Source organism: Streptomyces sp. NPDC031426, assembly GCF_055581585.1.
In genome coordinates this window covers 1-54,669 of sequence record NZ_JBVIJE010000011.1, presented here as the reverse complement: position 1 = coordinate 54,669, position 54,669 = coordinate 1, and the positions used below count along the sequence as shown (strand labels likewise).

The following is a 54,669-nucleotide window of genomic DNA, read 5'->3' as shown; positions in this document are numbered from 1 at the left end:
CGTTCACCACGGCGGCCTGGCGCAGGGCCGTGCCCTCGGTGGAGACGAGGTCGAGCGCGCGCTCGGCGTGCTCGGCGGCCGAGCGGACTTCGCCGAGGCGCTGGCAGACCCGTGCCCAGTGGGCGAGGACGAAGGCGACGTTTCCCGGCTTGCGGGTCTCGTCGCACAGTTCGAGGGCCTGGGCGAGGCAGGCCCGCGCCCGCTCGTCCTCACCGGCGCCCAGATGGGACAGTGCCAGCCAGGTCAGCGAGGTGATCTCGTTGTTGCGCTCGCCGAGGCTCCGGTTGAGCTCGGTGGCCCGGGCCGCGTGCCGTGCGCCGTCGGCATAGTGGCCCGCCCAGGTCTCCACGGTGGCGAGGTTGGCGAGCGCCACCGCCTCCAGTCCGGGCGCGCCCAGTTCCCGGTGCAGGGCGATGCCCTTGGCCAGGTAGGTACGGGCCTCCTCGAAGTCGCCCACCGCCCCGTACAGCAGGCCGAGGGTGTCGGTGCAGAACGCCGCGGAGCGCAGATCGCCGGCCCCGGCCAGCTCCAGGGCCTCGCGCGCGGTGGTGATGCCGTCCTGGAAGTCGCCGAGCCACCAGTGGGCCACGGCCAGGTTGCCCATGCTGCGGCTGAGCAGGGACAGGTCGCCGAGCTGCCGGCCGGCGTCGACCGCGATCCGGCTGACCACCCGGAACTCCTCGTAGTGGCCGCGCAGGTCCAGGTAGAAGAGGAGGTTGCGGGCCAGCAGCAGCGCCGGGCGGTGCAGGCCCTGGGCGCGCGCACGGTTGACGATCGACAGCAGTGCCTCGTACTCGCGGTCGAGCCAGTCGAGCGCCTGGGCGTCGGTGTCCAGCGGGGGCAGTTCGGGGGCGTCTGCGGCCGGTGGCCGGCCGAGCGGTTCGCGCCCGGGGGAGAGCAGGTCGCAGGCCCGGTCGGCGGCCGGCATGTAGTACGACACCAGCCGCTCGACCGCGGCCTCCTCGTCGTCCTCGGCCTCCCGCACGCTCATCGCGTAGGTGCGCACCAGGTCGTGGAAGCCGTACAGGCCCGCCTCGTGCTGTTCCAGCAGATGCGCGTCGAGGAGGTCCTCCAGGGTGTCCTCGGTGTCGTGCACGTCGGTGCCGAGCAGCGCGGCGGCCGAGTGGACGTCGATGGCGCTGCCGGGGTGCAGGCCCAGCAGCCGGAAGGCGGCCCTCTGGTCCTCCTCCATCGCCTGGTACGACAGCCGGAGCGTGGCCTCCACGCTGCGCTCCCCCGCGCTCAGTTCGCGCAGCCGGCGGGTCTCGTCGGCGAGCCGGTCGACCAGGTACTGCACGGTCCAGCGGGGGCGGTTGCGCAGCCGGGCGGTGGTGATGCGCAGGGCGAGGGGCAGTCCGCCGCACAGCCGTGCCAGGCGGGCGGTGGCCTCGGGTTCGGCCGTGGTGCGGTCGGCGCCGAGGGTCCGGGTCAGCAGGGTGGCGCTGTCCTCGGCCGAGAGCAGGCCCAGGCAGAGCCATTCGGCGCCGTCCAGGTCGAGCATCCGGACCCGGCCGGTGAGCAGGGCCAGGCAGTCCTCGGAGGCGGGCAGCAGCGGGCGTATCTGTGCGGCGTCGGCGGCGTTGTCGAGGAGCAGCAGCATCTTCCGCTGTGCGGAAACGGTTCGCCAGAGCGTGGTGCGTCTCTCCAGGTCGTCCGGTATCCGGTCGTCCGGCACGCCGACCGCGCGCAGCAGGGAGTGCAGCACGGTCCCCGGCTCGTGCGCCTTCTCACCGGGGCTGAATCCGCGCAGGTCGACGAAGAGCTGCCCGTCGGGATAGTCGGCGGTGAGCAGATGGGCGGCGTGCACGGCGAGCGCGCTCTTGCCGCTGCCGCCCATACCGTCGATGCCGAGGATCCGGGTGCTCCCGCTCGCCGGGGCCCGGCCCACGGCCAGGATCCGGGCCAGCTCCTGCTCCCGCCCAGTGAAGTCCGGCAGGTCGTACGGCAGGGTGCAGGGCGCGGGCTCGGACGGCTGGAGAAAGGCGGCGGGCGCCAGATGGGCGGCCCGCTCGGCCACGGACTGCGGCACCCGCGGGGCGACCTCGGGGCTGTCGCGCAGGATGGCCTCGTACAGCCGGGTCAGTTCGGCGCCCGGGTCGATGCCCAGCTCTTCCACGAGCAGCGCCCGCATCCGGCCGAACTCCTCCAGCGCCTCCGCCTGCCGGCCCGCCCGGTACAGGGCGAGCATCAGCCGCCCGCGCAGGGTCTCCCGCAGCGGATGCGCGGTCACCAGCTCCCGTAACGGCGCGATCAGTTCCGCCGACTGGCCGAGTTCGAGCTGCAGCTCGAAGTACTGCTCGGCGATCGCCATGTGCCGCTCTTCCAGCGCCGCCGAGGCCGCGTTGATCACCGCGCCGCCGGCACCGGCCAGTACCGGCCCGCGCCACAGGTCCAGGCAGGCCCGCAGATGCCCGACCGCCTCGGCGGACCGCCCGGCGGCCACGGCCTGCCGGGCCTGCCGCGCCCACTGCCCGAACTCGTGCAGGTCCAGCTGGTGTTCGCCCAGCATCGCCCGGTATCCGGCGCCGTCGGTGACGATCACCGAGGCGCCGTCCGGGATGCGGGTGCGCAGCGCGGCGACGGCCTTGCGGACCTGGTGGCTGGCGGTCTGCGGCGGCTCGTCGTCCCAGGCGGCGGCGATCAGCCGGGACACCGGCACCATGCGCCCGGGCTCCAGCAGCAGGGTGACCAGCACCCGCTCGTGCGTCGGACTGCCGAGGCGCAGCCGGCGCTCGCCGCACCAGCCTTCCAGCGAACCGAGGATGTTGAACCGTACGACAGGACGAACCGTTGCCGCCGATTCCACGAACCTGTCCCCTCCGCCCCGTCGCACCCCCCGGCCCGCGATGTTCGGGACCACCCTAGGTTGTACCCGAACGAGCAGCGCGGAGGAGGTGATTCCGCCGTCCTGGCGCACAGCCGGCCCAGGCGGACAGCTAATCACCTTCACGCGAACTGAAGGAGGGTCGTGCGCGTCTCGCCTGCCAGGGCGGGGTCGTGGCGCAGGATCGCGTGCTCCACCCGGCGCAGCGCGGGAGACGGCTGGATGCCCAGCTCCACGTCCAGATGCCGCCGCATCCGCCGGAACACGTCGAGCGCGTCCGCCTGCCGCCCCGAGCAGTACAGGGCGATCATCAACTGCTCGCAGAACCGCTCCCGCAAGGGGTGGTTGGTGTGCGCCTCGGTCAGCTCGGCGAGCACCGCCGCGTGCCGCCCGAGCCGCAGCTCGGCGTCGAACCGCAGCTCCATCGCCCGCATCCGGTACTCCTCGTACCGGGCACCCGCCAACTGGCACAGGGTCCCGCCGGGGAACCCCCCGAACACCGGCCCGCGCCACAGCGCCAGCGCCTCGCCCAGCAGCAGGGCCGTGCGCTCGGCATCCTCCGGAGCGGCCGCCTCGGCCTGCCGTACGGCCCGCACGAACTCGGCCGCGTCCAGCTCCCCCTCCCCCACGGTCAGCCGGTAACCGGAGGGATGGATCGTCACCCGGGAGGCGGCCCGGTCCGGCTCCAGCACGCGCAGCCTGCGGCGCAGCCGGCTGACGTGCGCCTGCAGCGCGTTCGCCTGGTTGTCGGGTACGGCCTCGCCCCACATCTCCTCGACCAGGCTCTCCCCCGACACCGGTTGCCCCTCGCTGACCAGCAGCGTCTGCACCAGGGTGCGCTGCAGGTCGCCGGAGATCTCCGCAGGACCGGACACGGTACGGATCTGCAGTGCCCCGAGGACCGAGAACTTCAGCATCCTGACTCCGCCTCCTGTTGACGTCGCTGGCGTCGTCGTCCTTCTTCCGGCGACATACCAACAGTGCGGACAGGCTCTACCGGTTCGTTCCCGATCCGTTCCCGGTGACCAGGGCCGTCAGCGACGACACCCGCTGGGCCGCCACCTCCGGCGAGTCGGCGTGCACGACGAGATGTCCCGGCGCGAGGGAGTCCGGCGGCGACACATGCCGCACATGCGGCAGCACACCCACCTCCGCCGTCTCCAGCTGCCACGGCGGCTTCAGCACGACCGCCGCCGCGTACCGGCCGGGCCGGACCGCGTCCACCAGCCGCCCGGACAGCACCTCGACCGCCCCTGCGGCCAGATCGAACCCGCCGGCCACCTTCAGCAGCTCCGGCACCGGGTCCCGGGCCAGCCCCGCCCGGCAGCCGGTGATCACCGGTCCTCGCGGGGTCAGCTCGACACTCGTGTGCGCGGGCCCGTACTGGTACCCGGTCAGGTCCAGCAGCGCGGTCACCACCGCACGCACCTCGGCGGCGGTGTCCTCCGACAGCGGCGCCGGGTGCAGCAGCCCGTACGGCATCCGGGCCGTGATCCCGGCGGTCCGATGCATGCCGTGCACGCTGAGCGTCTCCACCGACAGCCGCGTGGCGCCTGCGGCGGGCTCGGCGTGGTCCGGCGACAGCCGGTTGTCGCGGACCAGCCGCCGTACGGCGTCCTGGTCCGCGAGCAGGGCGAGGGAACGGGCGGGGTTGACGAACAGCCCCGCCGTCGCGGCCTCGTCCAGGAGGGCGCGTACGGCGGGCTCGTCACGGATGTCGGCCCGGGCGGAGCGCACTTGGACACCGGCGTGCGCGGCCTCCTTCAGGAGACGCTGGTCCGGGTTCAGGAGGAAGATCCGGCGGACGTCTGTGTCTTCTTTCATGCCTCTGCTCGGGTGGACGGAGTCGGCGAGGGTGGAAAGGCAGGCTATGAGCGGGCGTTACCGTTCCGGTCCCGGCCGGGTCCCGACTTCCCCTCCACCGTGAGGAAAGCGGTCCAGGTGGCTGGGGTGACGGTGAGGTGGGGGGCGGTGGGTTGTTTCGAGTCGCGGATGTGGATGGCGGTGGGTTCGGCGGCGACTTCGAGGCATTCGCCGCCTTCGCCACCGCTGTAGCTGGACTTGGGCCAGATGTAGGCAAGTTCGACGCACTGGCCGCCTTCGCCATCGCTGTAGCTCGACTTGAACCAGGTGAACTGTTCTATGGTCATCGCTCTTCCAGCATCTTCTCGATCAGGTCCAGGGACTCGTGCGGATTGAGAGCCTGAGCCCGGATGATCCCATAGCGAGCGACGAGGGCGCGGACCTCTTCGCGATCGGTGATCAACTTCGGGTACCCCTGGGTCTCCATGTACGCAACCTGCTCCTGCCCCTTCGGGATCAGCAAGGTGAAGGAGCCGCCAGGCGAGGGGTGTTCCTCCCGCCCCGTCGGCATCACCTGCACCTGCACATTCCGCATGCGCCCGATCCGCAGCAGCTGACGGAGCTGCTCCCTGTGCACCCTCGGTCCGCCGATTGGTCGCTCCAGCACGGCCTGTTCCATGACGAAGCTGAACTCCGGCGGCGGCCACTGTTCGAAGATCTGCTGGCGCGAGAGCCTGTCCGCCACCCGCTTCTCAATGGTCTCCTCGTCCAGGGGTGGGTGCCTCTGTGTGAACACCGCCCGTGAGTACTCCTCGGTCTGAAGCAGGCCGAGCACACCCATGGTGCTGCAGTCATGAAGGGATACTGCCTGCGCCTCCAGGGCCGCATACCCCCGGTACCACTCCGGATGCCGCGTCCGCGCCTTCGCCATCGCCTCATCGACCTGGGGGATGACCGCCGTCACGAGCCCCCAGCGCCCAGGATTTCGTCCGCCTTCCGCAAGAACTCCGGCCTCGGCGTCCGTACCCCCCTCTCCATGGCCGAGATCTGGTCGGGGCCGTACCCGACCAGGTCGCCGAACTCCCGCCGGCTGAGCCCAGCCCGCTCCCTGAGCAGCTTCAACTGCTTGCCGATGACGACGAAGACGCCCACCGCCCCGTTCTCCTCAGCGGGCGTTTCCGGCCTCCGCTGCTGCTCCCCTGTCACGCCACCCTCCGACGACTCGTACACCAAACGAACCGCACCCGTACGACTACGCTCAGTCGCCGGACCTCCCCTGGTCAGCGTAGGGAGAACCGACCACTCTCGGTGACGTGAATCTGGAAATCTCCACCCCCACACCTGAGGCCGGCGAACTCGTCCAACGCCTCAGCGCCACCCCCCTCGGCGCCCGGCTGGCCCGGCGGCTCACCTCCACCCAGCTCGCCACCTGGGGATACCCGCACGACAGCGACCCGAACTGCACCGCGCAGCTCCTCGTCGCCGAACTGGCCGCGAACGCCGTCACCCACGGTCGCGTGCCCGGCCGGGACTTCGAGCTGCGACTGCGCCTCCTCCCCGGGAAGGACACCTTGCGTATCGAGGTGAGTGACGCCCGGGGAGACAAGGAGCTGCGGATCCTGGACGGCGGGCCGGCGGACGAGAACGGCCGCGGACTCGTCGTCGTACTCGTGCTGTCGAGCCGGTGGGGCGTGACCCGGCGCACCGTCGGCAAGACCGTGTGGGCCGAACTCCCGCTCAGCCCGCGGCAGCGCCCCCGCCCCGGAACTCCGCGACCGTGTGCGCGAAGGCCCGGGCCGGAGGGCTGAGGGAGTCCCAGCGGCGGACGGCCCAGCCGACGGGCAGGGGGCGCAACCCCGGCAGCGGGACGAGTCGCAGCTCGCCCGCCCCCGGCACCGGAAGGCCCGGTACGGCGGGGACCACCGCCCGGCCCACGCCCAGCTCGGCCAGCAGCAGTGCCGTGTCCCAGTCGGCGACGCTCGTGTCGTAGGTGAAGCGGACGCCCAGCTCGGCGCAGGCCGCGTCCAGGTGGACGGCGGAGGTGGAGTTCGGGGGCAGCCGGATGAGGCGGACCCCCGTCAGGTCGGCCGCGTCCAGCTGGGACCGCCCGGCGAGGGGGTCGTCCGCGGGGACCGCGAGCAGCCACGGCAGTTCCGCGACCGTCCGCTGTTCGATGCCGCGCACCGGAGAGCCGACGGTGATCCAGGCCAGGTCCAGGGTGCCGTCGGCCAGCGCGTCGAAGGTGCCGCGTCCCGAACTGACCGTACGGAACTCCAGGTTGACCTCGGGATGGCGGCGGCGGAAGGCGACCACCGCCTCGGACATGAAGTGCCGGACGGTGGTGGCACCGGTGGCGACACGGACGTACCCGCCGCGGCCGTCCACCTGGTCGCGCAGTTGCCGTACGGCGATGTCGAGCCCGGAGATGCCCTCGGCCGCGGCGGCCTCCAGAATGCGCCCGGCCTGCGTGGGGACCACGCCCCGCGGTTGCCGTTCCAGCAGCGCGACCCCCGTCTCCCGCTCCAGCCGCTTCACATGCTGGCTGACGGCCGACTGGGTGCAACCGAGGTCCCGGGCGACGGAACTGAGACTGCCGGCCCGGCACACGGCCACGAACACGCGGAGGTCGTCCAAGGTCACAACACCCAAGCTAGCACTTGGGTTTGGGAAGCGAACCCAAGGATTGACTGGTAATCAGGTGCCGTACGAGGATCGGTACCGGGGAACGGCCGACCCAGGCGGCAACCCGCTTCGCGCGCGAGGAGCGGGTGCCGACCATCACGGGGTGGACGGGCGCTCCTCAGGGCCCGGTGGCCGGGCCGTACAGGCCCTCCACCTCGCTCGCGAAGTCGGTCGTGATCTGCTCGCGGCGCAGCTTCATCGACGGGGTCAGATGCCCGGCCTCCTCGGTGAAGTCCACGGGGAGCACGGTGAAGCGGCGGATGGACTCGGGGCGGGAGACCAGCTTGTTGGCCTCGTCGATGGCGCGTTGCAGGACCGCCTCCAACTCCGGGTCGCCCAGCAGCAGTTCCCGCGGCACGGGGTGCTTGCCGATCATCTGACGCCAGTGGACGATGCCGTCGGGGTCGAGGGTGATCAGCGCCCCGACGTACGGTCTGGCGTCGCCGACCAGCATCACCTGGGAGATCAGCGGGTGCTGGCGCAGCCAGTTCTCCAGCGGGGCGGGGGCCACGGACTTGCCGCCCGCCGTGATCAGCAGCTCCTTCTTGCGGCCCGTGATGGTGAGGTAGCCCTCGTTGTCCAGTTCGCCGATGTCCCCGGTCGCCAGCCAGCCGTCCCTGGTCGCGGGGACGACTCCGCCGGCCTGTGGGTCCCAGTAGCCGCGCAGCACATGGTCGCCGGAGACGAGGATCTCGCCGTCGGCGGCGATCCGGACGCGGGTGCCGGGCAGCGGCCAGCCGACCGTGCCCAGGCGAGGCTTGAGGGGCGGGGTGACGGTGGTGGCGCCGGTGGTCTCCGTCAGGCCGTAGCCCTCGAAGATCTCGATGCCGGCTCCGGCGTAGAAGGCGGCCAGGCGCCGGCCGAGCGGGGAGCCGCCGCAGATGGCGTACCGGACGCGACCGCCCATGGCCGCGCGGAGCTTGCGGTAGACCAGCGGGTCGTGGAAGGCGCGGGCCGTCTTCAGGGAGCGGCTCGGGCCGCCACCGGTGCCGGTCTGCCGGGACTCCAGCGCCTCGCCGTAGCGGACGGCGACCGCCGCGGCCCGGTCGAAGGCGGCGACCCGGCCGCCCGACTCGGCCTTCGCGCGGGCCGAGTTGTACACCTTCTCCAGCATGTACGGAATGGTCAGCAGGCAGGTCGGCTTGAAGGCGGCGAGGTCCGGCAGCAGGTCCTCGGCGGCCAGGCTCGGCGCGTGGCCGAGGCGGACCCGGGCCCGGACGCAGGCGATCGCCACCATGCGGCCGAAGACATGGGACATCGGCAGGAAGAGGAGGACCGACGGCTCCTCGCCCTGGTCCTTGAAGACCGGGTGGAGCAGCTCGATGGCGTTGTCGACCTCGGCGAAGAAGTTGCCGTGCGAGAGGGCGCAGCCCTTGGGGCGGCCGGTGGTGCCGGAGGTGTAGATGAGGGTGGCGAGGGTGTCGGGGCCCAGCATGCCCCGGCGTACGGCCACTTCGCCGTCCGGTACCTGCACACCGGCCTCGGCGAGCCGGGTCACGTGCTCCTTGTCCATCACCCACAGATGGCGCAGATCGGGCAGGTGCTGGAGTTCGGGGCCGAGGGCGGCGGCCTGGGCGGCGGTCTCGGTGATCAGGGCGACCGCGCCGGAGTCGTGCAGGATCCACCGGGTCTGGAAGACGGAGGAGGTCGGGTAGATCGGCACGGTGACCAGGCCTGCGGCCCAGGCGGCGAAGTCGAGCAGCGTCCACTCGTACCGGGTGCGGGCCATGACGGCGATCCGGTCGCCGGGCACCAGCCCCTCGGCGATCAGCCCCTTGGCCACCGCGAGGACTTCCGCGGCGAAGTGAGCGGCCGTCATGTCCGCCCAGCGGCCGTCGGGGAGCCTGCGGCTGAGCACGATCGCGGCGGGGGCGGCGTCCGCGTTGTCGAACGGCAGGTCCGCGAGCGAGCCGTGTTTCACCGGGGGCGCGAACGGCGGTACGGACACCTCCCGAACGGCGCCGTCCAGGCGCTGGACCCAGGGCTCCACCAGGACCGGACGGCCGTCGTAGTCGATGGCGGAGACGGCGGCGCCGGAGGAGACCGGGGCGTTCGGGAAGGGGGTGGACACGGGCGGCTCCTCTGGCGTGCGTGAACCTGCGGCGCCTCGGCGGAAAGGGGTTACCGCAGGTTAGGGAGGCGATCGTACGGGTCCTTCGTGAGGGGGTTGTGCGGGTTTGGGGGTGGTCCGGGGCCGGGGGTGTGCAGCCTCGGGCCGTAGGTGACGGAGGCTCACTTTTGGGTCGCCTGCCGCGAGGGCGTAGGCTTACCGGCGGTAACTTTACTTCAGAGTAAGCGGATGGGAGCCGGGCGTGGTGGGTGAGTTGCTGCATCTCGCGGGTGGCGTCCTGCGGTCTCCGTTCAAGCGGCCCTCCCCGGAGGCCGAATTCCCGCGCACCCGCCTGGTGTCGCCCGGTCTTCGGGTCGACCTGGACCGACTGGCCGCCTACGAGCGGGTGTGCGGCTTCCCCACCGGCGACAGCGCCCTCCCCGTCACCTATCCGCACGTCCTCGGCTTCCCCCTGGCCATGCGGCTGATGAGCGACGGGGCCTTCCCGCTGCCACTGCTGGGGCTCGTCCACACCTCGATCGGGATCACCCGGCACACCTCCCTCCCGGCGCACGCGGAGTACGAACTCGCCGTGCACATCGAGGGACTGACCCCGCACCGGCGTGGCACCGAAGCCACGGTGGTCACCGGGATGCGGGCCGCGGGGGAGGTCGTATGGGAGTCGCGGAGCACGTATCTCGCGCGGCATCGCACCGACGACCCCGCCGGCCCCCGGGAAGAGCAGCCGGCTCCGCTGCCCGTCGTCGACTCGTGGCGGCTCGCCGGGGACGTGGGCCGGCGGTACGGCGCCGTCTCCGGCGACCGCAACCCCATCCACCTGTACCCGCTCAGCGCCCGCCTCTTCGGCTTCCGGCGGGCCATCGCGCACGGCATGTGGACGGTGGCCCGCTGCCTGGCCGCGAGCGGCTGCGCCGAGGGGCGGGTGCGGGCGCGGTTTCTGGCACCGGTGTTGCTGCCGGGGACGGTGACTTACGGGGCGGACGGGTCCGGGCGGTTCGAGTTGCGGGGTGAGGGAGGGCGACTGCATTTGTGGGGTGAGCTGAGCTAGGCGCCGTAGCAGTACATCGCTGTTGCCGAGTGCCGGTCCGTCGTGGGTTACTCGCGCAGTTCCCCGCGCCCCTGGGTTGGTTCCGCCAACGGTGTCCATGAGTTGCCCCGCATCAGGTTGCCCAGGCCCGACCAGGCGAAGTTCATCAAGGTGGTCGCCGCCTGGCGAGCCGTGACGCCGGGCGTGCCGTTGGCCCACGCGGCCAGTGCCTCCGCCGCGCCCACCAGCGCCTCGGCCAGGCCCGCCACCTCGTGTTCGGGGAGGTCGGGGTCGCGGTGGGCCTCCCGCGCTGCGATCGCGACCAGCCGGGTCACGAACGCCACGATCTCCCTGCGCATCGCGGCGGCCTCGGTCGCGAAGGGTTCGCCGTGGGTGCGGGCCTGGAGGTGGAGCACGGACCAGGCGTCGGGGTGCTCGGCGGTGTGCGCGAAGAAGGCCCGGAGGCCGTCCCAGAGCTGCCGGTCGGCGGGGAGGTCCGTGCGGACGCCGGCGCGGACGGCCTGGGTGAGGGCGGTGGCCTCGCGCCGGATGCAGGCGGTGAAGAGGTCTTCCTTGGAGTTCAGGTACAGGTAGACCAAGGGCTTGGAGACACCGGCCAGCTCGGCTATCTCGTCCATGGAGGCGGCCATGTAGCCGCGTTGCCCGAAGATCTGTACGGCGGCGTCGAGCATCTGCTGCTCCCGCACCGCACGCGGCATCCGCTTCGCCCTCGCCCCACCCATGGGGGCAAGACTAGTTGGACGCGGCCGCCTCGCCCTGCGTCCTCGCGGCGTCGTCGGCGCCGTCCTCCTGGCTGCGGTTGGCCTCCAGGTTGGCCTTCATCCGGTCGACCCTGGTCACGATCTGCACCGAGGCCCGGTCCCGCTCCTTGCGCAGCACCACCCAGCTGATCGGCGCCGACAGGATCAGCGCGAGCAGCAGCACCCACAGGCCGTTGGAGCTGCCGAAGCCGTGCGGGAAGATGCCGGAGTAGACGGCTCCCCAGACGACCACGAGGCAGCCGGCGAAGATGCCGAGGCGCATCAGCGTGTAGCGGAGCATCTCAATCCACTCGTCCGATTCCAAAAGGGGTCATCGTCCAGTGAAGCACGGACGGGGAGGGATCTTGCAGCGGGGTCAGTGGAGGGGGAGCAGCATGATGATGTCGTCGCGGTCGTCGCCGGGCGCCACCCGGACGGCGCCGGGCACCCGGCCGACCTCCTTGTAGCCGCAGGAGCCGTAGAACCGCTCCAGGCCGAGGCCGCCCCGGCAGGTCAGCCGGATCGCGTCGATGCCGCCGAAGGTACGGGCCGCGTCCGCGGCGGCCGCCAGCAGGTCACGGCCGTAGCCCTTGCCCTGGTGCCTCGGGTGGACCATCACCGTGTACAGCCACAGCCAGTGCGTCTGGAGCCGGTGGGTGTTGAAGGCGAAGAACGCGGTCGCGGCCGGTTCGCCCGTCTCGTCGTACCCGACGAGCAGCCGGTGCCGCCCCTCGGCCATGCCCACGAAGTGCCGCACCAGCTCCGGCCGGATGTCCTCCCGGCTCACCGGCGGCACGAAACCCACGGCACCGCCCGCGTTGGACACGTCCGTCCACAGGTCCAGGATGCCGTCGCGCAGGGCCGGGGTGATGGCGGGGTCCAGCGTGAAGGTAAGCGGCATGGGTGAAGTGTAGCTATTACCCCAGGGCGCGTGCGGCCACCTTCAGATCGGCGACGAGCCCCTGGTACGCGGCCTTCCTGTCCTCGTCGTCCTGGGCCCGCAGCACCGAGGACGGGTGCACGGTCGGCACCAGCCGCTCGGGGCGCCCGTGGATCTCCCGCTCCAGGACGGTGCCGCGCACCTCGCCCACCCGGAAGGACGACCCCAGCAGCGCCTTCCCCGCCGTCGCACCCAGCACCACGATCAGCTCGGGCTCGACCAGCGCCAGTTCCGCCGCGAGCCAGGGGCCGCAGGCGGTCATCTCCCTCAGGCTCGGCGCCTTGTGGATACGGCGCTTGCGGGGCTCGGCCTGGGTGAACTTGAAGTGCTTGACGGCGTTGGTGACGTACGCGTCGCCGGGGTCGATGCCGGCCTCCGCGAGCGCCTTGTCCAGCATGCGGCCCGCGGGCCCGACGAAGGGCTTGCCCTGCCGGTCCTCCTGGTCGCCGGGCTGCTCACCGACGAGCATGACGCGGGCGTGCGCGTTGCCCGCGCCGAACACCGTCTGGGTGGCGTTCTCGTGCAGAGGGCAACCACGGCAGCCTGCGGCGGCTTTGCGCAGAGCGGTGAGACTGGCGCCCTCCGGAACGAAGGGCGCCGCCGTGTAGGCGTCCTCGGGGGCCTTCGTGACAGCCATGTGTGCCGGGTACCCCCGCGCGGGGACGGCGAACGAAGGGGGTGCTCCGTCCGTCGCCCGGCTGCGGCTGCGTCGGGGCCGGTCGCGCAGTTCCCCGCGCCCCTCAAAGTCAGACCCGCATCGGCTGCGGGGACTCCCTGCGCGCCGGGTCCGGACCCTCGTACTCGCGGATGATCTCGTACCGCGTGTTGCGCTCCACCGGGCGGAAGCCGGCGTCGCGGATCAGGTCCAGCAGGTCCTCGCGGGTCAGCTTGTTCGGGGTGCCGTAGTTGTCCGCGTCGTGGGTGATCTTGTACTCCACGACCGAGCCGTCCATGTCGTCCGCGCCGTGCTGGAGGGCCAGCTGGGCGGTCTGCACGCCGTGCATCACCCAGAAGACCTTGACGTGCGGGACGTTGTCGAACAGCAGACGGGAGACCGCGAAGGTCTTCAGGGCCTCCGCGCCGGTGGCCATCTGGGTACGGGCCTGGAGGGTGTTCCGTACCTTGCCGTCCTTCATGTCCACGAAGTCGTGCTGGTAGCGCAGCGGGATGAAGACCTGGAAGCCGCCGGTCTCGTCCTGCAGCTCGCGCAGCCGCAGGACGTGGTCGACCCGGTGCCTCGGCTCCTCGATGTGCCCGTAGAGCATGGTGCACGGGGTCTTCAGACCCTTCTCGTGCGCCAGGCGGTGGATGCGGGACCAGTCCTCCCAGTGGGTGCGGTGGTCCACGATGTGCTGCCGGACCTCCCAGTCGAAGATCTCCGCGCCGCCGCCGGTGAGCGACTCCAGGCCCGCGTCGATCAGCTCGTCCAGGATCTCCGAGGCGGACAGACCGCTGATCGTCTCGAAGTGGTGGATCTCCGTCGCCGTGAAGGCCTTCAGAGAGACGTTCGGGAGGGCGGCCTTCAGCTCGCGCAGGGAGCGGGGGTAGTACCGCCACGGCAGGTTCGGGTGCAGGCCGTTGACGATGTGCAGCTCGGTGAGGTTCTCCGACTCCATCGCCTTGGCGAGCTTCACCGCCTCCTCGATGCGCATCGTGTACGCGTCCTTCTCGCCCGGCTTGCGCTGGAAGGAGCAATAGGCGCAGGAGGCCGTGCACACGTTGGTCATGTTGAGGTGCCGGTTGACGTTGAAGTGGACCACGTCACCGTTCTTGCGGGTCCGCACCTCGTGGGCGAGCCCGCCCAGCCACGCCAGGTCGTCCGACTCGTACAGCGCGATGCCGTCCTCGCGGGTCAGCCGCTCACCGGAGCGGACCTTCTCCTCCAGCTCGCGCTTGAGCCCGACGTCCATGCCAACACGCCCTTTCTACGACAGCCGGACCAACCGTATCCCTAGACCTCTTCGGGCAGCTCCCCGACCCGGTTCTCCCACTTCGTGGACAGCACGATGGTGGTACGGGTGCGGGAGACGCCCTTGGTGCCGCTGAGCCGCCGGATGATCCGCTCCAGGCCGTCCACGTCGGTGGCCCGCACCTTGAGCATGTAGGAGTCGTCGCCGGCGATGAACCAGCAGTCCTCGATCTCCGGCAGGTCCCTGAGGCGCTGGGCGACGTCCTCGTGGTCGGCGGCGTCGGAGAGCGAGATGCCGATCAGCGCGGTGACGCCGAGACCGAGCGAGGCCGCGTTCACCGTGGCGCGGTAGCCGGTGATGACACCGGCCGCCTCAAGACGGTTGATGCGGTCGGTGACGCTGGGGCCCGACAGGCCGACGAGGCGCCCCAGCTCCGCGTACGAGGCCCGGCCGTTCTCCCTCAGGGCCTGGATGAGCTGCCTGTCCACCGCGTCCATGCGATCGAAGCCTTCCGGTGAAAGTTCCTGAAGTGATGAGAGGTAGTGCTACTGCTGGTTGCCCGCTGTGCCGCCGCCCAGCTCGCCGCGCCACCGCCGGTACAGGCCGTGCCCGACGCCTGCCGCGTCCAGCACCCGCCCGGCGACGAAGTCCACCAGGTCCTGGATGTGGGTGGCGCCCGTGTAGAAGGCGGGCGAGGCCGGTACGACGCTCGCGCCGGCGTCGTCCAGCGCCACGAGGTGCCTCAGGGTCTGGCCGTTCAGCGGGGTCTCGCGTACGGCCACGACCAGGGGGCGGCGCTCCTTGAGGGTGACGCTCGCCGCCCGCTGCAACAGATCCTTGGACAGGCCCAGCGCGACGCCCGCGACACAGGCCGTCGAGGCGGGCACGATCAGCATCCCCTTGGCCGGGTACGACCCCGAGGACGGTCCGGCCGCGAGGTCGCCCGCGGTCCAGTACCGCACCCCGCTGATGTCCACGTCGAAGGTCCCGGGCTTGCCGTCGGCTCCCCGGGCCAGCCATTCCCGCAGGTCGTCCCGCCAGTGGGCGTCGCGGAACGAGATGCCCGTCTCGTCCACCAGCGTCAGCCGCGAGGCCCGGCTGACCACCAGGTCGACCGTCTCCCCCGCCGCCAGCAGTGCGCGCAGCACGGCCGCCGCATACGGCGTCCCGGAAGCACCGGACACCCCCACGATCCAAGGCACGCGCTGCGATTCTCCTGCGTTCACATATCGAGCCTATCCGGCCGCCCGACGTGCGTGTCGGGCGGCCGGGCCACGATCCCCGCACGCGCACCGGAAGGTCGCTGCGAGCCGCCCGGCAGGCCTGCCGGAGCCACCCGAACGGGCTACGGCGTCAGGCCGCGCACCAGCAGATCGATGAGGGCGCACACGAAAAGGCTGATCCCGATGAAGCCGTTCGTCGAGAAGAACGCCCTGTTCAGGCGGGAGAGGTCGTGCGGTCGGACGATCGAGTGCTCGTAGACGAACGCACCCGCGACGATCAGCAGGCCCAGCCAGAAGAAGGCACCCGCGCCGGTGACGACGCCGTACCAGACGAACAGGGCCGTCGTGATCGTGTGGCAGGCCCGCGCGCCCCAGATCGCGGCCGGGACGCCGAAGCGGGCCGGGACCGACATGACGCCGATCTCGCGGTCGGTCTCCACGTCCTGGCAGGCGTAGATCAGGTCGAAGCCGCCGATCCAGATGCCGACGGCGAGGCCGAGGATCACCGCGTCCCAGTTCCAGGTCCCGGAGATGGCCAGCCAGCCGCCCACCGGCCCCATCGCCTGGGCGAGGCCGAGGATGGCCTGCGGGAAGTTCGTGAACCGTTTGCCGTAGGGGTAGACCACCATCGGGATCACCGCCACCGGCGCCAGGGCCAGGCAGAGCGGGTTGAGCAGAGCCGCCGCGCCCAGGAAGACCACCAGGGCGATCAGGGCGCCGGTCCAGGCGTGCCGGACGGTCATCGCGCCGGTCACCAGCTCGCGGTGGGCCGTACGCGGGTTCCGGGCGTCGATCTCGCGGTCGATGATCCGGTTGACGGCCATCGCGAACGTGCGCAGGCCGACCATGCAGACCGTGACCAGGAGCAGCCGGCCCCAGTGGATGTTCTTGTCCCACGCGTACATCGCCGTGAGGGAGGCGATGTAGGCGAAGGGGAGCGCGAAGACCGAGTGCTCGATCATCACCAGGCGCAGAAAGGCCTTCGTGCGTCCCGGCTGGGGGATCGCGGCGGAAGCGCTGCTCACAGGCCGTACTCCTTCCAGCGGCGGTCCACCAGGGCCGCCGTAGCCGGGTCCGACAGGACCATGTCCGGCCAGCCCCCGTCGCGGGTGTAGCCCTCCTCGGGCCACTTCTTCGTCGCGTCGATCCCCGCCTTGCCGCCCCAGAACTGCTGGTAGGAGGCGTGGTCCAGATGGTCGACGGGGCCTTCGACGACCGTGAGGTCACGGGCGTAGTCGGTGTTGCCGAGGGCCCGCCAGGCGACCTCGTGCAGATCGTGCACGTCGCAGTCGGAGTCCACGACGACGATCAGCTTGGTCAGGGACATCATGTGCGCCCCCCAGATCGCGTGCATCACCTTCTGCGCGTGCTTGGGGTACTTCTTGTCGATCGCGACGATCGCGCAGTTGTGGAAGCCGCCGGCCTCGGGCAGGTGGTAGTCCACGATGTCCGGGACGATGATCTTCAGCAGCGGGAGGAAGAAGCGCTCCGTCGCGCGGCCGAGGGGCCCGTCCTCCGTCGGAGGCCGGCCGACCACGATCGACTGGAGCAGCGGGCGCTTCCGCATGGTCACGCAGTCGATCTTCAGCGCGGGGAACGGCTCCTGCGGGGTGTAGAAGCCGGTGTGGTCGCCGAAGGGGCCCTCGGGCAGCATCTCGCCCGGTTCCAGCCAGCCCTCCAGGACGACCTCGGCGTTCGCCGGCACCTGGAGCGGCACGGTCTTGCAGTCGACCATCTCGATCCGCCTGCCCGCGATGAACCCGGCGAACAGGTACTCGTCGATGTCGCCGGGGAGGGGCGCGGTGGAGGCGTAGGTGACGGCCGGGGGGCAGCCGAAGGCGATGGCGACGGGCAGCCGCTCGCCCCTGCGGGCGGCCACCTGGTAGTGGTTGCGGCTGTCCTTGTGGATCTGCCAGTGCATGCCGATGGTGCGCCGGTCGTGGCGCTGGAGGCGGTAGAGGCCGAGGTTGCGGATGCCCGTCTCCGGGTCCTTGGTGTGGGTGAGCCCCAGGTTGAAGAAGGAGCCGCCGTCCTTCGGCCAGGTGAACAGCGCCGGGAGCCGGTCGAGGTCCACCTCGTCGCCGTGCAGGACGACCTCCTGCACGGGGGCATGGTCGGATTTCACCTTCTTCGGCGGCACGTGGGTCATCGCGCCCAGCTTGCCGAAGGCCTCGCGCACGCCGACGAAGCCGTGCGGCAGCTCGGGCCGCAGCAGGCCGCCGATCTTCTCGGAGATCTCGCCGTACGACTTCAGGCCCAGCGCCTTCAGCAGGCGGCGGTCGGTGCCGAAGACGTTCATGGCCAGCGGCATCGCCGAGCCCTTCACGTTCTCGAAGAGCAGGGCGGGGCCGCCGGACTTCTGCACCCGGTCGACGATCTCCCCGACTTCCAGATACGGGTCGACCTCGGCCTTGATGCGCTTGAGGTCGCCCTCGCGCTCCAGCGCCCGCAGCAGGGAGCGAAGATCGTCGTAAGCCATGTGCCCCAGTATCTGCCACCCGATACCCTGGCCCGGTCACCGGGGCCGTCTCACTTCGTCGGGGGATCGCACGCCATGCTCAGGTATCTGCCGTTCCTGCTGGTGCTGGCGCTGTGGATCTACGCCTTCGTGGACTGCCTGAACACCCCGGAGGAAGAGGTGCGGCATCTGCCGAAGGTGGTGTGGGTGATCATCATCCTGCTCTTCGGCGAGGTGCTGGTCGGTCCGGTCGCCTGGCTGATCACCGGCAAGGTGCGGCAGCCGGTCCCGGCGGGCGGTGCCGCGCCCGGGCAGTGGGTAGCGCCCGACGACAACCCCGAGTTCCTCAGGTCCCTGAACAAGGACGACCCCGAGCAGGCCTGATGGAACTCCGGCTGCTCGTCACCTTCGAGAAGGTCGCCACGGTGCTGAGCTTCACCCGGGCCGCGGCCGAGCTGTCGTACGCGCAGTCCAGCGTGACCGGTCAGATCCGCACCCTGGAGTCCGCCCTCGGCGTCGAGCTGTTCGACCGGCTCGGCAGCCGGATCCGGCTCACCGAGGCCGGTGAGCGGCTGCTGCCGTACGCCCGGCAGATCATCGAGCTGACCGAGGAGGCCCGGGCGGCCGTCGTCGAGCCGGCGGAGCCCGCCGGCACCCTCACCGTCGGGACCATGGAGTCGCTCACCTCCTACCGGCTGCCGCCGCTGCTGGAGTACTTCCACCACCGCCACCCCAGGGTGCGGCTGGCGCTGCGCACCACCATCGGCGACGAGACCAGGCAGGCGCTGCGTCAGGGCACGTACGACGTCGGGTTCCTGATGGAGGAGCGGACCGAGCACCCGGGGCTGGAGAGCGCGGTGCTCGCGGTGGAGCCGCTGGCGCTGGTCGCGGCGCCCGGGCACGCGCTGAGCGACTCCGCCGTGCCGACCGTCGCCCTGGCGGACCAGCCGCTGCTGGCCACCGAGCCCGGGTGCGCCTACCGGGACCTGTTCGAGCGCGAGCTGAAGTCCTTCGGGGACGTGGAGTTCATGGAGTTCGGCACGATCGAGGCCACCAAGCGCGCGGCGGCGGCCGGCCTCGGGATCGCGCTGCTGCCCGAGGTGACGGTCGCCGCCGAACTCGCGGAGGGCTCTCTCGTACGGCTGGGCTGGGAGCCGCCGTTCACGCTTCGCACGCAGCTGGCGTGGCGGGCCGGGAAGCGGCTTCCGGCGCACGCCCGGCTGTTCGTGGAGCAGGCGCGGCGACTGGTCGCCGAGCAGGACGGGCGAGGGTGACCTTGAGGCTCGCCGTCACGATCAGCGGGACGCCCAGCGCCTGGACGAGCCCGATGTGGTGGCCGTAGACCAGCCAGTCCATCAGCATCGCCACGGCCGGGTACACGAAGGCAAGTACGGCGATCTTCGCGGTCGGCAGCTTGGCGTACGCGGCGTACATGAGGACGTACATCACCCCGGTGTGGATCAGGCCGAGCCCGACGAGCCAGCCCCACCTCCAGCCGGTGCCGCCCATCGCGCCGAAGTCCGCGAAGGGCAGCAGCAGCGGGATGCCGACGACGACCTGGACCAGGGCGATCAGGTGCGGGCGGACACCGGTGATCCGCTTGGTCACCAGGGTGGACAGGCCGTAGAGCAGGGCGGCGAGGAGGGCCTGGCCGATGCCGAGCAGATAGGTGCCGCCGCTCGCGAAGTCGGCGGGGGTGACGCCGGAGACGAGGACCAGCCCGGCGAAGGCGAGGGCGATCCAGCCGACCTTCGCGGCGGTGAGTCGTTCACGGAACAGCAAGGCGCCGAGGAGGACCACGTAGAAGGGCTGCGTGTGGTAGACGACCGTGGCCACGGAGATGGACGTGTTCTCGTACGCCGAGAACAGCAGCACCCAGTTGACGACGATGAACACCCCGCCCAGGACGGCGAGTCCGAGGGTGCGGCGGGTGAAGCCGTGGTCGCGCAGCCAGCCGCGGGCGGCGACATAGCCGCCGAGGGCGAGGGCGCCGAACAGGACGCGGAAGAAGACGACGTCGAAGGGCGAGGCGCCGGACTCGACGACGAAGACGCCGAGGGTGCCGGAGAGCATCATGGCGGTGGTCAGCTGGGCCGTGCCCCTGGTCTGTGAGGTCATGCCGATGACGCTACGAACGGCCGCCGGTGCCGGTCCACGCGCCGGTGCGGGGCGCTGCCGATGGGGGTATCGGCGGTGCCGATACCCCCAGTTCACTGGAAGACGGCCACCGGGTACTGGAGCACGACCTCGCGGGTGTCGGGGCGCCAGGTCGTCACCTTGCCCAGACAGTGGGCCCGGAACTGGCCCTCGGGCAACTGCCGGCCCGGGGGGCGCAGCCCGGCGGGGCGCAGCACGACCCGCAGGCGCGCGGACCGCTCGCCGTCTCCGTAGGGGGCCCGCATCACCAGGGTCTCGCCCTGCGGGTCCTGGGCCTCGAACCGGCCGGTGATCATGACGAATTCGCCGATCTCGCTGAGCACCACGTCGCCCGTGACCCCGGCGCCGAGGAGGGCGCGGTTCGGTGTGACCGTCGCGGAGTCCTGCCCCAGCCGCACCTGGGCGAGCCCGTCCCCGCGCCGCAGGACGGACAGCAGCAGCCCGATCACCTGTATCGGCTGGCTGTCCTCGACGTACTTGGCGACGATCTCGGTGGTTCGGTCCCCGGTGAGCTGGAACATCAGGGAGAGCACCGGAATCGCCGCAAGACAGCCGGTGTTGCGCACGTTCCGCTCCTCGACCTCCTTGCGCAGCGCCGCCTGGTGATTGCGCATCTTGAACACGTCCATGACCGCGTCGTTGTCCAGGTACAGCGGAAGGTAGTGGGGGTCCTCGGGCGTCCTCCGGATGCGCACGAGGGCCCGCCGTACGACGAGCACGGCCAGCACGAGCAGGCCGGCGAAGGCCGCCAGCCACCAGATCATCGCGCCCCACCAGGCGCTCCACCAGGTGCCGTCAAGAACAGCCACGGATCTCCTTGAACGCGGTGGACAGGGACGAGTGACGGGCGTCGACCATGCGGCCGCCGGTGACGGAGGCGACCTGGCGCAGTTCGGCCGCGTCGGCGTCGCCGAAGTGGACGGGGTAGGTGTGCACGGCGCGGGCGTCGGCGGGCCGGGCCCGGTAGCGGCTGACGAAGGTCGCGCGGTCGATGCCGGCGTTGTTCTCGCCGTCGGTCATCAGCACGATGGCCACGGCCCGCCCCGGGTCCTCGCGCAGGGCCCGCTCGGCGGCGTCGTAGCCGTGGTCGAGGGCGGACCAGACGGCGGTCGAACCGTCGTAGCCGCCGTGGGAGACGAGGTCCGTCAGGGCCGTGAGGTCGGCGCCGCCGTGCACGGTGACCGTGCGTTCGTCCAGCGGGCGCCCGCCGAAGCGGATCACGGTCAGCCGCTCGCCCTGGTAGAAGCGCACGAACTTGCCGGTGGCGGAGGAGTCCGCGCCGCTGAGCCCCGCGAAGGCGGCTTTGAGCGCGGTGGTCCGGGAGCCGCGCATGGAGGCGGAGAAGTCCAGCAGGAAGATCACCTGGTCGGCGACGCGGCGCCGGGGGTCGCCGTAGTCGGCCAGCAGCCGGTCGAGGACGGCCGGGTCGTCCGGGAAGTACAGGGCGTTGTCCAGGGGCGCGGTGAGCCGGGGGTCGCGGGTCACGGCGGTGCTGACCGGGCGGCGCAGGGTCCGCCGCATGATCTCCCGCTGGTGGCCGGCGGCGGTCAGCCACTGCACCACGCGGTCGTAGGCGTCCCGGCGGGCGGGGTCGAGCAGCAGCAGCGGATAGTCGGACAGCACCATGCCGTCGGCGGGGTGGACGATCTCCAGGGGCTGCTTGAGGCGGCCGGAGGCGTTCAGGGTGAGCAGTTCGGACTCGTAGGTGATCAGGGCGTTGGTGCGGCCGGGGTGCTCGGCGAAGGAGTCCAGCAGGGCGTGGGAGCTCTCGGCGGTGAGGGTCTGCCCGGAGCGGAAGCCGCGCAGCCGGTCGCAGCTGACGTCCTGCGGGCGCAGCGCGCTGCCGGTGCCGGCCGCGGCGGTGGCGACGCCGACCAGCGCGGCGAGCCCGCTGTTGCTGTGCCGGGGGTCGGCCATGCCGAAGCGTACGGTGCCGGTGGCGGCGGCGTCGGCGAGGTCCGCCCAGGACAGGCGGCCGCCGGGCGCCTCGGCGCGCAGGGTGCGGGCCACGTCCGGAGTGAGGCCGACGACGACCGGGGAGCGCATGATCGAGGTGCTCTGCACGACGGTGGCCGGGTGGGTCCCGGCGGCGGCCTTCTTGGCCTTCAGCCGGAAGTAGCGGTCGGAGGAGAGCCAGGCCAGGTCGTAGGAGTGGCGGCCGGTCAGCAGGGTGTCGCTCGCGTCGTTGGTCGGCCGGTAGTCCAGCTCCAGGCGGACCCCGGTGTCCTGCCGGAGCTGGTCCAACAGGGGCGCCATGTCGGTGAGTTCGTCGCTGGCGAGGACGTGCAGGGTGGTGTCGGGGCCGCCGCCCCCGCCGGAGCAGGAGACGAGGCCGCCGAGCGCGGCGAGCAGGACCAGGCAGAGGGCGGCCCTGAGTCCGCGGCCGGTCATGGCGGTCATGGCGCCTCCCCGCCGGCCGCCGACCGGGGCACGGCGTCGCAGTCGCCGACGGTCTCTATCATCTTCTCCAGCAGGTCGAGCCGGGGCAGCACCGCCTTGGTGTCGTCGTCCGACAGGACGGGCGCCTGGACGTGGTGGTCGGTGAGGAACCGGGTCAGCGAGTCGCTGGTGGCGGAGGCGCCCTCGGCGTCCCGGACCCGGAAGCCCAGCTCCATCGCCCGCTTCTGCAGCGCCGGGTCCTTGCTGATCAGGTCGCCGAGCCGGTCGCCGGCCGGGGTGAGCGCGATGAGCTGCGGCTCGGTGATGAACCGGGCCGACGGATAGAGCAGCACGCGCTCGCTGTCGATGTGCCCGGTGCCGGCCTGGGTGGCGATCTGGTGGGCCAGGAACTGGTGCTCGTAGATCACCGCGATCGGCGCGATGCTCTTGCCCTCGGCGGAGACGTAGGTCTCGTTCTTCTCGGAGGACGGCATGCCCTGGTCGTTGAGGAGGAGCCTTATCCGCTCGGCGAACCGGGTCGCCTCGGCCGTGTCCTGCGGGATGTTGTCGTGGTTCCAGACGTAGGAGACGAGCCCCAGATAGGTGCCGGCGGAGTTGGCCTCGCAGATGTCCGAGGTCTGGGCGAGCACCTTGTTGCCGTTGTGGATGCCGTGCCGGTCGATGCCGATGCGGTGGCCGTTCCGGTCGGTGCCGAGCAGGTCCCAGCGGCGGCCGTCGGCGGTGGCCTGCAGGAACTTCTGCATGTTCAGCGAGTAGTAGAGCGGCTTGGACCCGGTCGGCACGCCCGGTAACGGGGTGGCGATCCCCGCGTCCTGCAGCGTCTCGGCGTACTCGCGGTAGGTGCCGAGGACGACCGGGCTGACGAACGGGCGGTACGTCGTCGCCGGGTGGCCCTCGGCCGCGCGCTTCCTGGTGATCAGGTCGGCGGCGGGCTGCCCGGAGGGGAAGACGACGTCGTAGCCGTCGTAGCTCTGGGCGGCGATACCCCGCGAGCCCATGCGGGTGATGTGCACCCGGAAGCCGTGCCGGACGAGCAGCCGCTGGACCTCCGGATCCTCGAAGTAGTCGGCCTTCGAGGCCATCTTGGCCTCGATCGTGACGATGTGGGTGAAGGGCAGGCCGACATGGCCCTGGGCGAGGACGACGATCGCACACAGGGCGGTGACGGCGGCGACGGCGCGCGGGAGCCACCGCCGTGCCGTGGAGCCGCGCGTGGGCGCGACCACCGGCTCCCCGACCCGCAGGCGGGGCTCGCCGGTCTGACGGGGTCTCTCGGTCTCGGCTCTGTGTGTGGCCACCCGTGTCTCCTGCGTCAGCGGGGACAGGATCGTCCGCCGCCCGGACGATGGCGAAGGGAACGCCCAACGAACTTGAACTGAAGGAAATGTGAAGGAGCGTCAGAATCTGCCGTCGGCGCGCAGCACGAGGTCGAGCAGCCCAGGGAAGCGGTCGTCGAACTCGGCCCGGCGCAGCCGGTTGACCCTCCGGGGACCCTCGTCCCGCTGCTCCACCAGCCCTGCCGCGCGCAGCACCGCGAAGTGGTGGCTGAGGGCGGCCTTGCCGACCGGCACGTCGAAGCTGCCGCAGCTGCGGGTCCAGTCGCCGGAGCCGGCCAGCTCCCGGACCAGGGTGAGGCGGACGGGGTCGGCGAGTGCGGCGAGCGCCGTGAGGAGGGACACCTCGTCGGGGTGGGTGTGCTCCGGGGCGGCCCGGTGACTACCGGTGGTCACTGCCACGCTCCCCTCTTCCGCTTGCCGAGTGTTCGATGGAAACCATACACTCGCGAGTGTTCGCTTTTGATTGAACAATCGAGTCGAGCCAGGGGTGTGGCATGCGCGCGGTGGAGTTCCAGGAGTACGGCGGCCCCGAGGTGCTGCGAGTGGCGACGGCCGAGGAGCCTGAGCCCGGCCCCGGGCAGGTGAGCATCGACGTGGCCTACACCGGCGTGAACTTCGCCGACCTCAAGGCCCGCGCGGAGGGCTACCGGGTGCCCGCGCTGCCGTACGTCCCCGGCCTGGAGGTCTCCGGCCGGGTCCGCGCGCTCGGCGCGGGCGTCACGGGACTCACCGTCGGCCAGGAGGTGGTCGCGCTCACCGAGGGCGGCGCCTACGCGGAGGTGGCGGTGGCCGAGGCGACGACCGTCTTCCCGGTCCCCGCCGGCCTGGACCTGCGCACCGCCGCGACCTTGCCGACGGTGCTGCCCACGGCCTACGCCCTCGTCCACACCGTCGGCCGGCTCCAGCCCGGCGAGTCGGTCCTCGTCCAGGGCGCGGCCGGCGGGGTCGGCACGGCGGTCGGGCAGCTCGCGCGGGCGGCGGGCGCCGGGGCGGTGTACGGCGTGGTGTCCTCGGCCGCGAAGGCCGCCCACGCCAAGAGCCACGGCTACGACGAGGTGTTCGTCGGCGCCTTCCAGGAGCCGGTGCGCGCGGCGACCGGGGGGCGCGGTGCCGACCTGGTGCTGGACCCCGTCGGCGGCGACACCCTGCGCGCCGGACTGGCCTCGCTGGCGGTCTTCGGGCGCCTGGTCTCCTACGGCAACGCGAGCGGCGCCGAGCCGTGGAGCGTGGGCCGGCCCGAGCTGTACCCGCTCGGCGTCTCGGTCTCCGGCTTCTCCATCCTGAACCTGGCCCGGACCGCGCCGGACGCGCTGCGCCGGCTGTCGGAGCGGGCGTTCGCGAAGGCGGTCGACGGCACGGTGACCCTGCCGGTGACGGCCGAGTTCCCGCTCGACCGGGCGGCGGAGGCGCACCGGCTGATGGGAGGACGGTCGAGCACGGGGAAGCTGCTGCTGCGGATGGCCGACTGAGTGTCCGTCAACTTCTCCCGGGCCCAGGGAACTTCGCGATTCATAACGACTTGCCATCCCGAGCGGGGATGTTGTTAATGGTCGTCACTGAGTTGCGAGGGATCGCCTGACCTCTGGGGGACAGAAGCAGATGCAGAACGGCCAGCCACCCGAGCGCCCGGACCAGGATCCGCCACCCGTACCCACCCGGCCGACGTCCGCACCCACCGCGCCGCCCGCTGCGCCGGCCACCGTGCCCGCCGCTGCGCCGGGCATGCCGGACGTCCCCGCGCCGCCGGCTCATCCGGCGCCGGTCCGGGTCGATCTGCGGGTCAGCAAGCGGATCCTGTGGATCGGGGCGGCGGTGTACCCGCTGCACAACATCGCCCGCGTCTACACCTTCGTCATGCGCCCCAAGCGCAAGGAGGCGGTGCTGCGGTTCCTGCGGTACACCGCCGTGACGATGATCGTCGGCTTCCTCGCGATGCTGCCGGGACTGCTGGCCTCCATCAACGGGGGCGGAGGGGACGGCAACTCCGGTGCTGCCGGCTATGTCGTGTTCGTCTGGATCGTTGCCGCCCTCGCCGAGATCTACTTCCTGATCGAGATGGTCGGCATCCTGACCGCCGCCCCGCAGCACGTCCTCGCGATCGAGACCTCAGGTGCGTCGACCGCGCTGGTCACCAGCCAGAACGCGCAGTACCTGGACCAGATCGTCGGCCAGATCTCCTACGCCATCGATCATCCGGACGTCGAGTTCAAGGTCACGGTGGAGAGCCTCACCGTCTCGCCGAAGAACTACTACTTCGGCGACAACGTCAACATGTACGGCGGCAGCGGAAACGTGGGGATCGGCGCATGAGCGGCTCGAACAACTACTACTACGGCGACAACGTGAACATGTACGGCGGCCAGGGCAACCAGGGCATCGTCAAGAACCAGGCGGGCGCCGGAGCCGGGCAGCAGGACCCGGCCCTGGTCGCCGCCCTCGCCGAACTGCACCGGCTGATCGCCGAGTTGCGGGCGCAGGTGCCGACGCCCAGCGCCCAGCTCCTGGACGAGTCCCTGCCCGCCCTCAGCCCCGACGCCACCGTGCCCGCGCAGGAACGGCACCGAGCGCTGATGGCCATCGCGGGGATCGCCACCACGGTCGGGGCCGTCGGCCAGCCCGTGGCCGAGGCGGTGCGGGCGGTCATCGGGATGATCAGCGGGTAGTCGGCGGGAGGGTGACCGCCGCGGAGGTGCTCCGCCGTGCCGGGTGAGGTCCCAGCGCCCCTTCGGGGCGCTGTTGCCCCGCCGCTCCCCCGCCCAGCACAGTGAAGCCATGGACGAACGACAGGCCCGCGCCTGGCTTGCCACCGCCGTAGCAGAGGCCCGTGCCGGGCTGGAAGAGGGCGGGATCCCCATCGGCGCCGCGCTGTACGCCCCGGACGGCACCCTCCTCGGCCGGGGCCGCAACCGCCGGGTGCAGGACGGCGACCCCTCGATGCATGCTGAGACGGCCGCGTTCCGGGCGGCGGGGCGGCAGCGCACGTACCGTGGCACGACCATGGTCACCACCCTCTCCCCCTGCTGGTACTGCAGCGGCCTGGTCCGCCAGTTCGGTATCTCCCGGGTGGTGATCGGCGAGGCCACCACCTTCCTCGGCGGCCACGAGTGGCTGGCCGGTCACGGCGTGGAGATCCTGGTTCTGGAGGACCCCGAGTGCGTGACGATGATGCGCGCCTTCGTCAAGGACAACCCCGAGCTGTGGAACGAGGACATCGGTGACTGACGCGCGTGTTCCCACCATCGATCTGCGGCCCTGGTCGGCCGGTGACGAGGCGGCTCGGGCCGGCCTCGCCCGTACCGTCGACCAGGCGCTGCGGACCGCCGGATTCCTTCTGGTCACCGGGCACGGGGTGGAGCCGGAGCTGCGGGCGGGGATCCGGCGGGCGGCGCGGGAGTTCTTTCTGCTGCCCGTCGAGGTCAAGCAGCGGTACGAGGCGAAGGTCGGCGGCCGGGGCTGGCTCGGGCCCGGTGCCGAGGCCAACGGGTACGCGGAGGGGACCGAGACACCGCCCGACCTGAAGGAGTCGCTGACCTTCGCGACGGACGAGCCGTTCGAGGACCCGGTGGTCGACGCCGAGTGGTACGCGCCCAACGTGTGGCCGGCCGAGGTGCCGGAGCTCCGGGAGCTGTGCAGGACGTATCTGGCGCGCATGGCCGCCCTGGAGAAGGAGCTGCTGTCGCTGCTGGGATACGCGCTCGGACTCGAACCCGACTTCTTCTCCCGGCACATGGACCGTCCGACGTACGGCTTCAACATCAACTGGTATCCCGGGACGGACGTCGTCGGCGAGCCGCTGCCGGGGCAGTTCCGGATCGGGCCGCACACCGACTTCGGCACCGTGACCGTCCTGGACCGGCAGGCCGGGAAGGGCGGGCTTCAGGTGTACACCGACGCCGGCGGCTGGGAGGACGCGCCGTACGACCCGGCCGCCTTCACCATCAACGTCGGTGACTTGCTGGCCCGTTGGACCGGCGACCGGTGGCGCTCCGGGCGGCACCGGGTGCTGCCTCCGCCCGTCGACGCGCCCGCCGAGGAGCTGATGTCGCTCGTGTACTTCGGCGAGTGCAACCCGGGCACCCGCGTGGAGTCCGTGCCGGCGCCGGTGGGCCGGGTGGCGTACCCGCCGGTCGACTCGCATGTGTACCTGCGCGAGAAGCTGGACTCGATCACCGTCGGGTGAACCCGGCCCCGGCGCCTCACCGTCGGTTGTTCACTTCCGCGTTCGGCCTGCCACCCGTTCCGTCGGCGACCAGGTGTGCGTGTGGGTGCCTGCGCGACCACATCGCCTCGGTGACCCACGGCACCTGGTCCGCAGCGTCCTGACCGCCTGCGCCGCACTAGGTGAACTGACCGGGAAGGGGTTCCGAAGGTTCCGAGGGCGCGGGGGGCTGTGGGGTCCGGTAGGCCGCGAGGCCCTGTGTGGACTCCAGGATGCCGATCAGGCGTTCGAATCTGTCGCGCCAGGCGGACTCCGACGCCGCGTCGCCCTGGAACTCGTGGGTGAAGCGCAGCACGCTCTCGCCGGCGCCGCCCCGCTCCAGATGGAACCGGATCCGGCCGCCGCCCTCGACGGTGTACTCCGCGACCCGGTCCACGTCCCAGGCGGTGACCCGGCCGGAGCCCAGGTCACGCAGGGTGACCGCGCCGTCGAGGCGGGGCTGCAGAACGTCGACGGCGGTGTACCACGCCCCGAGTCCCTCGGGGGTGGCCACCGCCGGCCAGACGTCTTCCATGGGCCTCGGGAGCCGCACCAGGAAGTGGAGTATGTGCGTGTTCCCGTGGGTCTGGCTGGTGCCCTGTGCGATGGAACCGCTCATGACACCAGTGTGGGCGACCCTCGGCTCACACGCCCGCGTAGGAGTGCTTGCCGCTGACGAAGATGTTGACGCCGTAGTAGTTGAACAGCCAGCAGCCGAAGGCGATCATCGCCAGATAGGCGGCCTTGCGGCCCTTCCAGCCGGCCGTGGCGCGGGCGTGCAGGTAGCAGGCGTAGGCGACCCAGGTGATGAAGGACCAGGTCTCCTTCGGGTCCCAGTTCCAGTAGCGGCCCCAGGCGTCACCGGCCCAGATCGCACCCGCGATGATCGTGAACGTCCACAGCGGGAACACCGCCGCGTTGACCCGGTAGGCGAACTTGTCCAGCGAGGCCGAGGCGGGCAGCCGCTCCAGGACCGAGGTGGCGAAGGCACCCGGCTTGCCGCCGGTCTGCAGCTTGGTCTCGTACGAGTCCTTGAACAGGTACAGGATCGTGGCGACCGCGCCGACGTAGAACACCGCGCCGCAGAAGATCGCGGTGGAGACGTGGATGTACAGCCAGTACGAGTGCAGGGCCGGCACCAGCTGGTCGCTCGCGGTGTACAGGACGGTGACCGCGAGGCCCAGGTCGAGCAGGACCGTGGTGATCAGGAACAGCCCGAGCCAGCGCACGTTCTTCTTCAGCGCCAGCAGCGCGAGGTACACGCCGACGGCCACCGTGGAGAAGGTGATGTTGAACTCGTACATGTTGCCCCACGGCGCCCGCTGCACGGAGGCCGCACGGGCGACGACACCGGCCAGCTCCACCAGGAAGGCGAGCACGGTGAGCGAGACGGCGATCCGCCCGTAGAGGTCGCCCTGCGCGTCCCCGCCGTGCGCACCCGGCCCGTCCGGCACATCACGGGCACCGGCGGCCGAGCGGACGACGACCTTGGGCCGCTCCAGCACGGCCGTACCGCCGGCCTGCTTGACGGTGACGGCGGGAGCCTTCGCGGAGGTCTCCGACTGAGCCGTCAGCGCGGCGGCCGTACGGGCCACCTTGCTGCGGCTGCCGAAGAGCCATTCGGCGATGTACGCGAAGAAGGCCAGGGTGTAGACGGCCATCGACGAGTAGATCAGCGTGTTGCTGATGCTCGCCAGGTGTTCGTTGGTCGTGGCGGCGAGATCGGTTGCGGCGGCGAGAGTCACTTCTCGGCCCCTTCGGCAGGTACGACTGGGGTGTCGGAGGATTCTGAAGAGTGGTCGTCGGGGTCGGGTGCCCCCGGCGCCTGGTCGTAGAGGATTCCGGCGAGGTCGCCCAGCTCCTCGGGCACCTTGGCGGACTCGCTGCGGCCCAGCCCGGCCATCTCGACGACCGTCACGCCGTCGGCCCCGCGCACCGCGCGCACCCACACCCGGCGCCGCTGGATGAACAGGGAGCCGGCCAGACCGAAGATCGCGGCTAGGGCACCGCCGAGCGCCCAGCCGCTGCCGGGCTCCTGGACGATCTCGAAGCCGGCCCACTCCTTGATGTCCTTCTCGAAGGTGATGGACCCGGCGCCGTTCGGCAGCGTGAGCGTGTCTCCCGGCTGGAGGAGCTTCTTCAGCAGCTGGCCCTTGCTGTCCTTGAACGCCTTCATGTGCGTCTTGTCCAGCTGGTACACGTTCTGGGTGCCCGTGTCGACGCCCAGGTCGCCGTGGTAGGCGTTGACCGCGAGCAGAGGGTTCACCAGCGACGGGAACTGCGAGAGCATCGTGCCGCTCTTCGGATCGAAGGTCGGCACGAAGAAGGCCTGGAAGCCGAGCTGTTCTTTCTGGCCCTGCGGGTTGCGGTAGCCGTCCATCACCTTCACCACACCGTTGGAGGTGACATTGCCGTCGAGCGGCAGCAGCGGTGTGGCGGCGTGGTAGACGACCTTGCCCTTGCCGTCGCGGACGGTGATGACGGGCGCGTAGCCGTGGCTGACGAGGTAGACCTTGGAGTCGTCGATCGTCAGCGGCGTGTTGACCTTGATGGTGGTCGGCCGGTCCTTGCCGTACGCGCCCTTGCTGTAGGTGATCTTCGCCTCGAAGGTGCGCGGGGTGCCCTTGTTGGGCCCGGTGACCTCGTAGGTGGCCTTGAAGTCCTTCAGGCTGAAGCTGAACGGCACCAGGTCATCGGCCTGGAACAGGCTGCCGGACTTGAAGTCGTCGTACTGCGGAAGCGCGTTGGAGAACCCGTCGCCCTCCACCACCAGCTTGGTGCCGTCCGACTTGTACAGCTGGCCGGAGGCGAAGGCGATCAGCAGCACGATCAGGGCGATGTGGAAGGCCAGGTTGCCCAGCTCGCGCAGATAGCCCTTCTCGGCGGCGACGGCGTCACCGGCGACATGGGCGCGGAAGCGGCGCTTCTTCAGCAGGGCGAGCGCGGCCTCGCGCACCTGCTCGGGCTCGGCGGTCGTACGCCATGTCGTGTAGGCGGGCAGCCGGTTCAGCCGCTTGGGGGCGCCCGGCGGCCGGCCGCGCAGCTGGCCGACGAACTGCCAGGTGCGCGGGACGATACAGCCGATGAGGGAGATGAACAGCAGGATGTAGATCGCGGAGAACCACACCGAGCTGTAGACGTGGAACAGGCCGAGCTTGTCGTAGATCGGCGCGAGCGTCTTGTGGGCCTTGCGGAAGTCGTCGACCTTGTTCAGGTCGGCGCCGGTCTGCGGGATGAGCGAGCCGGGGATCGCGCCGAGCGAGAGCAGCAGGAGCAGCAGCAGCGCGACCCGCATGGAGGTCAGCTGCCGCCAGAACCAGCGGACCCAGCCGATGACGCCGAGGCCGGGCGCGACGGAGAGTTCCTCCGCCGGGGCGGTGGACAGCTGGGAGCCGGCCGCGCCGAGGTCCTCCTGGTCGGGGCCCGCCTGGTCCTGGCTCTTGTCGGTTTCGGTTGTGCTCATCGATCAGATCCCCACAGTGAAGCCGTCGGACCAGGTCTGCACCTGCTGCACCAGACTGTCCCAGGCGCCGGTCAGCAGCAGCACACCGGTCACGATCATCATCGTGCCGCCGATGCGCATCACCCAGACATAGTGGCGCTTGACCCAGCCGAACGCGCCGAGTGCCTTGCGGAAGGCGATCGCGGTGAGCACGAAGGGGACGCCGAGGCCGAGGCAGTAGGCGACGGTCAGTACGGCGCCCCGGCCGGCGCTCGCCTGCTGGGAGGACAGGGCGATGACGGAGGCGAGGGTCGGGCCGATGCAGGGGGTCCAGCCGACCCCGAACAGGGCGCCGAGCAGGGGCGCGCCGATCAGACCGGCCGTCGGGCGCCGGTGGAAGCGGAACTCACGCTGGGTCAGCCAGGGCATCAGCCCCATGAAGAAGACGCCCAGCAGGATCATGAGCACGCCGAGCACCTTGGACAGCGTGTCCTTGTACTCCTGCAGGGTGGAGCCGAAGAAGCCGAACAGCGCGCCGCCGGAGACGAACACGGCGGTGAAGCCGAGGACGAACAGGAGGGCACCGGTGGCCATCCGCCCGCGCCTGGCCTCGGCCAGGTCGGTGCCGGCGACGCCGGTGACATAGGAGAGGTAGCCGGGGACCAGGGGCAGGACGCACGGGGAGAAGAAGGAGACTAGCCCGCCGAGCAGCGCGACCGGCAGAGCGATCAGCAGAGCGCCGCTTCGCACCGTCTCGTTCTGGCCCGTCGCGGCCAGCGTCAGGAGCGCGCTCACGTCACTTCTCCGCGAGGACCGGCTTGAGCATCTTCAGCAGGGCGGTGTCGTCGAGCGCCTCCAGGGCCCGCGCGGCGACCTTCCCCTGCTTGTCGATGACGAGCGTGGAGGGGATCAGCTGCGGGTTGAGGGTGCCCTTCTTGAAGCGGAGCATCAGCCTGCCCGTGGGGTCGTACAGGCTCGGGTAGCTGATCCCGTGCTCCTTCTCGAAGGCGACCGCGGGGGTGGTGCTGGTGTCGCGGGTGTTGATGCCGACGAACTGCACACCCTTGCCCTGGTACTGCTTCGACACCTTGGAGAAGTACTGGGCCTCCTCGCGGCACGGCCCGCACCATGAGCCCCAGACGTTGACGACGACGACCTGGCCCTTGTAGTCGGCGACGTCCAGGGCCTTGCCGTCGATGGTCTTGCCGGACAGGTCCGGGGCACCGGTGCGCTTGCCCACCGGCACGGTGTCGATGCCGTTGTGGCCGGTGACGAAGTTGGTGTTGCCACCGCCGCCGGAGGTGCCGCCCTTGCCGCACGCGGACAGGGTCAGGGCCGCGACGGCGGCCACGGCGCTGAGCTGGACGGCGCGGCTACGGGTACTCATGTGAAAAGTTTCGCATGTCCGTTCCGGCGATCTGTGGCACCCCCCTGCCGGGCGGAAAACGCCATTTCAGGGCGTATTTACACGGGACATTTCCGGCAGGGGGTCGGGCGAGAGGCAGCGCGGGGAAGTGGTCGGGGCGCTACGCGAGGAAGGTCTTCCAGCCGCCGGCCGGAGCCTGTCCGGGCGCCAGCGTGCGCAGCTTGGCGAGCACCTCGGGCTTCTGCACGTCGATCCAGTCGCAGAACTGCCGGAAGGAGACGAGCCGTACGTCGGCGCCCTTCTCCTTCGCCCGGGCGATGTGCTTGAAGGCCTGCTCGACGGCGTCCATGTAGATGCCGCCGTTCCAGTGCTCGAAGTGGTTGCCGATGAAGAACGGCGCCCGGTTCGAGAAGTATGCCCGCTTGAAGCCGGCGATGTACGCCCCGGCCGCCTGCTCGCGCCAGGCCGGGTAGTTGTAGGCCGGCGCCTTGGTCGAGTTCTGCGACTGGTTGAACATCATGTTGTAGTCCATCGAGAGGACCTGGAACTTCCTGCCGGGGAAGGGGATCTCCTGCAGCGGCAGGTCCCACAGCCCCTGCTTCTTCACCGGCCACATCTGCAGACCGCCGGGCGAGGAGGCGTCGTAACGCCAGCCCAGTTCACGGGCGGTGGGCAGCAGGTTCTCCTGGTTGAGCAGACAGGGCGTACGGCCGCCGACGAGCTCCTTGTCGTAGTCGAACGGCAGGGCCGGCATGTCGGTGAGGCCGGTGTTGGTCTTCCAGTTCTTGACGAAGGACTTGGCCTGCTTGATCTCGCTGTGCCACTGCTGGGGCGTCCACCACTTGACCGAGGTGTGGGCATCGCCACAGAAGTGGCCGTTGAAGTGGGTGCCTATCTCGTGGCCTTCGAGCCAGGCCCGGCGGACGTTGGTCAGCGTCGCCTTGATGTGGTCGTCGGCGAGGTAGCCGATGTCGGAGGCGCCGACCCTGTTGTTCGGCGGCACGTACAGGCGCTTCTTCGACTCGGGCAGCAGGTAGAGACCCGAGAGGAAGAAGGTCATGCTCGCACCGTGCTGCTTGGCCAGGTCCAGGAAGCGCGGGAAGAGCCCGTTGCCGACCTCGCCGGCGCCGTCCCAGGAGAAGACCACGAACTGCGGCGGGGTCTGGCCGGGCTGCAGCGGCTCGGGCGCGGCCGGCTGGTGCGGCTGCTTGCCGGTGTACGACGTGGAGCCGTCCCCGATGAGCCGTCCCTGCGGGGCGCCGCTCGCGCCTCCGTCCTGGCCGTTCTTTCCGTCGCCGGAACCGTTCGACCGCCCGGCGCCGTCCGATGACGTGTGGCTCCCGCAGCCGGCGAGGGTGGCGGCGGCAGCGGCACCCGCGCCGAGGCCGAGTATTCCCCGGCGGGAGAGGGTCCGGGAGACGGTGCGCATGGAAATCCCCGATTCATCGCGCGTGGTGTCAGTCACCCTGAGAGAGGGCGCGACGATCGGGGAGGTTCCTTTGATTCGTATGGTTTTCGTAACGGATATCGCAAAAGCGCGCTAAGTCACGTCAAACGGGCCGTCAGAATCGGGCGCATTCAGGCACCGAAGGCCTTCCCCTGGGCGGTGCCCTTGCCCTTCTGCGGCTTGGCACCGGCCCGCAGATGGGCCGGGACGAGATCGATGGCGGGCTCGCTGTAGCCGACCGACACGATCTTGTCGCCGAGGTAGGTGAAGGACGTCAGGGAGGCCAGTGTGCACTGCCGCTTGCGCGGGTCGTGCCACAGCCGCCGCCGCTCGACGTACGACCGCACGATCCAGATCGGCAGCTGATGGCTGACCAGCACCGCCTCGTGCCCGCGCGCCTGGTCCTTGGCCGCGTTCAGCGCGCCCATCATCCGCACGACCTGGTCGACGTAGGGTTCGCCCCAGGACGGCCGGAACGGGTTGACGAGGTGCTTCCAGTTGCCGGGCCGCTGCAGCGCGCCGTCGCCGACGCCGAAGGTCTTGCCCTGGAAGACGTTGCCGGCCTCGATGAGCCGCTCGTCGGTGTCCAGGTCCAGACTGTGCGCCTTGGCGATCGGGGTGGCCGTCTCCTGCGCCCGCTCCAGCGGCGAGGCGCAGACGTACGTCACGTCCCGCGCGGCGAGGTGCTCGGCGACCCGGTCGGCCATCTGCCGCCCCAGCTCGGACAGGTGGTAGCCGGGCAGCCGCCCGTACAGGATCCCGGTCGGGTTCTCGACCTCGCCGTGTCGCATGAGATGGACGACGGTGACGTCCTTGTCCCTGCTGCTGACGCTGCTGCTGATGCTGTTGCTCACGCGGTGGCCTCCGCAGCCGCCCGGGCCGCCGCCGGAAGGGCGTCGGCGATCTTCTGGATGGCCCGCTCGTCGTGGGCCGTGGACACGAACCAGGACTCGAAGGACGACGGCGGCAGGTAGACGCCGTTCGACAGCAGCGAGTGGAAGAACGCGGTGAAACGGAACGACTCCTGGCGCTTGGCGTCCTCGTAGTCGCGCACCTGCCGGTCGGTGAAGAACACCGAGAACATGTTGGAGGCCGTCTGCAGCCGGTGCGCGACGCCCTCCTTGTTCAGCGCCTCGGTGACGAGGGCCTGGATCTGCGCGGACACGGCGTTCACCGTCTCGTACGCGGCGTCGTCCAGCAGCTGCAGCTGGGCGAGCCCGGCGGCGGTGGCGACGGGGTTGCCGGAGAGCGTGCCGGCCTGGTAGACGGGCCCGGCGGGCGCCAGGTGCGCCATGACATCGGCGCGCCCACCGAAGGCGGCGGCGGGGAACCCGCCCCCCATCACCTTCCCGAACGTCATCAGATCGGGCTCGACCCCGTCGACCCCGTACCACCCGGCGCGGCTGGTCCGGAACCCGGTCATCACCTCGTCGGAGATGTAGAGGGCGCCATTCTTGTGGCAGGCGTCCCTGAGTCCCTGGTTGAACCCGGGGTCCGGCGGCACGACGCCCATGTTGCCCGGCGCGGCCTCGGTGATCACGCACGCGATCTCGCCGGGGTACCGGTGGAAGGCCTCCTGCACGGCCTCGAGATCGTTGTACGGCAGCACGATCGTGTCCCCGGCCTGCGCACCGGTGACGCCGGGGGTGTCGGGCAGCGCGAAGGTGGCGACACCGGAGCCGGCGGCGGCGAGCAGCGCGTCCACATGCCCGTGGTAGCACCCGGCGAACTTGATCACCTTGGACCGGCCGGTGAACCCACGGGCGAGCCGGATGGCGCTCATGGTCGCCTCGGTGCCGCTGCTCACGAGCCGGACCTGCTGCACGGGCCCGACCCGGGCGACGATCTCCTCGGCGAGCGCGACCTCGCCCTCACCGGGCGTACCGAAGGACGTACCGCGGGCGACGGCCTCCTGGACGGCGGCGATGACCTCGGGGTGCGAGTGCCCGAGGATCATGGGCCCCCAGGAGCAGACAAGGTCGACGTACTCGCGGCCGTCGGCGTCGGTGAGGTAGGGGCCCTTGCCGGACACCATGAAACGAGGCGTGCCGCCGACGGCGCGGAAGGCGCGCACCGGCGAGTTCACCCCGCCGGGCGTGACGGCGGAGGCGCGGTCGAAGAGCGCCTGGGAGGCGGGCGCGTCGTAGGGATAGGGCGTTTCGCTCAGGGCACTCATGGTGTGCGACTTCTCCGGCTTCTCGGACTCCGGTGACTTGGGTGACCCCCTCAGGGTAGGCCGCGGGCGGGCCGTGAGGCGGCCGACCTCCGGTCCGCGGCACCGCGGGGCCGCCATCTGCGAGACTGAGAGCTGATACACACAGCTGTTACGCACGTAATGATCAGGGGCCGGACAAGAACCCGTGGACTGTTGTTCCACCGCACGTTTCGGCGGGCGGCCGTGGGGGAGGTCACTGACACGATGATCGGGTTGCGCGGCGGGGGCCACGCGTCCTAGAAAAGCAGTCGGGTGGAGATATGCATCGCGGTGGCGGACTGGGCGAGGGGACTGATGACCTGGGTCCTCGACGTGCCCGGCGGGGAAGGCACCGGCGCGACGCGGAGGAAGCGACCGAAGCACGGCAGAGCGACGCACGTCAGACACAGGGTGTACCGGGTGAGCCCGAGTGGTACGACCGGCGGACCGACCGGCAGCTGGAGAGCCAGCTCGACCGGCCGACCGACCGCCGGCTCGTCGACCGGGCAGACCGCCTGAGGGCGGGGAGCAGGAAGGGTGGTCGGGTGGGGGTGACGTACAAATACTTCGGCGCGCCCGACGGCGCGACCGCGGCCCGCGTCCCCATCTCGATGCGCCCCGAGGAACTCGGCGGCGACGAGCTGGGCATGAACGGCATGTTCACCAAGATCAAGCCGGAGACCATGGCCGCGATGGTGCTGACCGGCATCGAGGGCGTCCCCCTGCACAAGGTCCCGCCCCTGGAACTGGTCGTCCTCCACCCCGACTACGCCGTCGTCAAGCTCCCCATGACCGTCGTCGACCCCCTGCGCGGCATCGGCGAGGAAGCGGTCGGCGCGGCGGCGTTCATCTGGTCCACGGTCCCGGACCGGGGTGGGCCGCGGGATGCGTTCAATGTGTACCAGTTGCTGCATGAGTGGCAGGATTTTTCGCATCGGTTGCATGAGGCGGGGCATCAGCCTTATTGCCTTGTGTGGCCCTGAGCTGGGGTTTCTTGCGGATCGGGCGGGGTCTTCGGGCCTCGCCCTTTTCAGTGCCGGAGGGGGGCCGTCAGGCGGCCAGGGCACATTGAGGGCACATTGGTTTCGCTGGGGGCGCGGATGTGCCCTGGGCGGCGGGCGAGTCGCTGTCGTCTGCCACCTCGGCTTCCGTATCCGTTTCCGTGAAGGCGTCGTCGATCGCCTTGCGGGTGCGGGTCTCGCTGGACGGCAGCAGATGCGTGTACGTCCGCAGCGTGAAGCCGGGGTCCGAGTGGCCGAGGTACTCGGAGAGCGCCTTGATACTCTCCCCCGCGTCCAGGAGCACGGAGGCGTAGGCGTGCCGGAGGGCGTGCATGCCGTCTTCCGGGGCCGCCTGGAGGTAGCGCGCGCCGCGCTCGCGGGGAGGGATCACGCCAGTGGCGGCCAGGGCGCGCTTCCAGTCGCCCATGTTGAAGACGCTGCGGTTGTAGGCCCGCCCCTTCGCGTCGACGAAGAGGAGACGGAAGGTCTTCAGCTCGCCGTCCGGCTTGGCCCAGGGCAGGGTGACCTCGGCGGGCGGGAACTCCTTCATGTGGGCCTTGAGGGCGGCAGCAAGCTGGGCCGATAGAGGCACCGACCGGATCTTGTTGCCCTTGGGCAGGGCGAAGACGGGCTTCGTGCCGACGAGCCGCACCTGGCGGTTGACGTGGATCCAGCCGCCCTTGAAGTCGATGTCGTCGACGGCGAAGCCGAACACCTCGCCCTGGCGGAGGCCGCAGCCGAAGGCGAGCTTGCCGCCGGCCTGGAAGCGCTTCGGGAGTCCGGCGATGACGGCGCGCACGCGCTCCAACGACCAGGGGACGATATTCTTCTTGGTCGCGGTCGGCAGCTTGACCGACTTCGCCTTGCAAGGGTTCTTCGGCAACAGCCCGTCCTCCACGGCCGCACCGAGGATGCTGGAGAGGATGCCGAAGATGCCCTCGATCGTCGACACTTCGAGGCCGCTGTCCTGAAGTGTCCGGATCCAACCCTGAATGATCGAGGGCTGGTTGAGGGACCGCAGCTCGCGTCGGCCGAGGTGCTCGACGATGTGGTTGCGGACCGTCGCCTCGTAGCGGAGAGCCGTCGTAGGGCCGACGGAGTTTGTGTTGAGCCACTTCTGCGCGTAGGCGCCGAGCGTCTGCTTCGTCTCTGCGGGGACGACGTAGGAGCCGCGTCGGATCTCGACGTCCACCTCGGCGGCGCGGTTGTCCGCCTCCGCCTTGGTATCGAAGTTCTCCTTGCGCTGGCTGCCGTCCGGGTCGCGGTAGCGGACCTGCCAGCGCTTGCCGACGCCGTGATCGGCGGTGGGGACCATCCGCTTCGTCCGGCTCTTGTGGTCGCCGCACTCGGCCTCGGCGGGCTTGGGGTGGGACTTGTGCCAGCGGTCGTACACGTCAGCCAAGAAGGGTCTCCTGGATGGGGTTAGGGGACTGGGCGGTGGCGTAGAGCGCGGCGGTGTGCGTCAGCCACGGGAGCAGCAGGGCTGCGGGAAGGGCGGCGAGCTGGTGCTGGGGCAGGCTGCGCACGAGGCGTAGGTGCTCGATGGCGCGGGCGGCGTGGAGGCCGGCGGGGTCTATTTCGGCAGGTCGGTTGGGCATGACAAATAGCTGTAACTTGCAGTCGGCCGCCGTGGCAAGAGTTAGTTCTTAAACTCTCCAAAAGTCGTCCGGGGGCGAAGTGGTGTTCGTCTCGTCGAATTCCGGCACATCACGAGCCGTTTCGGCGGGGAGGTTGTGCTACCTTCCCTCCGCGTCAGAAAAGTGGGCGATTTGGGCGACTATCGGATGCAGTGTCCGCTGGACTGGCCACGCCACTTCTCACTGCTGGACGCTACGCCTGAGCTGCTGAGGTACCGGATTCCGGCACGTCAGCCGGTTGCTTCTCCGCAGAAAATTTCGGCTTCCGTGGGAGCGATTTCGGCAACCGGGGATCCGCCCTTACTGTTTTGGTCTTCCCTGGCGATGCAGAGGGAAGCAGCCGGGAGTTTCAGAATTCACTCTGGAAGCTTCCCAGGTGGTGTGGCGGTGTTGTCCACGCCCGCCATCCAAAACCCTGATTCCAATATGGAGACCTCATTGCCGAACCATTCCCCGCGCCTTGCCGGCGCCGAGCGTGACCAGCTCGCCACTCCCGCCGACGTGGCTGCGTACCTCGGAGTGCCGGTGAAGACGCTCTACCAGTGGAAGTACCGGGGCATCGGCCCCAGCGTCCACAAGGTCGGCCGTCACCTGCGCTACCGCTGGCGGGAGGTGGACGCATGGCTGGACGCCCAGACGTCGTACGACCTCACGGCCTGACCCCGCGTCTGGCGCGAACAACGAAGCGGCCCCCGGCGCGCCAACGCCAAGGGCCGAAGACTTCCAACTGATCGCCTATCCCTGAACGAACGAGCTGGTGAGGGGCGGGACCTTGCCCGTCCTGCCCCTCACCGGAGAGGAACGCCTATGGAGGACTCTATGTCCCCCAGCTCCACGAACACCTCCCCGACCGGCTGGCCCACTCCGGCGGTCCCCAGCAAGGGCGTCCCCTGGCGGGATCAGGCGGACACACGGTCCCCGGCGTCGGGGACCGTCGAGCACTCGGCGGATGTGGAAGCACACGGGGACCGTCCCCAGCCGCCTGCTGATGCCGCTGTTGGGGACCCTCCCGGCAACGTCCCCGCTGCTCGGTCCCCGCACGTCCCGGTCCCCGTATCGACATCCGGCACAAACCAGCAGGTCAGCGGCGACAAAATGGGGACCGGTCCCCAAGAGGCTGCAATTACACCAGGGGACCGCAATGGGGGGCCCTGATCACGGTCCCCGCCAGTCGCTGGGGACCGAAAACCCCGTGACGGGAACCGCCCAGCAGGAGGGGACCGATCCCGTCGACGCACGGGGACCGGATCACGGGACCGGCTCCCGGCCTCCTCGGGGACCGGCAGACCTTCGGGAACAGGGTTCCGGTGAGGGTGCGGAACTGCTGGATGAGTTGCGGGCGACGATCGGCAAGTACGTCGTGCTGCCCAGTGACGAGGCACTGACAGCGGTCACCCTGTGGGTGGCGGCCACGCACATCCAGACCGTTCTGCAGCACGCGCCGCGTCTGGCAGTGGTGGGGCCGACGAAGGGCTGTGGCAAGTCCCGGGTTCTGGACGTACTGCACGAGACCGTCCACCAGCCGATGATGACGGTGAACACCTCCCCGGCGGTCGTCTTCCGCGTCATCGGCAAGAACCCGCCCACCTTGCTGGTGGACGAGGCCGACACCATCTTCGGCCCCAAGGCGGGCGACAAGGAGGACCTGCGCGGCCTGCTCAATGCCGGGCATCAGCGCAACCGGCCCGCCTGGCGCATCTCCGGGCCCGAGCACAAGCCCACCGCGTACCCCACCTTCGCCATGGCCGCGCTCGCCGGGATCGGTGACCTGCCGGATACGATCATGGACCGGGCGGTCGTGTTGCGGATGCAGAAACGCAAGCCGGGCGAGAAGGTCACCCAGTTCCGCTCGCGCTTCTCGGTGCCCGAACTCAACACGCTGCGTGACCGGCTGGCCGCCTGGCTGACCCCGCTGCGCGGCACGGCTTCCCGCATGATGCCGACGATGCCGGTACAGGACCGGGCGGCGGACACCTGGGAGCCGCTGGTGATCATCGCCGACCTGGCCGGCGGTCACTGGCCCGCGCTCGCCCGTGCGGCCTGTGTGGGGATGACCCGGTACGAGGCGGTCCAGGACGAGCAGACCAGCCTGAAGACGCGGCTGCTGCGCGACATCCACCGCATCTTCCAGGCACACGGCAACCCCGAGGCCCTGTCCTCCCAGACTCTGGTCGCCGACCTGATCCAGGACGCCGACGCCCCTTGGGCGGAGCACGGCACCAAGGGATTCAACGCCTACCACCTGAGCAACATGCTCCGCGACTTCGGCATCAGCCCTGCCAACTACCGGTTCGACCAGGGCAGGCAGGCCAAGGCGTACGCCCGCAACCGGTTCCTCGACGCCTGGGCCCGCCACTGCCCCGACCTCGCCGACCCAAAACCCGCCCCCACACACGAGGCCACGCCCGCGCGCCCAACCCAGGGCAAAGCGCCCGCCGCCCCGTCAGGCTCGCTGCCCATCGGCCCGCCCGCAGGTCCCGCCGGCCCAGCACGCGGCCGCTAGCCCGCCTCTCCCTGGGGTCCGTATCACTGCGTCGCGTCCGTCCCTGCGCAGGTCAGCGCGGGGACGGACGTCCTCACCGGGACGCACTTCTCCGTACCTGCCCAGATGTCCGTACCTGTGCTGACCAGGCATGCGACGCATGCGACGGACGTGACATCCCCCCAATCCCCTCACCACCGGAGCGCCAGTACATGCACGAACAGCACCCCGAACCACCCGCAGTTCAGCAGCAGACGCTCATCACCGCAGCCCCAGACAGCGCAGCAAGGTATGCCGTTGGACCGTCCAAGGGCCGGTCCAACGGGGACGCCTCCGCCCCGGGGGTGGCGGAGGCTCTCGGGCACCAGGGGGTGCCCGAGGAGGAGCAGCGCGCCGGCGCAGTGATCGCCGTACTGCCGCGCGCCGCTGAAGCCGCCGCCCTGCACCGCATCGCCCGTCGCCGCAAGCGCAAGGACACCCAGCGCAAGGAGCGTGTCGACGTGCGCTACAGCCGAGATGAGAAGGCCGCGATCCTCGCCAAGGCGCGTTCGCTGAACGTCGCCGGCGCCCACTACGTCGGGGCCGTCGTCATGGCTCACCTGTACGGCGACCTCGCACTGCCCGGTCAGCGCACCCTGCTGGACGACTACATCGACGAGCTGACCGCCCTGCGCGAGCAGGTCGCCAAGATCGGCAACAACATCAACCAGATCGCCAGGAAGCTCAACTCCGGCGGCCATCCACACCCCGGGGACAGCGCCGCCATGTCCCAGGCCGAGTACACCCTCATGGCAGTCCGTACTGCCGTCGGCGAGATCGCGGCAGCAGCGAACCAGGCCATCTCCAGGAAGGCGGCCTGATGATCGCCAAGATCAGCAGCGGCAAGGACACCGCCGGCCTGATCCGCTACCTCTTCGACACCAAGAAGGCCAAGGACCACACCGACCCCCACCTCGTCGCCTCCTGGGACGGCTTCGCTCCCGACCCCGGCCGCAGCACCGACTTCGCCGCCACAAAGAAACGCCTGGTGGCCGACCTCGACCTGCGTGTCAAGCAATCCCGCCGCCTGGGCCGAACACCCGAGCGGCACACGTGGCACTGCTCCATCCGCGCCGCCACAACCGACCGCCACCTCAGCGACGAGGAGTGGGCCGACATCGCCCGCCGCGTTGTGGCGGCCACCGGCATCGCGCCACAAGACGATCCCGACGGCTGCCGCTGGGTCGCCGTCCGCCACGCCTCCGACCACATCCACATCGCCGCCACCAAGGTCCGCGGTGACCTGAGCACCGCACGTCACTGGAACGACTACCTGACCGCCGACCGCGAACTGGCATCGATCGAGAAGGAGTACGGCCTGCACCAGGTCGTACGCGGTGACCGCACCGCCGCCAAGCGGCCCACCCGAGCCGAGCAGGAGAAGGCCCGCCGGGCCGGCCACACTATGACCGCCCGCGAACGCCTGCGGTTCACGGTTCGCACTGCGGTCTCGGTTGCCACCAGCCTCGAGGAGTTCTTCCACATCCTCAACGCCACCGACAGTGTGCTGGTCGAGATCCAGCGGTTCCCGTCCGGCGACATCCGCGGCTACAAGATCGCCATTCAAGGCGACACCAACGCCTCCAGCGAGCCCATCTGGTACTCGGGTTCCTCCCTGGCCCCCGATCTGTCCTTCCCCCAGATCCGCGAACGCCTGACTGCCAGCGAGCAGCTGCCCGAGGCTACGAAGCGGCCGCCCGCGCCCTGGACCGATGCGACCGCTGCCGTCGAGCGCATCCCTGCCCACCTGGACCAAGGCGACGACGCAGCAGCACAGGCCCACATCGCAGCCTTCGGCGAAGCCCTCGATGCCCTGCCGCTCCTCGCCCCCAGGGAGATCCGCCCCCATCTCCGCCAAGCTGCCGCCGCCTTCGAACGAGCCACCCGCTCACGCGTCCGGGCCGAGCACACCCACGCCCGCGTCCTGCGCGGCGTCATCCGGGCCATGCGCACACAGCCGGCACCGCGTGACGGAGCCCTGCTGGCCATGTTCCTCGACGCGGCCATCCTCGCGGTCATCGCAGCAAGTCGATGGCACCAGCTCCGACAGCACGACCAACAGGTCATCGCCGCCCGTCAGGCCCTCGTCCACCTACAGTCCGCGTGCGACCAGGCAGCCGTAGTTCCACTGGCCGTCCTCGCCCACCGCAAGCCCCCGACCCCGACCATCGACCGGTTCGTCGCCTTGGTGCACGAGGCAGTACCCGCTCACGCCCAGCAAGTCTTCGACGACCACGCCTGGGCAGCCCTGGCCACCGCCCTCGCCGAGGCTCAAAAGGCTGGGCACAATCCCACCACGCTCCTGAAACAGGCAGCCGACCAACGAACACTGGACGATGCCCGCTCCCCTGCACGCACCCTGACCTGGCGCATCCAACGCCTCACTCGACGCCCTGTACCCGTCGACCGAGCACTACCTACCGGAGCCCGACCAACGGCAGACATACGAGCGACGCCCACACCGTCCCCAGCAGCCCGGCCACACCACCTGAACTACCCAAAGAAGTCGAGGACCTGAGCAGGTGGTGTGTTCAGAGTCTGAGCGCAGATGCCGCTCAGACTCTGAACGGGAACTGTGGTGATCACCGCTGACCGTACCTCGTCAATGTCGCGAAAACGGGCTTGCCTGGGCCATCAACTCGTCGAACACCCGCTCCCACATACCGTCATGGCAACGTCCGCAGCCGATGTCGCGACGCGAGCGGGCTCTGAATCAGACCTGCGACAGCTCAGTGATCTGGCGTCAAGTATCAGTACTAGTTGCCGCATCCGAAGGCGCTGATTCGGTGGGTGCACCTTCGTTGTCGTCAGCCGCCGACGTGTCGAGTTGACCACCGACGAGCTGCAGGGCCATTTCGGCACGCACCCGATTACGGAGTGGCTCATCGCTGATGTTGTCGGACAGGACGCTCGCAGCCTTCAGCCTGCGGTCGAAGCGGCCGTCGTCGCGGAGCATCACACCCTGCGCACCCATGTCTCGGCGAGTGCGATTGGATTGCAGGAAGAAAACTCCGGCTAGGAGGTTGATGACCGCTCCGGCGGTTTGTGTCACGATCGCCGCGTATCGGCTCCCATTGCTGTCAGCGTGCCCAATCGCCAGGCCGACTCCGGTCAGGAGGACTGCCGACCCGACCATGCCGAAGACGATACTGACGAAGAAGCTGACCTTGGCCTGTGCGAGCCCATGGGAGTAAATCTGAGTCAGCATCGACGCCTGGGCGTCGGGCTCCAGGAGCGCTGCGGTTCCACTGTGCTCGGAGCGCGGTTCTCGGGGATGAATATAGACCCGCGAACCACTGCCGTAGATGTGGACAGAGGAGTCGGGACCCTCAACACGCTGACGTGCGCTCTCGGCCTCGCTGGCGAAAGAACGGCTCGCCGCCCACAACACGGAGAAGATCACCCCGGACATGCCGAGGAGGACGGCGGCGGTCGTGGTCGCTGTTTCCAGCCAAGCACTGCGTTCGGGGTTGTCATAGGCGGGGCCGTTGCCTTTCAACAGTGCCCAAGCCGCGTAAGCAGCTACCACCGATATGACGATGCCGAGGGAGGCGACCAGCGGTGTGCGCACTCGACGGACGAGCTGTTCCATGGTCGTAGGCGAAGGAGAGGTGACCTCTTCGTCCGTCTCGTGATCTGTCCCGCCCAAGGTCTGCGCAGCCTTTCTTCGGAACGTACTGCTGGCTTCACGTTGAAGCGATGGATTTAGATTCTGCGGTTCCGCCCCCGGCTTCCGCCATGGGGGCCGTGCCAGAAAGTGGTCGCCCCGCTCACCCGAGACCGTGCGGTCGTGGTGCAGGCCGTCATCCCTGCCGTTGCCTCATGAGTGTCCGGCAGACGGTCGCTGCTACTTTCGGATCAGCCGTGTTTCCTTACGGAACGTTCTTGCTGTTCTGGAACGGAACGTACCTTGGCGCTGATCGTCGCGACCCGCTCGTGGGGAAGGATGGCGTCACTGCACCGTGCTGATCAGAGGCTCCAGCAACTCCAGTGCTTCCGCCCAGCGGAAGCGATCCGCCGCGCCGCCAGCCCTCGGCCGGTGCGGTTCGCATGAGCCGATCAGGACACCCATGCCCCGCAGCCGGTCCAGGCTCTCCTGGTAGGCGGGGTGGGCGGCCTGGGCGGAGTTCAGGTAGGGCAGCGCCACAGTCGGGATGCCCATGCCGTACGCCTCGCACAGGATGCCCAGCGCCAGGGTGTCGGATATCCCGGCGGCCCACTTGTTGATCGTGTTGAAGGTGGCCGGGGCGACCGCGATGGCGTCCGCCGGCGGCAGCGGACGAGGGTCGCCCGGCGAGCGCCAGGCGGAGCGGATCGGGTAGCCGGTCTGTGCCTCGACCGCCGTCGCGTCGATGAAGCCGAGGCCCTGCGGTGTGGCGACGACACCGACGTCCCAGTTCGCCTCCTGGGCAGCGGTGATCAGCTTGCCGACGTCACGGGCGACACCGGCCGCGCACACGACGACGTACAGGATGGGCTTCTTGTCCGGGGCGGTCGACTCGGTCACGCGGGGACTCCCAGTTGGCGGCTGAAGTGATGCAGTTCCGGCAGCGTACGACGGCGGTCACGGGCGGCCATGTCGGCCACCAGGTTGCGGACGTCTGGGCGGCGGATGTCCTGTGCGGCGCAGGTCTCGGCGATGCGCAGGGCCTGGTAGCCGTCGGCGAGGCGGCCCTGCTGGCTGTAGGCACGAGCCGCCTCCACCCATAGGGCGGCGCGGCGCTCGGGGACCGGGATGTGTCGGCGCATGAGGGGTCGGGCCGCCTGGAGGGCGAGGCCGGAGTCACCGAAGGCCACCAGGGCACTCAGCTCGTGCAGGGCGACATTGGTGGGGCTGAAGGTGGCCCAAGCGTCAGGCCGGTCCAGGGTCACGTACCGGGAGACTTCCTTGGCCTCGGTGAGGAATTCCTTCGTGGCCGCGCGATCACCGCGGCTGCTGGCCGCGGTCACACCGCGCAGGAGCAGCAGTCCTACAGCAGCGAGGTACTTCGGAGAGCGCCGGTCATAGGAACCGGTGAGGTGGTCGGCGGTGTGCCTGACCAGAGTGACGGCTTCGGTGGCGTGCTTCTCGCGCACCAGGACGTGGGCCTGGACACGGACGCTGGAGGCGAGGACCACCGGGTCGCCCGAGCGCTCTGCTTCGGCCATCGCCCGGCCGACGGCGAGCCATGCGTTGCCCTGGTCGTGCTGTTTGAGCAGCAGGCTGGTCGCGGTCTGGTACGCCGTGGCCAGGAGCCCGGACACCGTATCCCTGTCCGTCGCCTCGCTGGCGGCCTGTCGCAGGTCACCGATCAGATCCGGGAGGGTGCGCTCCAGCTCTGTGTAGTGGCAGGTGTGGAAGAGCCTGAGCGCCGATCCGACTCGTTCGTACAGGACGGCCGTGTCCTGTGGGCCATCGGTGCCCGCGTGGCCGGGGCCGGGCAGGAGTGCCTGGACAAGGGCGGTGTGCGAGGCGGAAGAGCTAGCCGGGGTCGCGAGCGCTGCGATGCTCGCGGCGAGGAAGGTGCGGCGGTGCATGTCATCAGCTTCTGGGTCGGCGACAGAGGCGTCCTGAGCGGGGGCGAGGCCCAACTCGTGGGGCGGGATCTCTAGTTCCTGCGCGACGGCGCGTAGTACGCGGATGTCCTCCGTGCCGCGACCGCTCTCCAGACGGCTCACCTTGGACTGGTGATACCCGAGCGCTGCAGCCACATCGTGCTGTGAACGCCGCTGTAACACCCGCGCCCGACGGATTCGTTCTCCGATCCGTCTCGCTTCCCCATATGCATCGGCCATCTGCCACGGCTCCCTCCGCCGTCGCTGATCCTGCCTGCTCAATCGAGCATAGATCAGCCGTAGTTGGCGGTGATGCAGCTCCTGCATAAGTCATGCAGTGCCCGCGCATGAGCTAACCACTCACGGCGACGGGCTGATTGCTTGGTGTGGCCCCACCTACACCGGGAGGCCGCTCATGGAAGCGCACCAGCTCGCTCTTTCCCTACCCGCGACGCCCGCCGCAGCGACCGCGGCCCGGCACCAGGCCCTTAGCGCGATAGCGGGCTGGGACGCGGGACTGGGCACCGAGGTGGTGCGCACGGCCGAACTGCTGGTCAGCGAGCTCGTCACCAACGCGGTCCAGTACGCCGACGCCGGATCGGTCTCGCTCGCGGTCTGTCTCGACGAGGTCGTCCTGCGGATCGAGGTCTGCGACACAAGCCCGGTGCTGCCCCAGCCGGCTCTGCCCGATGCGGAGAGCGAGGGCGGCCGGGGCCTGTTCCTCGTCGCCGCTCTCGCTGATCGGTACCGCGCCGAGCCGACGGAGAACGGCAAGCGCTGCTGGGCCGAGATCGATCTGATCACCAAACCCAGCCCGGACATGGCCTGTTTCCTTCCTCTGCAGAGGAGTTGATGATGACGACCACCCACGCCCCCGGCGTGGCCGCCGAGGTGATCGCCGTACGCCCTGGGCCACCACTCGCCGGCACCGTGAGCGTCGACGGGTCCAAGAACGCCGCTCTGCCGCTCCTGGCCGCCACGGCTGCCCTCGGCCGCCCGGTTCGGCTGAGCAACGTCCCGGACAGCACGGACGTCCAGATCATGCTCGTTCTGCTGCAACAAGCGGGCTGGCATGTCACGCAGCCCGTCGGCGAACCGACCACCTATGTGATCCTGCCGACGGAGTCATCTCGGGGACTGCCCGATCTGGCGCAGGCAGCCCACATCCGAGCCTCGTACTACCTCGTCCCCGCCTTGCTCGCGCGTTACGGCCAGGCGCGGCTGCCCTGGCCAGGCGGCTGCCGGATCGGTGCGCGCGGGATGGATCTGCACTTCAAGGTGTACGAGGCGTTCGGCGACCGGAGCCGGCAGGACAGTTCCGGATACGGCATCGAGGCCCACACCTCACAGACCGGCACCGTCTCCATCGCACTGCCCTTCCGCTCCCGCGGTGCGACCGTGGCCGCGACACTGCGCGCCTTCACAACCGGCCGACCTTTACGGCTGGGTCAGCCAAACCTCTCACCCGAAGTCCTGAGCGTGCTCGACGCCCTGAGTTCGGTGGGCTGGGAGACGCACGCCGGCGAGCATGTACTCACTCTCGCACCGCCCTCCTGGCCGCCGACTGCCCCCGCTGCCTGGACAGTGCCCGGAGACAAGATCGAGGCAGCCACGCTGGCCTGCGCGATCGCCGCGACGCGCGGTACTGCCCGTATCGACGGCGTGCAGGGCAAGGACGTAGGCCCGTTCGTGGCTGCCCTTCATCAGCTCGGCATCCCCGCAGACGCGGAGCCGAATGGCCTTACCGTCCGCGCCCAAGAGACAGCCCCCACTGGCCGTCCCCTGCGGGCCATCGCCTCCCTGAGCCCGGCCGGCCTGGACGCCGACTTCGAACCACCGCTCATGGCACTCGCCCTCGGACTCCCCGGCACGCACCTGTTCGCCGACGCCATCAATCCCGGCCGCCACGGCAACCTGCTGCCGCAGCTGTCCCGCCTGGGCGCCGAGATCGAGGAGATCTCCCCCACCGAATGCCGCCTGACCGGGCCCCAGCAGCTGACGGGCGCGGGCGTCGAAGCCACTGACATCCGCACCGGGTCCGCTCTCATGATCGCCGGCCTCACCGCCCGAGGCGTCACCACTATCGGCGGCCTCGACCAGCTGCGCCGCGGCCACGCCGACCTGTCCGGCAAACTGCGCACTCTGGGTGCCGACATCTGCGAGGTCACCCCATGACCACAGACAGCCGGAACCTGCGCCAAATCGTTGCCACGGCGGACGTCCACTCCGCCTTCCACAACGCCGCGCCGTTCCTAGCCCACCTCCACGCGCTGCGCCCGACCTCGCTCATCGTGGACTGCGGCGACTTCTTCGAAGGCAGTGGGTACTATCGCCTCGCTCGCGGCACCATCGAGCGGGAGATCCTGCTCAAGCTGTACGACGTGCTGGCCCCCGGCAATCACGGCTGGGGTCACCACTTCGAGCCGGACCTTCACCGGCGCACTGTCTGTGCCAACGCCGTCGATGCCAACACCGGCGACGCACTCTTCCGCCGCTTGTACATCGCGGACATCGCTGGACGTCGCATCGGCGTAACCGCTGTGATCGGCCGACAAGCCTTCCACTCGATCCCGGTCGCCCAGCGAGCCGGCCACTGCGTCACTGATCCCGTCCAGCCCCTACGCGAGCTGATGCTCGCTCACCACCACGAGGTGGACAGCTGGGTCCTGCTCAGCCACTCCGGCTTCGACGAGGACCGGAAACTCGCGGCAGCCTGTCCGTTCCTCGATGTGGTCTTCGCCGGGCACTGCCACAGCGATCAGTACGGGCCGGTCCGGGTCGACGACACCCTGGTCGTCAAGGGTCGGGAACTCGCCGGCGGCTATGCCATCGCCACGCCCGTGGGCACGGGATGGGGTGCGGGCACCACGTCCTTCCCGGATCGGGCCCCGAGCGTCGTTCCCACGGAGCTTGCGGGCCTGCGCTCACGCATCGAGGACGTCAAGCAGCAGCTGGCCGGCGTCCTCGGCCCGATCAGACCGGCCTACCGCCACCAGTCCCTCGACCGGCGCAGCCTGCTCGTGGACCTCACCGCCCGCCTGCGTACGGCACTCGGATCAGACGCGGTCATCCTCAACGAGACGGCACTACGCGCCGTCCAACTCGACGACACCCTCACCCAGGGCGACATGCTCTCCATCGAGCCGTTCGCCAACCATTTGGTACACGCCCACGTACCTGAGCCGGCACGCAGGGACCTCACTGGCTGGCTGTCACAGCTGACCACCCAGGCCGGCCCGCTCGTCACCGCCCCCGACCCCTTGCCGGACACCCTCACCACCGTGCTGACCACCGACTATCTCGCCGAGACCTACCTCGGCGAGCGCACGCACGAGGCCGGCCTGCGTCTGGACCAGGCCGTCCAGCACGTCCTCACCGCTCCCGACACCGCGGAAGGAGGCAGGCAATGATCCTCACCGGCCCGGAGATCACCGCTGCCGCTCACGACGGCCGCCTCCGCATCACCCCGTTCGCCGCCGACCAGGTCAACCCCAACAGCTACAACGTGCGTCTGGGCCCCACCCTGATCACCTACACGAGCACGGTCCTGGACGCCCACCGGCCCAACCCCACCCGCGAAACCACCATCGGCCCGGACGGGCACATCCTCCAGCCGGGCGAGCTCTACCTCGGCCACACCCTCGAAGTGGTCGGCTCCGACACCTTTGTGCCACTGCTGTTCGGCCGCTCCTCCGTCGGCCGCCTCGGCCTGTTCGTCGAGATCACCGCCCCCATCGGCGACATCGGGTTCCACGGCCAGTGGACGCTCATGCTCACCCCGATCCGACCGCTGCGCGTGTACGCCGGCATGAAGATCGGGCAGATCATGTTCTTCGTCTCCACCGGCGCCATCGACCTCTACCGCGGCAAATACCAGGCCGCCACAGGACCGCAACCCTCCGCCTACTGGCGAGACCTCGCCCGACTCCGGGCGGTGGCATCGTGATCCTCACCGGCCCCGCCATCGCCGCGGCCGTCCAGGCCGGTGATATCACCATCGACCCGTACGAGCCCAGCCGCGTCTCCCCCAACGCCTACGACTGGCGGCTCGGCGACACGATCCGCGTCTGCGACAGCAACCTCGACGCCGCAACCCCCACCGCCTTCACCGAGCAGCCCATCCCTGGCACTGGCCTGATTCTGCGCCCTGACCTGCTTTACCTCGGCATCACGCTGGAGCGGACCGGTTCGGAGACGTACGCGCAGCTGCTGAACGGCGACCGCGCCACCGGCTCCCTGGGCATCTGGGTTCACGTGTCGGCTCCGCTCGGGCACCAGGGCCATGCGATCCGCTGGACGCTGGAGATCCGCGCCGCCCGACCGGTGCGCGTGTATCCGGGCATGACCTTCGGCAAGCTCGTCTTCCTCACCACCTTCGGCGCCCCGGCCAGCTACCAGCAGCAGCCTGCCAAGTACGCGTCCACGGAAGGCATCGACATCTCGCGCCTCTACGAGGAGATCGACGGAGGAGCGCGGTGAACGCTCGCTCGGCCACCGGTCCGATGGCCGCCACCTTCCTGGATCTCCCCGCCGGAAGCCCCGGCGGCAGCGTCGAGCTCTTCCTCGACCTCTACACCGGCCAACAACCCCTCATCGCGGCCCGCGCCTTCATGCTCGCACCACCTGGTCACGCTCCCCGTCCACCCGCCGGACTCAACGTGCTCCCCGTAGCGGGCAAATGCCTGGAAGGAACGGCCTTCAGCCGTTACGTCGTCACCCTGCGCAGAGCGCTTACAGCCACGCTCGATCCCACACAGATCGGCGTCCTCCACTTGCAGCACCTCGCATTCGGCGCCACTCCTGCCCTCATCCGGGCTCTGCCCTCGCATCCCCGGATCGCCCTCGTCCACGGCACGGACCTGCTCTTCGCCGAGACCCACCGAGACCAGCTCCAGGTGCTACGCGAAACAGCCAGGGCCGCCGACGCCATCGTGGTCCCGACCACCGCAATGGCCGACCGCCTCCTCAAGCTCGCCCCGCAGATCGAACGCCGCAAGATCACCCATATCCCCTGGGGCATCCCCGACCACCTGCTCACCGCCCCGCCCGCCCGGCCGGCACGCACCTCCACCAGCCACCTGCGGCTCCTGTACGCAGGACGCCTGACCGCAGAAAAGGGTGTCGAGGCCCTGATCAGGGGCCTGGCTCCCGTGCCCGGTGTCGAGCTGAGCGTCGCAGCGCCCAGAGCCCAGTTCCACGCACTGGCCTCACTGCTGCAACGAGCCGGCGTACGAGTCCGCTACCTCGGCTGGCTCCGTCGCCCACAGCTGTGGAAAGCCTTCACCGAACACGACGTACTGGTCATGCCGTCCACCACCCTGGAGGCCATGGGACTGGTCGCACTGGAAGCCCAAGCGTGCGGGCTCCCCGTCCTCTACCAGCCCGTACCTGGCCTCAACGAAGTCCTCGCCGCTTCCGGCATGGCCACCGACTTCACCCACTCCGCCGCACTCGCGCGCGACCTCGACCGGCTGAGAAAGACACCCGGACTGCTGACCGCCCTCCGACAGGCGAGCTATGCCAACGCGGCACGCTATCCCCTCTCGGCGACCGCACGATCCCTGACCGACCTCGGCCGACAGCTCACATGAACCGACCGCCAGACGACCCGACACGTCACTACCCGAACCGCTCCGCGAACGTCACTACGCTGACCGACGGGATACCCCCGGCGAAGAGGGAGACCATGACGTACGACCGCGACCGCATCGACGCCCTGCTCGACGAGGGAGTCCGCGACAAGGTGTACCCGGGCGCCGTGTGGGCCGTCGGCGACGCCACCGGCATCCTCGCCCAGGGCGCCACCGGCGTCCTCGACCCCGACGAGCCGGACGTGCCGATGCGCGCCGACACCGTCTTCGACGCCGCCAGCCTCACCAAAATCCTGGCCGTCTGGTCCTCCATCGGCGCCCTGTGGGAGGACGGAACCCTCGACCTTGACCAGCCACTCGGCACATTCTGGCCCGATGTCACCGGCCACCCACTCGGCACTGTCACCACCCGGCAGTTGCTGACTCACACCGCCGGTGTCCTGCTACGAGCCCAATTGAAGAACCTCTACGGCACCGACCCTGAGCAGATTCGTCGTGGCGTCCTCCACGAACAACTCCATCGCACACCCGGAGAAGCCGTCGAGTACACCGACCGGGCTGCCCTCATCCTGGGCTACCTCGCCGAACACCTCTCCGGCCAGCCTTTGGACCAACTGGCCGCCGCCCGCACCTGGCACCCACTGGGCATGACCGACACCCGCTTCGGCCCCCTGCCCGCCGACCTCGCCGCCCGCTGCGCGCCCACCGAACTCGACCAGGACACCGACACCCACCTCAAGGGAGTCGCCCACGACTTCTCGGCCCGCCTCCTGGGCGGCGTCTGCGGCATCGCCGGCGCCTTCACTGTCCTCGACGATCTCGCCGCCTTCCTCCGGTACATGCTCGCCCCTGCCACTTCCCAGTTCCGGGCTGGTTTCGGGAGCGAGTGGATCACCCGTTCCCTGACGATCCAGACGGGCCAGCTCCAACCCGCTCGTGGCCTGTTCTGGCACCCCGCTCCCGGCACGACCGCCGACGAGGACGCCTGGGTCCACTACGGCTTCACCGGCACAGGCATGTGGATCTCCACCACCAAGGACCGCTGGGCGGTTCTCCTGACCAACAAGCTCTACTACACAAGGGATCGTGGGCCATTGACCGAGGTTCGCAACACCTTCCGTGAACTCGCCTTCAACTGATGTGTCAAAACGGAACCCAGGCCCCATCCGACGTCCGGTGTTGAGCGCAACGCTGCCCGCCCACCCGCTAGACGGCTGGCCGTATTCGGACAGCGGACACACGGTGCGATGCAGCTGAGACCGAACCAGCGCTGCCAATGCGACGGAGATAACAGGATCGGCTCCGGTGGCCCACCCATTTCGTCCGGCTTAGCGTGGAATACACCGCTCTTCAGATAGGGGTGATGTCAGTGCCATAGGGAAGACTCTGGGTGTGGGGGAGGGAGACTCATGACTGACCAGAAAAATTGCTCTGACCAGCGCATACCTGCTCCGAATGGTTGCCGATGGTGTGGGCTTGAGGCGCGGGAGCATGCGCAGCGCTGGAAGCCTCCGGTGGGCTGGCACAAGTGGGAACCGCCGACATTGGAACAACGCAAGGAACGCATGCTCGCACGGCGGAGGCGCCGCGGCGGTACCAGTGAGACCAGGTCAGCGCTGCGCGCTCTTACCCTGCGGCCAGCTTTCTGATCTCGCCGAAGATCTCCCGCAGCTGTGCGGGCACCTGATCAGGGCTGGTGAGCGTGTCCACCAGCCCGAACATCATGTCGGGTTTGCCGCTGGGCCCGTTCGGGCTGTCGTTGCGGAGCATGTTCAGCACTTCCTTGCTGAACTTCTTGCCGCGCTGAGCGGTGAAGTCGTCCGTGGTCCACGGCTCGCCGTCCTTCGGCCAGAGCTCATTGGCGGTCGCGGCCCACAGGTCGTCCGGGAACAGTTCCTCCAACTCATTGAAGGCGTCCGGCTCGCCCACGAAACGGACGACCTCACTGAAAGCACTGCCGAAGAACTGCTGGAGTCGGGCTTCCTTGAAGAGCCCCTTGGGCAAGGTGCGGCTGTCGGCGTCCACCATGAGCATCACGGAGCGGCCATGTGAGCTGCACCCCGTTTCGTGGAGTCCCTGAAGCCAGGCTTATGATCCTGGCCCGAAGGAGAACCACGAGCAGTGCCAGCACCACGTAAGTACCC

Annotated in this window: 55 protein-coding genes and 1 pseudogene (1 of these 56 only partly in view); 21 read left to right on the top strand and 35 right to left on the bottom strand. The window is 69.9% G+C overall.

Annotated elements, in window-relative coordinates; all coding sequences use genetic code 11:
• The 5 genes and pseudogenes from ACZ5NH_RS23565 to ACZ5NH_RS23545 form a co-directional block, all read right to left on the bottom strand.
• A protein-coding gene (locus ACZ5NH_RS23565; protein ID WP_468777854.1) for an AfsR/SARP family transcriptional regulator crosses the window boundary here: on the bottom strand, window positions 1-2,806 show its 5' portion. It extends 236 nt beyond the left edge of the window; 2,806 of the gene's 3,042 nt are visible here — the first part of the coding sequence; it begins with the start codon at window positions 2,804-2,806; its stop codon lies beyond the left edge, outside the window.
• Window positions 2,807-2,946: 140 nt separating this feature from the next.
• Window positions 2,947-3,741: an AfsR/SARP family transcriptional regulator gene (locus ACZ5NH_RS23560; RefSeq protein WP_468777852.1), complete on the bottom strand. Its 795-nt coding sequence runs from the start codon at window positions 3,739-3,741 to the stop codon at window positions 2,947-2,949.
• A gap of 76 nt (window positions 3,742-3,817) precedes the next feature.
• Window positions 3,818-4,648 carry a hypothetical protein gene (locus ACZ5NH_RS23555; protein ID WP_468777850.1) on the bottom strand — a complete coding sequence of 277 codons (831 nt, stop codon included), beginning with the start codon at window positions 4,646-4,648 and terminating at the stop codon, window positions 3,818-3,820.
• Between the two features lie 44 nt (window positions 4,649-4,692).
• Window positions 4,693-4,974, bottom strand: coding sequence for a DUF397 domain-containing protein (locus ACZ5NH_RS23550; RefSeq protein WP_468777849.1), 282 nt, complete (start codon window positions 4,972-4,974; stop codon window positions 4,693-4,695).
• Window positions 4,971-5,833 (bottom strand): annotated as a pseudogene (locus tag ACZ5NH_RS23545) (helix-turn-helix domain-containing protein). The gene ACZ5NH_RS23550 and the pseudogene ACZ5NH_RS23545 overlap by 4 nt, the downstream one beginning before the upstream one ends.
• A 107-nt stretch (window positions 5,834-5,940) precedes the next feature.
• On the opposite strand from ACZ5NH_RS23545, the gene ACZ5NH_RS23540 reads away from it, so the two are divergent.
• Window positions 5,941-6,435 carry an ATP-binding protein gene (locus tag ACZ5NH_RS23540; RefSeq protein ID WP_468777847.1) on the top strand — a complete coding sequence of 165 codons (495 nt, stop codon included), beginning with the start codon at window positions 5,941-5,943 and terminating at the stop codon, window positions 6,433-6,435.
• Here ACZ5NH_RS23540 and ACZ5NH_RS23535 read toward each other — a convergent pair.
• Both ACZ5NH_RS23535 and ACZ5NH_RS23530 read right to left on the bottom strand, forming a co-directional pair.
• Window positions 6,365-7,267, bottom strand: a complete 903-nt coding sequence (locus ACZ5NH_RS23535) for a LysR family transcriptional regulator (protein WP_388619340.1) — start codon at window positions 7,265-7,267, stop codon at window positions 6,365-6,367. The two genes, ACZ5NH_RS23540 and ACZ5NH_RS23535, sit on opposite strands and share 71 nt — an antisense overlap.
• A gap of 160 nt (window positions 7,268-7,427) precedes the next feature.
• Window positions 7,428-9,380 (bottom strand): AMP-dependent synthetase/ligase, encoded by a 1,953-nt coding sequence (locus tag ACZ5NH_RS23530; RefSeq protein WP_468777845.1) that lies wholly within the window; start codon window positions 9,378-9,380, stop codon window positions 7,428-7,430.
• Window positions 9,381-9,624: 244 nt separating this feature from the next.
• Here ACZ5NH_RS23530 and ACZ5NH_RS23525 point away from each other — a divergent pair, with 244 nt between their 5' ends.
• The gene (locus ACZ5NH_RS23525) at window positions 9,625-10,428 is read left to right on the top strand and encodes a MaoC/PaaZ C-terminal domain-containing protein (RefSeq protein ID WP_468777844.1); all 804 of its coding nucleotides are present in this window, start codon (window positions 9,625-9,627) and stop codon (window positions 10,426-10,428) included.
• A 47-nt stretch (window positions 10,429-10,475) separates the two neighbouring features.
• Here the strand turns inward: ACZ5NH_RS23525 and ACZ5NH_RS23520 are convergent, their stop codons facing one another.
• The 9 genes from ACZ5NH_RS23520 to ACZ5NH_RS23480 all read right to left on the bottom strand — a co-directional run bounded on the left by ACZ5NH_RS23520 (window position 10,476) and on the right by ACZ5NH_RS23480 (window position 17,720).
• The gene (locus tag ACZ5NH_RS23520) at window positions 10,476-11,150 is read right to left on the bottom strand and encodes a TetR/AcrR family transcriptional regulator (protein ID WP_468777842.1); all 675 of its coding nucleotides are present in this window, start codon (window positions 11,148-11,150) and stop codon (window positions 10,476-10,478) included.
• A gap of 10 nt (window positions 11,151-11,160) precedes the next feature.
• Complete coding sequence (locus tag ACZ5NH_RS23515; protein ID WP_450982819.1) at window positions 11,161-11,469, bottom strand: DUF4229 domain-containing protein; 309 nt, start codon at window positions 11,467-11,469, stop codon at window positions 11,161-11,163.
• A 75-nt stretch (window positions 11,470-11,544) separates the two neighbouring features.
• Window positions 11,545-12,069 carry a GNAT family N-acetyltransferase gene (locus ACZ5NH_RS23510; protein WP_468777840.1) on the bottom strand — a complete coding sequence of 175 codons (525 nt, stop codon included), beginning with the start codon at window positions 12,067-12,069 and terminating at the stop codon, window positions 11,545-11,547.
• Window positions 12,070-12,085: 16 nt separating this feature from the next.
• Complete coding sequence (locus ACZ5NH_RS23505) at window positions 12,086-12,745, bottom strand: UdgX family uracil-DNA binding protein (RefSeq protein WP_468777838.1); 660 nt, start codon at window positions 12,743-12,745, stop codon at window positions 12,086-12,088.
• A 109-nt stretch (window positions 12,746-12,854) separates the two neighbouring features.
• A complete protein-coding gene (gene mqnE / locus ACZ5NH_RS23500) occupies window positions 12,855-14,018 on the bottom strand; it encodes an aminofutalosine synthase MqnE (protein ID WP_388619320.1) in 1,164 nt (387 codons plus the stop codon).
• A 41-nt stretch (window positions 14,019-14,059) separates the two neighbouring features.
• A complete protein-coding gene (locus tag ACZ5NH_RS23495) occupies window positions 14,060-14,515 on the bottom strand; it encodes an Lrp/AsnC family transcriptional regulator (RefSeq protein ID WP_059251851.1) in 456 nt (151 codons plus the stop codon).
• Between the two features lie 48 nt (window positions 14,516-14,563).
• Window positions 14,564-15,220, bottom strand: a complete 657-nt coding sequence (locus ACZ5NH_RS23490; protein WP_388619317.1) for a UbiX family flavin prenyltransferase — start codon at window positions 15,218-15,220, stop codon at window positions 14,564-14,566.
• Between the two features lie 143 nt (window positions 15,221-15,363).
• Complete coding sequence (mqnP, locus tag ACZ5NH_RS23485; protein WP_388619315.1) at window positions 15,364-16,266, bottom strand: menaquinone biosynthesis prenyltransferase MqnP; 903 nt, start codon at window positions 16,264-16,266, stop codon at window positions 15,364-15,366.
• Window positions 16,263-17,720: a menaquinone biosynthesis decarboxylase gene (locus tag ACZ5NH_RS23480; protein WP_468777835.1), complete on the bottom strand. Its 1,458-nt coding sequence runs from the start codon at window positions 17,718-17,720 to the stop codon at window positions 16,263-16,265. Before ACZ5NH_RS23480 ends, mqnP begins: the two co-directional genes overlap by 4 nt.
• A gap of 75 nt (window positions 17,721-17,795) precedes the next feature.
• Here ACZ5NH_RS23480 and ACZ5NH_RS23475 point away from each other — a divergent pair, with 75 nt between their 5' ends.
• Window positions 17,796-18,083, top strand: coding sequence for a PLD nuclease N-terminal domain-containing protein (locus tag ACZ5NH_RS23475; protein WP_468777833.1), 288 nt, complete (start codon window positions 17,796-17,798; stop codon window positions 18,081-18,083).
• Complete coding sequence (locus ACZ5NH_RS23470) at window positions 18,083-18,973, top strand: LysR family transcriptional regulator (RefSeq protein ID WP_468777831.1); 891 nt, start codon at window positions 18,083-18,085, stop codon at window positions 18,971-18,973. Before ACZ5NH_RS23475 ends, ACZ5NH_RS23470 begins: the two co-directional genes overlap by 1 nt.
• Here the strand turns inward: ACZ5NH_RS23470 and ACZ5NH_RS23465 are convergent.
• The 5 genes from ACZ5NH_RS23465 to ACZ5NH_RS23445 all read right to left on the bottom strand — a co-directional run bounded on the left by ACZ5NH_RS23465 (window position 18,861) and on the right by ACZ5NH_RS23445 (window position 23,986).
• Window positions 18,861-19,817: a DMT family transporter gene (locus ACZ5NH_RS23465; protein ID WP_468777829.1), complete on the bottom strand. Its 957-nt coding sequence runs from the start codon at window positions 19,815-19,817 to the stop codon at window positions 18,861-18,863. The genes ACZ5NH_RS23470 and ACZ5NH_RS23465 overlap by 113 nt on opposite strands.
• Window positions 19,818-19,909: 92 nt before the next feature.
• Window positions 19,910-20,665: a hypothetical protein gene (locus ACZ5NH_RS23460; protein ID WP_468777827.1), complete on the bottom strand. Its 756-nt coding sequence runs from the start codon at window positions 20,663-20,665 to the stop codon at window positions 19,910-19,912.
• Window positions 20,652-22,256: a vWA domain-containing protein gene (locus tag ACZ5NH_RS23455; protein ID WP_468777825.1), complete on the bottom strand. Its 1,605-nt coding sequence runs from the start codon at window positions 22,254-22,256 to the stop codon at window positions 20,652-20,654. The genes ACZ5NH_RS23460 and ACZ5NH_RS23455 overlap by 14 nt, the downstream gene beginning before the upstream one ends.
• Window positions 22,253-23,554, bottom strand: a complete 1,302-nt coding sequence (locus tag ACZ5NH_RS23450; RefSeq protein ID WP_468777823.1) for a hypothetical protein — start codon at window positions 23,552-23,554, stop codon at window positions 22,253-22,255. The genes ACZ5NH_RS23455 and ACZ5NH_RS23450 overlap by 4 nt, the downstream gene beginning before the upstream one ends.
• A gap of 99 nt (window positions 23,555-23,653) precedes the next feature.
• Window positions 23,654-23,986, bottom strand: coding sequence for an ArsR/SmtB family transcription factor (locus tag ACZ5NH_RS23445; protein ID WP_468777821.1), 333 nt, complete (start codon window positions 23,984-23,986; stop codon window positions 23,654-23,656).
• 101 nt (window positions 23,987-24,087) lie between these two features.
• On the opposite strand from ACZ5NH_RS23445, the gene ACZ5NH_RS23440 reads away from it, so the two are divergent.
• The 5 genes from ACZ5NH_RS23440 to ACZ5NH_RS23420 all read left to right on the top strand — a co-directional run bounded on the left by ACZ5NH_RS23440 (window position 24,088) and on the right by ACZ5NH_RS23420 (window position 27,773).
• Window positions 24,088-25,062 (top strand): quinone oxidoreductase family protein, encoded by a 975-nt coding sequence (locus ACZ5NH_RS23440; RefSeq protein ID WP_468777819.1) that lies wholly within the window; start codon window positions 24,088-24,090, stop codon window positions 25,060-25,062.
• A gap of 130 nt (window positions 25,063-25,192) precedes the next feature.
• The gene (locus ACZ5NH_RS23435) at window positions 25,193-25,903 is read left to right on the top strand and encodes a DUF6232 family protein (RefSeq protein ID WP_468777817.1); all 711 of its coding nucleotides are present in this window, start codon (window positions 25,193-25,195) and stop codon (window positions 25,901-25,903) included.
• Window positions 25,900-26,256 (top strand): hypothetical protein, encoded by a 357-nt coding sequence (locus ACZ5NH_RS23430; protein ID WP_468777815.1) that lies wholly within the window; start codon window positions 25,900-25,902, stop codon window positions 26,254-26,256. The genes ACZ5NH_RS23435 and ACZ5NH_RS23430 overlap by 4 nt, the downstream gene beginning before the upstream one ends.
• Window positions 26,257-26,365: 109 nt before the next feature.
• Window positions 26,366-26,815 (top strand): nucleoside deaminase, encoded by a 450-nt coding sequence (locus tag ACZ5NH_RS23425; RefSeq protein ID WP_468777813.1) that lies wholly within the window; start codon window positions 26,366-26,368, stop codon window positions 26,813-26,815.
• Window positions 26,808-27,773, top strand: coding sequence for an isopenicillin N synthase family dioxygenase (locus ACZ5NH_RS23420; protein ID WP_388619287.1), 966 nt, complete (start codon window positions 26,808-26,810; stop codon window positions 27,771-27,773). Before ACZ5NH_RS23425 ends, ACZ5NH_RS23420 begins: the two co-directional genes overlap by 8 nt.
• Before the next feature lie 157 nt (window positions 27,774-27,930).
• Here ACZ5NH_RS23420 and ACZ5NH_RS23415 read toward each other — a convergent pair whose 3' ends face one another.
• From ACZ5NH_RS23415 to hemL, 8 genes are all read right to left on the bottom strand, one after another.
• Window positions 27,931-28,410 (bottom strand): SRPBCC family protein, encoded by a 480-nt coding sequence (locus ACZ5NH_RS23415; RefSeq protein ID WP_468777811.1) that lies wholly within the window; start codon window positions 28,408-28,410, stop codon window positions 27,931-27,933.
• A gap of 25 nt (window positions 28,411-28,435) precedes the next feature.
• Window positions 28,436-29,536, bottom strand: coding sequence for a c-type cytochrome biogenesis protein CcsB (gene ccsB / locus ACZ5NH_RS23410; protein ID WP_388619282.1), 1,101 nt, complete (start codon window positions 29,534-29,536; stop codon window positions 28,436-28,438).
• Window positions 29,533-31,254: a cytochrome c biogenesis protein ResB gene (gene resB / locus ACZ5NH_RS23405; protein WP_468777809.1), complete on the bottom strand. Its 1,722-nt coding sequence runs from the start codon at window positions 31,252-31,254 to the stop codon at window positions 29,533-29,535. The genes ccsB and resB overlap by 4 nt, the downstream gene beginning before the upstream one ends.
• 3 nt (window positions 31,255-31,257) lie before the next feature.
• Window positions 31,258-32,028 (bottom strand): cytochrome c biogenesis CcdA family protein, encoded by a 771-nt coding sequence (locus tag ACZ5NH_RS23400; protein ID WP_388619276.1) that lies wholly within the window; start codon window positions 32,026-32,028, stop codon window positions 31,258-31,260.
• Window position 32,029: 1 nt separating this feature from the next.
• Complete coding sequence (locus tag ACZ5NH_RS23395; RefSeq protein WP_388619273.1) at window positions 32,030-32,620, bottom strand: TlpA family protein disulfide reductase; 591 nt, start codon at window positions 32,618-32,620, stop codon at window positions 32,030-32,032.
• Window positions 32,621-32,759: 139 nt separating this feature from the next.
• Window positions 32,760-34,028 carry a polysaccharide deacetylase family protein gene (locus ACZ5NH_RS23390; protein ID WP_388619271.1) on the bottom strand — a complete coding sequence of 423 codons (1,269 nt, stop codon included), beginning with the start codon at window positions 34,026-34,028 and terminating at the stop codon, window positions 32,760-32,762.
• 149 nt (window positions 34,029-34,177) lie between these two features.
• A complete protein-coding gene (locus ACZ5NH_RS23385) occupies window positions 34,178-34,837 on the bottom strand; it encodes a histidine phosphatase family protein (RefSeq protein WP_468778177.1) in 660 nt (219 codons plus the stop codon).
• Window positions 34,838-34,896: 59 nt separating this feature from the next.
• Window positions 34,897-36,213: a glutamate-1-semialdehyde 2,1-aminomutase gene (hemL, locus tag ACZ5NH_RS23380; protein ID WP_468778175.1), complete on the bottom strand. Its 1,317-nt coding sequence runs from the start codon at window positions 36,211-36,213 to the stop codon at window positions 34,897-34,899.
• A gap of 308 nt (window positions 36,214-36,521) precedes the next feature.
• Between hemL and ACZ5NH_RS23375 the strand changes: the two genes are divergently transcribed.
• Entirely contained in the window at window positions 36,522-37,223 is a 702-nt protein-coding gene (locus ACZ5NH_RS23375; protein WP_388619269.1) for a hypothetical protein, read from the top strand.
• Window positions 37,224-37,290: 67 nt separating this feature from the next.
• Here ACZ5NH_RS23375 and ACZ5NH_RS23370 read toward each other — a convergent pair whose 3' ends face one another.
• Both ACZ5NH_RS23370 and ACZ5NH_RS23365 read right to left on the bottom strand, forming a co-directional pair.
• Window positions 37,291-38,634: a tyrosine-type recombinase/integrase gene (locus ACZ5NH_RS23370; RefSeq protein ID WP_468778174.1), complete on the bottom strand. Its 1,344-nt coding sequence runs from the start codon at window positions 38,632-38,634 to the stop codon at window positions 37,291-37,293.
• A 1-nt stretch (window position 38,635) separates the two neighbouring features.
• Window positions 38,636-38,839 carry a hypothetical protein gene (locus ACZ5NH_RS23365; protein WP_468777807.1) on the bottom strand — a complete coding sequence of 68 codons (204 nt, stop codon included), beginning with the start codon at window positions 38,837-38,839 and terminating at the stop codon, window positions 38,636-38,638.
• A gap of 477 nt (window positions 38,840-39,316) precedes the next feature.
• Between ACZ5NH_RS23365 and ACZ5NH_RS23360 the strand changes: the two genes are divergently transcribed.
• The 4 genes from ACZ5NH_RS23360 to ACZ5NH_RS23345 all read left to right on the top strand — a co-directional run bounded on the left by ACZ5NH_RS23360 (window position 39,317) and on the right by ACZ5NH_RS23345 (window position 43,917).
• Entirely contained in the window at window positions 39,317-39,538 is a 222-nt protein-coding gene (locus tag ACZ5NH_RS23360; RefSeq protein WP_240103720.1) for a helix-turn-helix transcriptional regulator, read from the top strand.
• A 673-nt stretch (window positions 39,539-40,211) separates the two neighbouring features.
• Window positions 40,212-41,381 (top strand): DUF3631 domain-containing protein, encoded by a 1,170-nt coding sequence (locus ACZ5NH_RS23355; RefSeq protein ID WP_468777806.1) that lies wholly within the window; start codon window positions 40,212-40,214, stop codon window positions 41,379-41,381.
• A gap of 323 nt (window positions 41,382-41,704) precedes the next feature.
• Window positions 41,705-42,220: a plasmid mobilization relaxosome protein MobC gene (gene mobC, locus ACZ5NH_RS23350; RefSeq protein ID WP_468777804.1), complete on the top strand. Its 516-nt coding sequence runs from the start codon at window positions 41,705-41,707 to the stop codon at window positions 42,218-42,220.
• Window positions 42,220-43,917: a relaxase/mobilization nuclease domain-containing protein gene (locus tag ACZ5NH_RS23345; protein ID WP_468777802.1), complete on the top strand. Its 1,698-nt coding sequence runs from the start codon at window positions 42,220-42,222 to the stop codon at window positions 43,915-43,917. The genes mobC and ACZ5NH_RS23345 overlap by 1 nt, the downstream gene beginning before the upstream one ends.
• Window positions 43,918-44,142: 225 nt before the next feature.
• Here ACZ5NH_RS23345 and ACZ5NH_RS23340 read toward each other — a convergent pair whose 3' ends face one another.
• The 3 genes from ACZ5NH_RS23340 to ACZ5NH_RS23330 form a co-directional block, all read right to left on the bottom strand.
• Complete coding sequence (locus tag ACZ5NH_RS23340; protein WP_468777800.1) at window positions 44,143-44,991, bottom strand: TRADD-N-associated membrane domain-containing protein; 849 nt, start codon at window positions 44,989-44,991, stop codon at window positions 44,143-44,145.
• A 360-nt stretch (window positions 44,992-45,351) separates the two neighbouring features.
• Window positions 45,352-45,906 (bottom strand): flavoprotein, encoded by a 555-nt coding sequence (locus ACZ5NH_RS23335; protein WP_468777798.1) that lies wholly within the window; start codon window positions 45,904-45,906, stop codon window positions 45,352-45,354.
• Window positions 45,903-47,174 carry a helix-turn-helix domain-containing protein gene (locus ACZ5NH_RS23330; protein ID WP_468777797.1) on the bottom strand — a complete coding sequence of 424 codons (1,272 nt, stop codon included), beginning with the start codon at window positions 47,172-47,174 and terminating at the stop codon, window positions 45,903-45,905. The genes ACZ5NH_RS23335 and ACZ5NH_RS23330 overlap by 4 nt, the downstream gene beginning before the upstream one ends.
• 175 nt (window positions 47,175-47,349) lie before the next feature.
• Between ACZ5NH_RS23330 and ACZ5NH_RS23325 the strand changes: the two genes are divergently transcribed.
• From ACZ5NH_RS23325 to ACZ5NH_RS23295, 7 genes are all read left to right on the top strand, one after another.
• Window positions 47,350-47,787 (top strand): ATP-binding protein, encoded by a 438-nt coding sequence (locus ACZ5NH_RS23325; RefSeq protein WP_468777795.1) that lies wholly within the window; start codon window positions 47,350-47,352, stop codon window positions 47,785-47,787.
• A gap of 2 nt (window positions 47,788-47,789) precedes the next feature.
• Window positions 47,790-49,109, top strand: coding sequence for a UDP-N-acetylglucosamine 1-carboxyvinyltransferase (locus ACZ5NH_RS23320; protein ID WP_468777793.1), 1,320 nt, complete (start codon window positions 47,790-47,792; stop codon window positions 49,107-49,109).
• Entirely contained in the window at window positions 49,106-50,344 is a 1,239-nt protein-coding gene (locus ACZ5NH_RS23315; protein WP_468777791.1) for a metallophosphoesterase, read from the top strand. Before ACZ5NH_RS23320 ends, ACZ5NH_RS23315 begins: the two co-directional genes overlap by 4 nt.
• Entirely contained in the window at window positions 50,341-50,880 is a 540-nt protein-coding gene (gene dcd, locus ACZ5NH_RS23310; RefSeq protein WP_468777789.1) for a dCTP deaminase, read from the top strand. Before ACZ5NH_RS23315 ends, dcd begins: the two co-directional genes overlap by 4 nt.
• Window positions 50,877-51,413 carry a dCTP deaminase gene (locus ACZ5NH_RS23305; RefSeq protein ID WP_468777787.1) on the top strand — a complete coding sequence of 179 codons (537 nt, stop codon included), beginning with the start codon at window positions 50,877-50,879 and terminating at the stop codon, window positions 51,411-51,413. The genes dcd and ACZ5NH_RS23305 overlap by 4 nt, the downstream gene beginning before the upstream one ends.
• Window positions 51,414-51,436: 23 nt before the next feature.
• Window positions 51,437-52,525: a glycosyltransferase family 4 protein gene (locus ACZ5NH_RS23300; RefSeq protein WP_468778172.1), complete on the top strand. Its 1,089-nt coding sequence runs from the start codon at window positions 51,437-51,439 to the stop codon at window positions 52,523-52,525.
• A gap of 95 nt (window positions 52,526-52,620) precedes the next feature.
• Window positions 52,621-53,664, top strand: coding sequence for a serine hydrolase domain-containing protein (locus ACZ5NH_RS23295; protein ID WP_468777785.1), 1,044 nt, complete (start codon window positions 52,621-52,623; stop codon window positions 53,662-53,664).
• Between the two features lie 487 nt (window positions 53,665-54,151).
• Here ACZ5NH_RS23295 and ACZ5NH_RS23290 read toward each other — a convergent pair whose 3' ends face one another.
• Complete coding sequence (locus ACZ5NH_RS23290; RefSeq protein ID WP_468777783.1) at window positions 54,152-54,553, bottom strand: hypothetical protein; 402 nt, start codon at window positions 54,551-54,553, stop codon at window positions 54,152-54,154.
• Window positions 54,554-54,669 lie beyond the last annotated feature (116 nt).

What these genes read in the sequence shown, in the direction of transcription:
- ACZ5NH_RS23560 (WP_468777852.1), bottom strand. Translation starts at nt 3,741, where the DNA reads ATGCTGAAGTTCTCGGTCCTCGGGGCACTGCAGATCCGTACCGTGTCC.
- ACZ5NH_RS23555 (WP_468777850.1), bottom strand. Translation starts at nt 4,648, where the DNA reads ATGAAAGAAGACACAGACGTCCGCCGGATCTTCCTCCTGAACCCGGAC.
- ACZ5NH_RS23550 (WP_468777849.1), bottom strand. Translation starts at nt 4,974, where the DNA reads ATGACCATAGAACAGTTCACCTGGTTCAAGTCGAGCTACAGCGATGGC.
- ACZ5NH_RS23520 (WP_468777842.1), bottom strand. Translation starts at nt 11,150, where the DNA reads ATGGGTGGGGCGAGGGCGAAGCGGATGCCGCGTGCGGTGCGGGAGCAG.
- ACZ5NH_RS23515 (WP_450982819.1), bottom strand. Translation starts at nt 11,469, where the DNA reads ATGCTCCGCTACACGCTGATGCGCCTCGGCATCTTCGCCGGCTGCCTC.
- ACZ5NH_RS23510 (WP_468777840.1), bottom strand. Translation starts at nt 12,069, where the DNA reads ATGCCGCTTACCTTCACGCTGGACCCCGCCATCACCCCGGCCCTGCGC.
- ACZ5NH_RS23505 (WP_468777838.1), bottom strand. Translation starts at nt 12,745, where the DNA reads ATGGCTGTCACGAAGGCCCCCGAGGACGCCTACACGGCGGCGCCCTTC.
- mqnE (WP_388619320.1), bottom strand. Translation starts at nt 14,018, where the DNA reads ATGGACGTCGGGCTCAAGCGCGAGCTGGAGGAGAAGGTCCGCTCCGGT.
- ACZ5NH_RS23495 (WP_059251851.1), bottom strand. Translation starts at nt 14,515, where the DNA reads ATGGACGCGGTGGACAGGCAGCTCATCCAGGCCCTGAGGGAGAACGGC.
- ACZ5NH_RS23480 (WP_468777835.1), bottom strand. Translation starts at nt 17,720, where the DNA reads ATGGCTTACGACGATCTTCGCTCCCTGCTGCGGGCGCTGGAGCGCGAG.
- ACZ5NH_RS23475 (WP_468777833.1), top strand. Translation starts at nt 17,796, where the DNA reads ATGCTCAGGTATCTGCCGTTCCTGCTGGTGCTGGCGCTGTGGATCTAC.
- ACZ5NH_RS23470 (WP_468777831.1), top strand. Translation starts at nt 18,083, where the DNA reads ATGGAACTCCGGCTGCTCGTCACCTTCGAGAAGGTCGCCACGGTGCTG.
- ACZ5NH_RS23465 (WP_468777829.1), bottom strand. Translation starts at nt 19,817, where the DNA reads ATGACCTCACAGACCAGGGGCACGGCCCAGCTGACCACCGCCATGATG.
- ACZ5NH_RS23455 (WP_468777825.1), bottom strand. Translation starts at nt 22,256, where the DNA reads ATGACCGCCATGACCGGCCGCGGACTCAGGGCCGCCCTCTGCCTGGTC.
- ACZ5NH_RS23440 (WP_468777819.1), top strand. Translation starts at nt 24,088, where the DNA reads ATGCGCGCGGTGGAGTTCCAGGAGTACGGCGGCCCCGAGGTGCTGCGA.
- ACZ5NH_RS23435 (WP_468777817.1), top strand. Translation starts at nt 25,193, where the DNA reads ATGCAGAACGGCCAGCCACCCGAGCGCCCGGACCAGGATCCGCCACCC.
- ACZ5NH_RS23430 (WP_468777815.1), top strand. Translation starts at nt 25,900, where the DNA reads ATGAGCGGCTCGAACAACTACTACTACGGCGACAACGTGAACATGTAC.
- ACZ5NH_RS23425 (WP_468777813.1), top strand. Translation starts at nt 26,366, where the DNA reads ATGGACGAACGACAGGCCCGCGCCTGGCTTGCCACCGCCGTAGCAGAG.
- ACZ5NH_RS23415 (WP_468777811.1), bottom strand. Translation starts at nt 28,410, where the DNA reads ATGAGCGGTTCCATCGCACAGGGCACCAGCCAGACCCACGGGAACACG.
- resB (WP_468777809.1), bottom strand. Translation starts at nt 31,254, where the DNA reads ATGAGCACAACCGAAACCGACAAGAGCCAGGACCAGGCGGGCCCCGAC.
- ACZ5NH_RS23395 (WP_388619273.1), bottom strand. Translation starts at nt 32,620, where the DNA reads ATGAGTACCCGTAGCCGCGCCGTCCAGCTCAGCGCCGTGGCCGCCGTC.
- ACZ5NH_RS23390 (WP_388619271.1), bottom strand. Translation starts at nt 34,028, where the DNA reads ATGCGCACCGTCTCCCGGACCCTCTCCCGCCGGGGAATACTCGGCCTC.
- ACZ5NH_RS23385 (WP_468778177.1), bottom strand. Translation starts at nt 34,837, where the DNA reads ATGCGACACGGCGAGGTCGAGAACCCGACCGGGATCCTGTACGGGCGG.
- ACZ5NH_RS23375 (WP_388619269.1), top strand. Translation starts at nt 36,522, where the DNA reads ATGCATCGCGGTGGCGGACTGGGCGAGGGGACTGATGACCTGGGTCCT.
- ACZ5NH_RS23365 (WP_468777807.1), bottom strand. Translation starts at nt 38,839, where the DNA reads ATGCCCAACCGACCTGCCGAAATAGACCCCGCCGGCCTCCACGCCGCC.
- ACZ5NH_RS23345 (WP_468777802.1), top strand. Translation starts at nt 42,220, where the DNA reads ATGATCGCCAAGATCAGCAGCGGCAAGGACACCGCCGGCCTGATCCGC.
- ACZ5NH_RS23340 (WP_468777800.1), bottom strand. Translation starts at nt 44,991, where the DNA reads ATGGAACAGCTCGTCCGTCGAGTGCGCACACCGCTGGTCGCCTCCCTC.
- ACZ5NH_RS23330 (WP_468777797.1), bottom strand. Translation starts at nt 47,174, where the DNA reads ATGGCCGATGCATATGGGGAAGCGAGACGGATCGGAGAACGAATCCGT.
- ACZ5NH_RS23325 (WP_468777795.1), top strand. Translation starts at nt 47,350, where the DNA reads ATGGAAGCGCACCAGCTCGCTCTTTCCCTACCCGCGACGCCCGCCGCA.
- ACZ5NH_RS23320 (WP_468777793.1), top strand. Translation starts at nt 47,790, where the DNA reads ATGACGACCACCCACGCCCCCGGCGTGGCCGCCGAGGTGATCGCCGTA.
- ACZ5NH_RS23315 (WP_468777791.1), top strand. Translation starts at nt 49,106, where the DNA reads ATGACCACAGACAGCCGGAACCTGCGCCAAATCGTTGCCACGGCGGAC.
- dcd (WP_468777789.1), top strand. Translation starts at nt 50,341, where the DNA reads ATGATCCTCACCGGCCCGGAGATCACCGCTGCCGCTCACGACGGCCGC.
- ACZ5NH_RS23300 (WP_468778172.1), top strand. Translation starts at nt 51,437, where the DNA reads ATGGCCGCCACCTTCCTGGATCTCCCCGCCGGAAGCCCCGGCGGCAGC.
- ACZ5NH_RS23295 (WP_468777785.1), top strand. Translation starts at nt 52,621, where the DNA reads ATGACGTACGACCGCGACCGCATCGACGCCCTGCTCGACGAGGGAGTC.
- ACZ5NH_RS23290 (WP_468777783.1), bottom strand. Translation starts at nt 54,553, where the DNA reads ATGGTGGACGCCGACAGCCGCACCTTGCCCAAGGGGCTCTTCAAGGAA.